Genomic DNA, 53,955 nt, shown 5'->3' with positions numbered 1-53,955 from the left:
CGCCGTCTCGTTCGGCGTTGCGATACCCACGACACTGCCGACCCGCGCCGGATCTGGTCCCTGGAATGGGAACTGGGCATCCCGGCCCCGGCGCTCCCCCCGGCTGGTATCGGTGGTCTGCCAGCCCCGGACCGGCGGCTCATCGACTGCGGGCACCGGTGGTGCTCCAGCCGCCGATGACCGTCCGCGCTTCCGGAACGCACTGCGCCCCGGCCGGGGAGTCGTCCGGCCGGGGCGCAGTGGTGTGCGAGGGGGGGCTACGTGCCGCTTCCTCCGTCCGCGCCGCCGGTCTGGCCGCCGAAGATCGTGCCGTCCGTGCTCCCGGACGTCGGGCCGGTTCCGCCGGTCGAACCGGCTGACACGCCGTCGGAGCACTCGGGGTCGAACATGTTGCAGCTGCCGCTGGGCTGCGGGGTCGGCTCCGGGCTGGGCGCTGTCGGCGTCGTGGCGCCCGGCGACGGGTGGGCGGTCGCGGTGGGCTTCGGCTGGGGCTGCGCCTCGACCTGGTCGCGCAGGCTGATCCCGACCCCGATACCGATCAAGGTCAGAACGAGGTTGAGGGAGATCAGTCCGGCCAACAGGGCGTGGAGGGAAATGCAGTGGTTCAGCCGGGCGAGCAGCTCGCCGGACTGGCAGGAGGACGCGCAGGGTGCCTCGTTGGACTTCAAGAGGGAGGTGTCGGCCACGGAGGTTCCTTCAGTGCGGGAGCAAGGTCGAGCGGACCATGACGGGCTCGGCCGGCTTGTGTCCCGGATGGGCTCGACGAAGCCCGCCGCTCGGACAGTGAAGGGCGCTGGCTCGTCTCGCGGGCCGGGCCTGGTCACCGCTTGGAGAGGGAGACCCGGGGCGGCGCGGCCGCGGGCTTCGGCATGGTGGGCGGCTTCACCAGCGACGGCGCCTTCGGCTTCGGAGCGGCGGGCCGGGCGGGCTTCTTCACGCCGCTTCCCGTCCGGCTGGTACTGCCGTGACTGGAGCTGCCGGAGTAGTGCCCGGTGTCACCGGAGTAGTGGCTGGAGCCGTACAGGGTGCACGGCCGCAGTCCCGCCGGGACGTAGTCGCCCGTCGAGGTGTGCGTGGCCCGGCAGACGGGGGTGCCGTCGTGGTCGTCGGTGCCGGCCTGGCTGGTGCAGGCGGTCACCATCACGGCGAAGAACACAACCAGGGCGAGCATGACGACCGTGAGCGGGCCGGGGCCGCGGCGGGGGCTGTGGGAGAGCGACTGGGACACGGAGCGGGCCTTCCGGGCGGGATGACGGCCGCCTCTCGGCCGTGCTGATCAGGGGAACGCCAGCCCGGCCCGACCTGTTACACCCCGGCCCCGCAACTGATCACATCTCAACTCATCACGTCCCAAGCGGAGATGTGATCCAGACGTAAGGCGCTCCGGGGACTCACGGTGTGCGGTCCCCCGGAGGCGCAGCACGGCGCCGCCGACCGCCACGTGGAGACCCGCTGTGCCCCGCCCCCGTACCGCCCGCCATGAGAGCCACCCGAGACTGCACCTGGTTCCGGTCAAGCAGAAGGACGCCAAGGCGTTCGTCGCCGAGTGGCACCGCCACCACAAGCCGCCGGCCGGGGCGGTGTTCTGCGTCGGCGCCGCTGACGACACGGCGATGCTGCGCGCGGTCGCCATGGTCGGCCGGCCGGTGGCCCGGATGCTCGACGACGGGCAGACCCTGGAGGTCACCCGGACGGCCACGGACGGCGCCTTCAACGCGAACTCTCTGCTGTACGGGGCGGCCTGGCGGGCAGCGCAAGCTCTCGGCTACACCCGGCTGATCACCTACACGCAGGACGGGGAGAGCGGGGCGAGCCTGCGCGGAGCCGGATGGCGGGTCGTGGCGCAGATCCCCCCGAGGAGGGGCTGGGACTGCCCCAGCCGTCCACGGCAGTCCCACGGCGTCGACCAGGTCGGTCGACTGCGCTGGGAGGCTCCCGCCGACCGCGTCACGAAGGGCCGCCCCCTACCCTCGGAGGGGTGAGCAGCACCGAGCCGGTCCCCGAACCCGAGCCGTCCCGCCCCTGGCGCCCGGACGACGGCCCGGCACCGGAGGTGTGGGCGTGGCCGGCCGGGGACCGGCCCGCGCTCGGCGTGTGGTCGGCGGGCCGCTGGCGGTACGCCCCGGTGCTCGCCAAGCAGGAGTGGCCGGACGGCACGATCCGCTACCAGGTCGAGGTGGACCTCCTCGGAGACACCACGATCACGGTCCGGCTGTACCAGTGGCCGCAGCCGGGACTGCGCATGGCGCACGGCAGCCGCAGCGCGAAGCCCACCAGGGCGTTCGAGCGGGACCAGGCGGGGAGCATGCCCCGCCGGGAGCGGTAGGTCAGGCGTCCTCGGGGGACGGGGCGTGCTTGAGGGCCTGGCGGGCGTCGACCAGCGCGGCATCCCGTACCCCGGCGCGCCAGCACTCCCTCCACCACTCGTGGCCGCGTACGGCTTCTGCAGCGTCCCGCAGCTCGGCGCGCAGCCCGTCGTACTCGGCGGCCTGCTCGGCCGTCCAGCCGGGCGTAGCGGGCCGTCCTGGGTGTTTCCTGGCCCGCTCGTCGACGGCGGGCCACCCGGGGTGCGGCTCGCGGGACCACGGGAGCGTGCTCTGTAGTGCGTGGAGCCGGGCGAACAGGTCGTCCACCTTCCGCTGAGCCTTGCGCAGGTCGGAAGGGAACGCGTGCGGGTCGAACGGGGCGCCGTCGGCGTCCGCATCGGGGGCGGTGGTCACGCCTTCGAGCCTAGTTCGGGCTGCTGACGGGCTGCACCGGCTCCGCCCGCGGCCGCGTCCTGGAGATGGTCCGGGCGGCACCCGGCTGAGATGCGCGCTACGGCCTCATCGACCGGGTCCGGCGCCCGTACGACCACGGGCGGGTTCAGGGCGTCCACGAGGGCCTCGGCGAGGCAGCGCCGGATGTGCCGCTCGTAGCCTTCGCGCCAGGCCAGGTCGTCGGAGATGGTCCGCCACTCATGGAGCGGGAGGGACTGCTCGTAGCTGATCACCCGGCCGTTCACGGCCAGGGAGGCGCTCACCTGCACGCAGGCGAGCGACTCGGAGAAGGCTCGCAGTCCGGGGTCCTCGCTGAAGGCGGCAGCCACTTCATGGCCGGCCGGGATGACATCGCTCATGCTCGGGGGAACGTGGGCGCGCCGCGCACTGTTACGCCTGCACGTGCCGGTGGCGGGCCGGGTCGGCGGAGCCCGTACTGCGCCCCCTCGTGCTCAAGCCCAGATCGGACCGGCGGCAATAACAGTCCTTCGCTCTACGAACGCCGGTTTAGATGGCGCGCGCGAGTCCAGGCCACGTTGAGCGTCAACCCAGGACAGTGGCATCCCCTGCCGGGTCGCCCAGCTTCGCATCGCCATTGGGCACTCGCCGGCAGCGCTGAAGGCGGCATAGTGCGCGGCGGCCACATTCTCGCGGGGTACATGCTCGATGCGTACGGGTCGCAGCCTGCTGGCAGACATCGCTGACGCGGCCACTCGCTGCACCACTTCGTTTCCATGCCGATACACCCAGGATGGCATCTGCCCCTCGCGGAGAAACCGCCCTTCGCGTACCGCTTCGGTCGAATCGCTGCGTACGGTCAGCGGGCTGCGTTCGCCAACCGCCGTGAGGAGGGCCAGGCACACAGCGAGGAATTCATATCCGTTCGAGTCAATATGTCCGGCGGGCGCGAGGTCGATCGTCGTCGCCGTGCCGTTGACGGCTATGCCCGCGCGGGCATGGTGCGGGCCGCGGTAGGAGGCATCAGAGGTGGCGAGAACGGGCGGGCCGGGAGCGGCGGCCGGTTCTGGGTGCCACTCATCGTGCGGGACGAACCTGATCAGGAGATTCGACTTGGCGGTCTGGACGACGTCGATGCCGAAGGGCCCGGGGAACCTGTTCCGGACGGTGTCCTCCAGAGACTTGACCGTTCGGTCGTTCTCCTTGTCGTTCATCCAGCGAAAGTGTCTGGACTTTGGCGGATACCATCCGTCGAGGTGCACAGTGAACCGTTCCCTCTGCACCAGGTGGCGGGTGACGGTGTCCGCGAGGAGAGCCAGCGCGGTAGGACCGATGCCGTGCATGTACCGCACCTGGATGGAGGCGCTGGCGTAGAGGTATGCCATGGTTCCCGTTTCCTGTCCGGGGTCATCTTACGTGGCGGCCGGTATGGCTGATCGGCGTAGCCCGTGCTGCGCCCCTTCACCGGGCGGGGGACCCTGGCCGGGTGGCTGGTACGTTGCGGGTCGTGGTGTACCCGCCGTCCCCTTCAGGCGGGCGGCGGGTACGGGTCGACGGGGAGATCCTCGGGACGGCCTACCGCATCGAGGACCTGGTCGAGTTCCTTCGCCGTGCGGGCCTGGAGCTGGAGCCCGAGGAGGTGGCCCGCTCGCCGTTGATCGACTGGCGCGGGGTGGGCCCGGACCGGTGGACGTGATCCGCGCCGGCCTCGGGAGCCTGGTAGGGGGTGTCCGCCCCGGGGAGAGCCGCTGTCAGCCATCGAAGCGCCCGCGCCGCACCCCGCAGGCCGGGGCGCGGCGGGGCGCCGGGGCGGGGTTAGGTGGCGAGGTCGTAGTCGTCGGTGAGCGCGTCGTCGTCCTGGCGGAGCATGTCGTCCATGGCGTAGAGCTGGGTGAGGTAGTCGCGCGCCAGGGTCTTGCCGAGGCGGACGCCGAGGGCGGCGCCGAGGACGAGGGCGGCCATGAGCGGGGAGACGACGTCGGCGGCCTGCTGGAAGGCGCTGGAGCGGCTCCCCTGCCACGGGTAGGTGCGGCGGAACCCGACGAGGAGTCCGGCCTCGTGCATGGTGAGGCGCAGTCCGTCGCTGACGCGCTTCCAGGTGCGGGCCTTGCCGGTGAGGCAGTTGGACGGCTTGTCGGCGGAGAACTCGTTGCCGCCCTTGGCGCGGCCGGTCTTCGGGTCGACGGGCCGGACGCCACGGGTGTTGATCCGCTCGCCCTCCTCCCAGCCGAGGGCGTCGGCCATGGAGGTGGGGAGGGTCTCCGGGTCGGGGGTGGGTAGCGAGACGTAGCGGCGGGTGGCGAGGAAGAACACGCGCTCGCGGCGGGAGGCGAGACCGAACTGGGAGGCCTCCAGGACGCCCCAGGTGGCGGCGGCCCACTCGCCTTCGCCCTGCCCGCCGCACAGTTCCAGGCGGAGGTCGTTGAGGATCTGCTCGGGCAGGCGGGCCGACTGCTCCATGGCGACGAACTCCAGCGGCGCGCCCGACGCCTGAAGGCCGAACGCCCAGAACAGGACTTCCGCCATGAGGCCGATACGGGCGTCGGTGAGCGGGGCGAGCTGGGCGCGCAGGTCGTTCCAGGAGAGGCCGGAGCGGGGGGCGTAGCCGTCGTGGTAGCCCAGCTCGTCGCACACGGCGCAGCCCGTGCACCAGTCGTCCAGCTCGCTGCCGGGGAGGAACCCGCCCGCCTCGGAGCACTGGGCGAGGACGCGGCACAGGGTGAGGATGTTCGCCGCCTCCTGCCCGGTGTGCTTCCCGGCCGGGGAGAACGAGGGGCAGGGCGGGGAGACGATCAGGCCGCGCGTGTGGCGCAGCGCGTAGTGCTCGGGGTCGAGGGTGGTGATGTCGGCGCAGATCCGACGGTGCCCGGCGGCGCGGGCGGTGGCGCAGGCGTCCTTGGAGATGTCGATGCCGACCGCGTCGACGTTGACGCCGAGGACGGCGGCGATGCCTTCGGACCAGCCGCCGGGGCCGGCGAACAGCTCGACCACGCGGATGGGGTCGCCGGGGAGAGGGTCGAGGAGCCAGCGGCCGGGGAACGGGGCGGCGGCTTCGTCGAGGACGGTGAGGACTTCCGCCGGGATGGGCAGACCGGCCTTGCGGGTGAGCGTGGCGACATGGACGGCGGTCTGGACCTTGGCCGGGAGAGTCCTCATCGGGCGGGTGTTCCTTCGTTTCGCGGTGGTGCTGGTGGTTGCTCTCCACCAACACCGCGATAGTACACCATTCGGAATGAGGCTGGTCAGCGATGCGCTGATTGCTTGAGCGCGGTTTCGGCCGTGAGCTGGGAGCCGAGCGTCGCCACGGCGGGAGTCGCCGAGAGACCGGCCCCCCTCCCCGGTGCGACCTGGGGCAACACGAGAGCCGGCCCCGACCAGGCGCCGGGGCCGACAGGTTGAGGACGGGGAAGCCGTCAGGAGGCCCACAGCTTGCGGGCGAGTGCGCCGTACTCGTTCGCCATCTTGTTCGTCAGGCCGGCGTGGTCAGCCAGTGGCGGCGCCCAACGCGACTGCCCGTCCCCCAGCCCCAGCGCCGCCTCCCAGTACCGCACGGCATCCGGCTTCACCGGGTTCCTGCACTCGAAGAAGGCCGTCTTGCCGTTCACGTATACCGGGGTCAGCAGGCCGAGCACCTGCCACAGCATCGAGCGGAACCCGTCCCGCTCGGCGGCCTCGGCGTCGAAGTGCTCGCGCAGCTTCATCCCGTCGGCCACCGTCAGGGAGGGCTGCGCGATCATCCACCGGGCCGAGCCACGCCGCGCATCCAGACGTTCCTGCTCCACGCCCGCCGGGGCGGACACATGCCGGTACCTGCCCTGGTTCCTGACGGCCTCCGCCTCGGTCAGCCTCTTCTCCAGCTCGGCCGCGCGCTGCTCCGCCTCGCGTATCGCCGTGTCCGCGGCCTCCCTGTGCTCAGCCAGCCGCCGGTTCGTACGCGTCAGGGACTTGCGGGCCTTCGTCCCGAGCCGGACCTCCTCGCGGACGTACGCGGCCAGGAGCTTCGCCTCCTCGGCGGTGAGGCGGCCGGCCTCCAGCCGGGGCAGCAGCAGGTCGAGCGCGGCGTGCCGGTGGACGCGGTCGTGCTGGGTGGGCTTCTTGCGGGAGTGACGGGACATGCGGACGGCTCCTCGGCGGGCAAACGTGTGGCGGCCGCTCCCCGACCGCACCTGGTGCAGTGGGGAACGGCCGCCTGACCGAACCTGTTACACCCCACGCTTCGGGCGGGTCCGCCCGAAGCGTGGGTGCCGCGAACCTACTTGCGGGGCGAGACCTGCGGCTGGCCGGCCACGCCGGACACCAGCGGCACGCCACCCTCACCGGTCGGGATGTACACCACGCTGTTGTTCTTGCCCGACTTGGCGATCTCCTCCAGGGCCCGCGCGTACTCCATCTGCACGTACAGCGGGGTCAGGGTCTTGGCCACCTCGTCCTGGGCGTGGCGCAGGCCGACGGCCTCCTCGTACCGGATCTGCGCCTTCTGCTTCGTGACCTGGATGCGCTGGTTCTGGTTCCGGATCTCGATCTCGGTCACGGTGACCTTGTTCCGGGCGTGGACCAGGGCTATCTGCGCCTCGTTCTTCGCGTCGGACATGCTCTGGTAGCGGCCGAACGCCTTCGAGCCAGCGATGACGCCCATGATGATGCCGACCCCGATGACGAGGGCGAGGGTTCCGGCGAGGACGAGGGCGATCGGGCTACGGGAGTCATGACGGTTAGACATCGGTACGGGTCTCACTTCCGGCGAGGACGGCGGCGATCAGGTGATCGTGAAGGGGAACGCCGGTTCGGCCCGACCTGTTACACCCCGCGCCCCGGCCAGCTCGGCACAGGGCGCGGGGCGCTGGTCATGAAAGGGCAAAGGCGTAAGCCTCCGCCTCCAGCTCGGCCCGCGCCTCCTCGATCTCCTCCGCCAGGTCGACCCCGGCGCGCCGGTACCCGTCGAGCAGCTCGGCCGGGGACGGCTCGTCCCCGAGATCGGCCGCCGCCACATGCCGGGCGGACTGGGCACGGAGCGCGGCGAGCTGGGACTCCGCGTCCAGCAGGCGGCGCAGGATCAGCGGCAGCGCGGACCGGCAGTACCGGCCGAACGCCTCATCGGTGTGCCGTCCGCGCATCGTCTCCGCGCGGACCTCGGCGGCGTCGATCGCCGTGGCGATGGAGCCGGACGGGGCGGTGGCCAGGTGGCCGGCCAGCTCGGCGAGCTGCTCCGTGGCGGCGGGCTTCAGCACGGCGCACACTCCCCGCTGACTCGGCACTGGCACGGCAGGGGAACCCCGATCGGCTCCCGGTAGTCGCTCTCGCCGGGGCGCCGCGCCTCATCGGGCAGCCAGTCGAAGAACGTGTACCGGTCGACGGCGTCGACGGCCTGGAGCAGGTCGAGGAGGTCCCGCTGACTCCGGGGGTCACTGTCCCCCCACCGGGCGGCGATCTCCGGGGGGACGGCCGGGAGCGGGTCGAGGGCGCCCCCGGACGGGTCGAGCCAGCAGACGATGCCACCGCTGGCGTCGCGTACCGAGTTCAGGAAGAGCACGTCGTCGGCGTGGCCGGGGTCCTTGGAGCGGGTGAGTACGAGGTAGGCGCCGGTGGGGAACTGGGCGTGCAGCGTCTCGGCGATCATCGGGATCAGGGCGCGCGCGGCGGTGGCCAGCTTGGCGAGCGCGTCATCGAACGCGGAGACGGTGGCCTTGTTCAGGGGCACGGGTTGAGTCCTTCCGGGACGGTGCGCCCCGCACGGCGGTGAGGGCCGTACGGGGCGCACCAGGGGGTGGGTCAGCGGGTGAGCTGGGGGGCGAGGTAGGCGAGGAGGTCGGCGCCCAGGCCGTGGAGCTCCACCGTGACGGGGCTGGTGTCCCGGACGCGGGCGACCGGGTCGGTGGGGGTGGCGACGAACCCGTACGGGGTGTCCCCGCTGCCGAAGGCGAGCGCCCCGGAGTCGACCTGCTCCACGTCGGTGTGCCGGGCGAGGAACGCGGCCATGCGGCGCTGCATACGGCCCCGTACGTGGCGCAGCGGTATCCGAGGGGTCTTGTCCTGCCGGGCGGGCAGGAACGTGGCGAGCGTCGCCTCCACGGCCGCGACGGGGCCTTCCACGGTGAGGTGCCCGGCGGGGTTGGTGCCGAACAGGGTGAGCGTGTACCGCAGTCCGGACGGTGTCCCCCACGTGCAGTGCGCGGCGGACTCCAACGGGCCCGCCTGTTCGAGGGTGGCCACACCCTGCCTCCGCATGACGTGTCCGATGCGGGCGAGGCGCTCGCGGCGTACCTCGGCGCCATCGCGGGTGTCCCGGCCGGCCAGCTCGTCGTCCACGGCGGGCAGCACGTGGCGCAGCAGCACGTCGGCAACATGCCGGGCGCCGATCTCGTCGGTCTTGGCGTCGGGCTGGTACGGCTCCCGGTCGGGGAGCTGCCAGGCCACGCCGGTGCTCCACGGGTGCCAGGACAGGATCAGGGCTCGGCCGCCCTGGACGAGGCGGGCGGCGGGCTGGACCGTCCACCATGCCCGGTAGGGCTGCACGGCCCAGAGTTCGCCGTCACGGGCGGGCAGCAGCGCGGCGACCCGGTCGGCGAGGGTGAGCGCGGGGCACGGCGGTACGGAGGCCGGGGTCGTCGGGCCGGCCGGGGTGCTGGTGGTCATCAGGCGGGTTCCTCTCGGGGTGCCGCGCCCCCCGGACGGGCAGGGGCGCGGCGGGCGGCGGCGGGACGGTCAGACGAGCGCGGAGGCGGCGGCCAGCAGCAGGTCGATACCGACGTGGGCGATCTGCGAGGCGACCCGCGTGGAGTCGTCGGCGTGGTCCGGGCACACGTCGAGGGACGGCAGCGCGATGTATCCACCGGGGGTGTCGATGCGGCCGAAGTCCACCTCGTGGGCGTCGACGGGGGCCAACTGCGGGAATCGGGCGCCCAGGTGGCGTGTGAAGGCGCTGCCCGTGTCGGTGTGGCCGTCACCCGGGGTGGGGCGCAGCAGGTACGGCAGCAGCCCGTGCAGGCCGCTGATCGGCCCGTTGTACGCCACGGTGAACGTGCCCTGGTATCCGAGGGACAGCACGTCCCACTCCGCGCCCTCGCTGGTCTTCCAGTGCAGGCCGGGCCCGTCGATGTGCTGGCGGCCCGCCAGGTCGGCCGCGCCCAGGTCGCGCAGCAGGTAGCCCAGCTCTATGAGGGCCCGCTCCTTGGCGCGGACCACCTGCTTGTGGTCGTGGTTGGGGCCGGTGTAGCGGGCCGCCTCGTTGTCGAGGGCGGGGAGCACGCTGCGCAGTACCTCGGCGGCCAGGACGGCGACGGCGTCCGGGGTGCTGGCGTCGACCACGGCGGCCGGGCGGCAGAACACGGTCTGCGGCTCGCCCGCCCAGACCTCGATGGCGCCCTGGTGCTCGGCGACGATCAGGGTGCGGTCGTGCTGGGTGAGCCGGGTGGTCGGCGCGTCGGGGTGCACGGGGAAGGCGGCGGGGCCGGGCTGCCAGGCGACGCCACGGCGTGCGGGCAGGAGCTGCGCGAGGGCCGTGGCGGCGGCGGCGTGGGCAACGGCGAGGGTGTTCATCGCGGGTGTTCCTTCGATTCGGGTTACGGCGGCCGGTTGCTCTCCGGCCGTATGGGGCCAGCGGGACGCTGCTTGCGTCCCAGGGGGCGCAGCTCGGGGCGGAACCGCCCCAAGCTGCGGGCGAGGGTGGCGGCAGGTCAGGCGGCGTCGTGGAGCCACCGGGACACAAGGTCCGGGTCTTCGCCGTAGCACTCGTCGACCACGTCGGTGAATGCGGCGTCGGGGTCGTCCAGCAGGGTCAGGACGGCGTTGACGAGGAAGTTGTCCACGTCGTCGGCGCAGCCGCCCAGATGGTTGATGTCGGCGGCCTCGTCCACGGCCCAGTTCACGGCCGTGCTCACCTGCTCGCGGGTGTACGTCCGGGCGTCGTCGTCGGTGTCCGGGAGGTCCGTGCCGGCCGACCAGAGCTGGCGCAGCTTGTCGTGCCGGTCGCTCACCTGGGACCAGGTGGTGTCGGGGTTGTCGAGGCGGGCGAGGGTCGCGGCGTACGGCCAGGTGAACCGGCCGTCGAGGAAGTCGAGTCCGGACTCGTCGGCGGTCAGCTCCACCCCGGCGTGCAGGGCGGCGAGGATGTCGGGAAGGGTGAAGACGGAGGGGGCGGTGCTCATGGTCGGGCGTGTCCTTCGTGCGGTAGGGCGTCGGGGTGAGGCTCCCCCGGCCGGGCCCGGCGCGCGGTGGCGTACGGGGCCCCGGACGGGGGCGGGGGGCTAGAGCGCGGCGACCAGCGCGGGCGGGTCGAACTGCACGGTGAGCGTGCTGCCGGGGCCGACCTCCCCGGCCCACTTGGCGTGATCGATCAGGGCGCCGTTCAGCGCCTTCAGGTCGTCGTCCCGTCCCGTCAAGTCGACCTCACGGAAGGTGCCGTCCGGGAAGCTCACGAGGGCGTCCCCCAAGTCCCAGAAGAAGCCGTCGTCGTAGCACTTAGTGGTGAACCGGACGCCCAGCGGGCGGGCGTCCGGCTGGTCGGCGAGGAACTTACGGACGGCGGCGTGAACCATGCCGGGGAGCGCTTCCTCCCCGCGCCGCTGGAGGACGTTCTCGGCGGCGTCGCGTACCGCGATCACGTCGACGGTGGGGAGCAAGTCCAGCTCGGCCGGGGCAGTGATCTCGGCGAGCGTGTAGGGCGGGCAGCCGGTCACGGCTCGGATCGCGGCGGCGACTATGCCGGCCAGCTCGTCCAGGCCGTCGACGCTGCACGCGACAGGGAGGTACACGCCGCCGTCCATGTCCTCGACGCCTTCGGGCAGCTCGGGCGTCTCGGGGAAGCCGTCTTCCGTGTACCGGGTGAAGTCGATGCAGAGGTCTCCCTCGCTGTCGATGCTCAGCGTGAAGTCGGCGGTGTAGGCGGCGGAGAGGGTGCCGGTGGTGCCCCAGTGGCCGGACTCGGCAAGCCATCGGGGGCCGAGCAGGGTGCGGGCGGCGCGGGCGATGTCGCTGATGCTGAACGGGTACTCGGTGCCGGGGGCGGGGTTGTACACGTACGGGCTGGTGCCGGTGCTCATGGTGCGGGTGTTCCTTCGGTTCGGGGTGGGTCCCGGTGTTGCTCTCACCGGGGGGAACGCCGGGCGGGCGCGGGTTGCTACGCCCGCCCGGCTGGGGGTGGGTCAGCGGCGGTAGCAGGGGCGCGTGTTGTCCAGCCGGATGACGTCGGCCAGGTGGGCGAGCCCGGCGTGGAGGGCGAGCGCGGTACGGATCAGGTGCGTGGTGCGGTCGCTGGTGTCGAGCGGGTGGGCGTTGAGCGTCTCGTGTACCGAGGTGAGCCGGTCCCGCAAGACGTGCTGCTGGCGGGCGAGCTGGGCGCTGCGGGCGTGGACGGCGTCGGGGAAGGGCAGGGGGCGGCGGAAGACGGGGGCGAGCACGTAGTCCGTGAAGTTCTCGGGGAGGCCGCTGCTGGGGGTCTCGGCGGCGATCTCGTCGGCCTTCCAGAGCGCGAACATGGCGTCGGCGGGGACGGTGTTGGTGACGGTGGTTCCGTCGAACACCTGGGGCGGCTCGGTGGCGAACACGTCGGCGGCGGCGGTGAGGAGCTGCGGGAGCGCGGCGTCGTGGTTGGGCTGCTCGCGGATCGAGTCGGCGATGGTGCGGGCGCGGTGGGCGGCGGCGAGGGCGTTGGGCAGCGGGGCGAGGGCGGTGCTCATGGCGTGGTGGCTCCGTTCGAGGGCGCGCTGGGGCGCGGGTGTGGTGGTGTCCGGGGGGCCGGGGCGCAGCAGGGGGGAGGGGGCTGCGCCCCGGCCGGTCTGAGGGCCGGTCTGAGGGTCGGTCAGGCGGCGGCGCGGGCGGCGGGGCGGCCGAGGGCGAGCGCGGCGAGGAAGTCGGCCACCTGCGTGTTCTTCGGGCGGAAGCCGGAGAGGGCGAGGGCGCGGAGGTCTTCGAGGGTCCAGAGGGCGACGGGGACGACGCGGTGCCGCTTCATGCGGGCGAGGTCGCCGGTGCGGGAGACCGTGAGGCCCTTCTTGCCGGGGCGCTTCTTGATGGTGCGGCTGGCGAGCGGGGTCCGGCCGATGCTCTTGGTCTTGCGGGTGAGGGTGGCCGCGTAGTTGTGGGCGACCAGGGGGGTGACGCCGCCCGCCATCAGGTGGTTGGAGGCGGAGGCGGTGCCGGTGGCCACGGCCTTGGTGGCGGTGCGGAGTTCGCGGGCGGCGCGGGCGCGGTTGCGGAGTTCGGCGGCGGCGGCGCGGGCACGGGTGGAGGCCATGGCGGGTGTTCCGTTCGTTCGGCGGTGGTGTTGGCGGTTGCTCTCCGCCAACAAGAAAAACAGTACACCATTCGGAAACGCGCTGGCAAGGCGGCCAGGGGAACTAATTTCAGGCTCCCTGGCCGACCCACTCACGCCCGGACATCCCGCCCCCCGGCGCACCGGTCAGAACAGGGTCTCGGCCCCCGTACCGGGCGCACTGGCGCCGCGCCGCTCCTGCCGGTTCCGGCGCGGCGGCGGGGCCTGCCCGAACAGGGCCTCCGTCCCGCACTTGTCCGGCTCGGCGAGCACCGGCCGCCGCACATCCATCAGGCGCTCCGGCTCGGCCGGCCTTTCCTGGTCGAAGTCGGCGGGACGCATCGCGGTCCAGTCGCGGTACAGGGGGGCGCCAGAAGCAGCCACAGGGGTTCTCCAGTCCTGAGGTGGTCGTACGGGCGGGGCGGGGCGCAGCGGGGCTGTGCTGCGCCCCTGGGGGCGGTTCTAGCGGGGGCGGGTGTCGGGGAGCTTGCCCACGGCGCAGCGCACCCCGAGGCGCCATCCGTCGCCGAGCGGAGTCTTCCACTGGGCGCGGACCAGCTCGGGCACGTCGACGCCGAGGTGGGTGCGCGGGACGCCGGGGTGCGGGTCGGCGGGCGCCTTCTCCGGCTGCGGCCACGGCGCGGTGATGGTGGCGGCGATCTCGTCCGTGAACCGGGGGACGGAGTGCTCAGTACCGGACCCGGCCGGGCCGGTCACGCCCCACAGGTTGCCGAGCCCCATGTACGTGACCTTCCACTGCGCGCCCCGGTAGCTGGCGAGGAAGGTGATGGCGGAGCGGGGGGCGGGCCCGGTGAGTTCAACGGCAGTGCCGGCCAGTGCGGCGGTGAGGCTGTCGCGGACGCGGGCGGGGGTGCTGCGGGGCAGGACGGACACGCGGGGGCGCCTTTCAGGGGGGGAGGGGGCCGGGGCGCGGTGCTGCGCCCCGGCGAGGGCGAGGGAGGGTCAGGCGACGGGGCGCTCGGGGAGCCGGTGGGCGGGGATGACCATCACCAGCTCGTCGGCGTTGTTCAACTGGCACACCGGGTCGAGGTCGAGTTCGTCGCGCGGCCACACGGTGAGCGCGACCGGCTCCGTGAGGTAGGTGAACGGGTCGGAACGGTGCTGCTGGCACAGCTCGCAGGGGCACGCGGGGTCCATGGGGCGCGGCCGGGCGGCGTAGGGGATGCAGCCGTACGGCAGGTAGCTGACCGTGGCGGCGTGGCCGGGGTCGTGGCCGTACACCTCGCCGAGCACCACGTCGCCGTGCTGGACGCGGTCGGCGCGGACGATGCGCACGGCGGCCGGGTCGTACTCGTACGGGTGCGTGTCGTTCGGGCGGGCGCTCATCAGCACCGGGCGCGTGAACGGGTCGAGGTCGAACGTCGTGGCCATGGGGTGGCACCTTTCGTGGGGGTGGGGAGGGGGCCGGGGCGCGGCGGCTGCGCCCCGGCTGGTGGGCGGTGGGGTCAGCGGGTGTGCGCGGTGTAGTCGGCGTGCAGGGCGCGCAGGGTGTCCGTCCACAGCGGGGTGCCGGGCTTGACCTCCAGGTCGGCGATCAGGGCGCGGCCGTTGGGGTTGCCGATGGTGGCGCCGCTGGGGGCGCGCCAGGAGTAGGAGGGCTGGGCGGCGACCTGGAGGCAGAGGTCGAGGTCGGCGGCGGGGGTGGTGCGGCAGCTCCAGCCGGTCTCGCCGGGCTCCACGCGGTTGTTCCGGTTGTCGTCGCCGATGGCGTCGGAGCGGCCGTCGGTGAAGCCGTCGTTGAAGGTGGCGACGGTGTCGGCGGTGGCCGTGGGGGCGGCGATGGTGGTGGTGCGGGCCGGGTGGGGCGCGGCGGCGGTGGGGGTCATGCCGGCCACTGCGGCGATGGCCACGGTGGCGGTGGCGAGTCCGGCGGCGAGGAGGGCGGCGGGACAGGTGAAGAGGGCACGCAGACGCATGGTGTTCCTTCGTTCGGCGGTGGTTGTCGGGGTTGCTCTCCCCGACTGATGACGACAGTACATGACCACACCGGAAAAGTACACCACTCGGAACGGGACTGATCAGAGCAGCTTTATTGGTCTGTGAAGGGTGTTGCGCATCGTTCCGACTGGTGTACTGTTCTTCTCGGCGGGAGCGCTTCCCGCCGGGCCCGGAGAGCAACCGGGCCACACCGCCGAACGAAGGAACACCCGTGCCCGTGAGCCTGGACAAGACGCCCCCGCCGCTCCCCGAAGACATGGACCGCGCCCCGGCCTACCGCGTGGAACTCCGCAAGATCACCGGGGAGTACTTCGTCCTCGCCGACACCGGATGCCGGTGGACGCCCGCCCACCCGGATCTCACCGTCGACCTCCTGGCCGTCGAACGCGCCGCGTCCCACCCCGTGGAACGCGACCTCCAGTCGCTCGACTTCCAGCTCCAGACCCTCGACGTCCCCGGCACCGCCCTCGTCATCGTGTACGCCATCAGCGCCGCCCAGGCCGCCGGACTCGCCCGCCGCATCCTCACCGACGGCTGACCGCCCGCCGCACCGCCCGCCCACACAACGGCGGGCGGTGCGCCCCGCCCCCCACACCGGCCCTCCCCGGTGTCAGGCGCAGGGCGCACCGCCCCACCCCGCCCCGGAGAGCAACCGGGGCCGCACCCCGAACGAAGGAACACCCCATGGCCGCTGAGCCCCGTACCGGCATCAAGAACGCCGACGAGATCGTCACCCTCGCGCTCGCCCACGACCTCACCGTGACCGTGACCAGCCAGGACCGCGACACCCTCACCAGCCACGTCGTCCGCATCGGCATGCGCGTCCCCGCCGCCTACGCCGGAACCGAGCTGGGCCGCGCCCTCCAGAACGAGACCGTCACCATGCTGTGGACCGTCGCCAAGCGGAAGGGCGCCCGCGGCCGCCTCGAAGACGCCGTCGCGTCCAGCGCCGTCGCCTCCCGCAAGATGCGCACCCTGGCCGCCATCACCTCCGCCGTACAGCAGCTGGGCCGCGACGCCGCCCAGCACGCCCGCGACACCGCACCCCTGCCCGAAGACGTCGTCGACGCCCCCCACGCCGTGTACGTCGACGGCCGCCAGGCCCACGCGGGCATCCCCGCCACCCACGTCCGAACCATCGTGAAGAACCGGCGCAGCGCGGGCCGCCTCATCCACCAGGACGACCAGGGCGCCATCCACTGCGACACCCGCCGCTACGCCCCGCTCCCCCCGGCCGCCGAGGAGCGCCAGCACGTGCGGATCGTCAACGACGGCCCCACCGAGGTCATTCCGACCCGTGAAGCCCTGGACGAGATCACCGCCGCGATGATGCAGCCGCAGGTGAAGCGCACCGTCAAGCGGATGTCCGCAAGCAAGTCGACCGCCCACATCGTCTACCGCGACGGCCGGACCGTGTACCTGCGCCCCGCCACCCCCGGCGACACGTTCCCCGCCCCGGCCGAGCGCCCCACGGACGCCGAGCTGACCGGCGACATCGACGCGGGACTCGCCGCCTACTACGCCGAGACGTTCGCCGCCGTCGCCGACGGCTCCGCGCTCCCCGTCCGCGCCGACATGATCCGCCCCGGCATGGACGTCATCCACGCGCACATGGGCCAGACCCGCACCGTCGCCACCGTCACCGCCTACGCCGGCCCCGGCGCGCCCTGGGTCCGCCCCACCTGGACATTCCGCAGCCACAACGAGAGCACCACCGGCAGCACCTTCCCGCCGGACATGCACCTGATGGTCACCCGCGCCTCCCTCGACTCCGTGTTCGGCACCGCGCCCGCCCTGATCCGCAGCGCCGCCGAGAACGCAGCCGCCCTCCTCGGCGAGGGCGAGCACTGGATGAAGCACTTCCGCGTGTTCGGCCGCGACCCCCGTACCGAGATCGTCGACAGGGCCGCCGCCCTCGACCTGATCGCATGGGCGGAACGCGAAGACTGGCAGTGCTACCGCGCCCAGGCCGGCGGCGTGAACCTGGAGTCGACCACGGGCGAATCGTCCTACTGGCTGGAGCCGCTCAGCGAGGAGCAGCGCGCGGCCGAGGCCGACCGGCTCCGCACAGCAGCAGCCCGCGAGGCCCTCGCCGAGCACGCCGGCCGCTAGCACCACCACCGTGGCGCCGCCCGAGGCCATCAGGGCGGCGCCACAGCCCCTCGCACACACGCGCGCATGGAACGGTCCAACAAGTCCGTAAACGAGCCCCCAGCCCTCTTCCAGGGCGTTCCTGGGGGGTGTTGTCGGGCGGGGCTTGTGTCGGCGGTGTGCCGGGTGTGGTGCGGGGGCCGTTGTCTGCCTGGTCCGCGTGGGAGCGGGTCGGGTCCCGTGGCGGAGGGTGTCCGCCGTATCTGGAGAGGTAGCGAGCGCATGAGTGCTCATGTCGAGGTCCCGTCCGTTGTCGAGTGGTCGCCGGGCCGGTTCACGGTGGAGTTGGTGTTCCCGGCGGGGTCGAAGGGGCGGGCGCAGCAGCATCACGATGTGGCGTGGGCGCTGGCCGGCGTGCACGGGGTGGAGGCGTCGACTCCGTGGAGGGTGAATCCGCGCTGGTCGGTGTACGAGGAGAACTGGGGGAACGGGGAGCGGTACGGGTGGCAGGACGTGCGGCGCCTGTCGGTGGTCGGGTCGGCGCGGGCGCTGGCCGGGTACCTGGTGGCGCTGGAGCGGGTGTTGGGCGAGGTGGAGGCGCTGGCGACGCGCGCGGTGCGGGTGTTCGGCCAGTGGAGGCGCTCCATAGCGGCCGAGGCGTTCTTGGAGTGGGAGGACGCGTCGACCATGCGGACGAGGGGCCGGGTGTTCCGTGCGGACGTTCTGCGGGCGCTGGTGCGCGGTCTGGGGGCCGGTGAGCGGGGCGTGGCGGCGCGGGATGCGTCCCGGCCGCTGTGGGAGCAGTACGAGGCGGTTGCCGGGGAGGTGTGGGCCGAGGGGGGCGGTGTGGACCTGGTGGCCGTGGATGAGCGGCTGGTGGCCGCGTGGCTGCTGCGGATGCTGCCGGAGGCTGGTCGGCAGGCCGTGGAGGAGGCGGAGCGGGTCGTGTCCGTGGAGGCCGGGCGTGTGGGGGCGGAGCGGCCGTTCGTCGGGGCGCAGTTGGAGCTGTTCCCGGAGGTGGAGCGGTCCGGCCGGCACGGTGGGGCCGCGGTGGTGGTGTGGCCGGTGGTGACGGCCGGCCGGAGGGTGTTCGCTTCGGCCGCGTGAGGATGCCGGGTCCCGTGCCCTGGGGAGGGGCGCGGGACCCGGTTCCCCACAGGTGCCTCGAATCGGCCCCTTGCCAGCACGTTTCCGAATGGTGTACTGTTCTTCTTGTTGGCGGAGAGCAACCGCCAACGTCACCGCCGAAGCGAAAGGGACACCCCGATGACCCCTGCCCTGCTGGCTCTCAAGCCCGAGGCGCAGCTCTACGCCCAGTACGGGCCGATGCGCGCCGTGGTGAACACCGACGGGTCCGCCGACACCCCCCGAGAGCAGGCCGACGCCTTCGTGTTCAACCTGCTGGGCGGCAAGAAGATCCGCGAGTCCGTCATCAACGGCGCGGACGGGCACGCCGACCTGATCATCCGGTGCGTCGAGTACATCGACCCGGTCACGCAGAAGCTCCGCTGGGCCGTCGACTACTGGTCGATCCACCGTCACATGGCCAGCGACCACAGCACCCTCGCCCTGGCCGAGCTGTCCTACGAGAAGGCCGTCCGCGACGAGTTCGCCGAGCCCACGCTGACGCTCTCCCTGGAGCGGTTCACGCGCGGCCTGGCCAGCTTCTACGACGTCACCGACGTCATCTGACCGGTCCGGTCACCTCTCCCGCCGGGGCGCGACCGTATCCGCCGCGCCCCGGCACTCTCCCCCCCCGATCTGCTGCGCCCCGCACGAAGGAGCACCACCGATGAACCAGAACGCCCCCGCGCCCTCCTCCGCCCCGGTGGACGTCATGGCCGCCATCAAGGCGTCCGGACTCCAGCTCGGCGCGCTGGTCGAGTACGACGGCCGCACGGTCGAGTCCCCCGAGGGCCCCTACTTCGTGCCGGGCGGTCGGGGCCGACTGCGCGACGTATGGACGGGCGCCGGACAGGTCATCGCCCGTGTCGAGTTCGAGGACGGCGACAACGACGCCCCCCTGCTGGCCGACGTCCGCCCCGCCACCACGCTCGTCTACAAGAAGTCCAGCGAACTCACCGAGGGCGACATCGTCCGCGAGGACGGGATGCGCGTCCGTCTCGAATCCCTGGACTTCGGCCGGGGCAGCCACCCGGACCGGTCGGTGTACTCGTGGACCGGGACCGTCCTGAACATGGACGAGGTCCGCGAGGCCGGGCACGTCCCCCTGTCGTTCCTGTGCACCTGGAAGTCCGGCGGGGTCATCGACCGGCAGGACGTCTGGACCGTCCAGGGCAACGACTTCGTCACCCGGGCTGTGGAGGCCCCCGTCGAGGAGCCCGCCGCCCCGCGCGGCTAGCCACTTCCCTCACCGGCCGGGGCGCGTCACGGCGTGCCCCGACCCCTGAAAACTCCCCAGCACTCCCCCTGTCAGCGCGTTTCCGAATGGTGTACTGTTCTTCCTGTTGGCGGAGAGCAACCGCTGGCACCAACCCCGAATCGAAGGAACACCCCATGCAGCTCAACCCGCCCGCATCCGCCCTCCGGACGACCGGCGCGCTCCCCGCGAGCCTGAAGTCCCCCCAGGTCCGGGCGGCCATCGCGGTCCTGACGGAGGCTGACCGGCCGCTCGCCGTGTTCAACGAGCACCACGAGTGCATCGAGGCCGGCGCCTACCTGGACCCGCGTGCCCGCTCCGGCGAGGTGGTCATGGACTACCTCGTGCAGGACGCGGCCGAGCCGGGCGCCGCCATCGACTACAAGGCGCTCCGCGAGACGAGGGAGGACCTCCTCCTCGACTGGGCCGGGCTGTTCTGGGCCGCCGGGTGGGGAGTGCAGGAGTACCGAGAGGGCTGCCCGAACGACGTCGAGCGGTTGACCCGGATCATCCTCACCCCGCCGGGCGTCCGAGCCGAGGGCCGGTACCCGCTCGCCGCTGCTCTGGCCGCCGCCGAGATCGCCGGACCGTCCGAGGGAGACAAGCTGTGCGCCGCTCTCCGCGCGTACGGCGTCCCCGCCTTCCTCCAGCGCTACGCGGGCGCCTCGCACGTCCTGGTGGCCGTCGACCGCACCGACGACCTGGCCGATGCGGATGCGGGTCTGCGGCTGGTGATCAGCTCGGACGAGTACGCCGACCGGGCCGCGACCGCGCATGACGAGCCGTGGAGCGTGCAGCTCTACACCCCGGCCGACGACTTCGAGGGCCAGGTGTTCCGTGCCCCGGAGGGTCTGACGCCCGTCGAGGAGTCCGCCGTCACCGCGTGGGCGGTCGCCCGCTGGCTCGACAAGGAGGGCCCCGTCCTGCTGGCCCGTCACCCCCGGCCCGCCACGGTCCCCGCGTAGCAGCTCCACCCCGCCGGGGCGCAGCACCGCGCCCCGGCTCACCATCCACCGCACCTCGTACCGCTGAAAGGCGCCATCCGTGAACGTCAGTCCCGCCGTCGCCCGTGAACTGAACCTCGCCGCCACCCTGGAGCCCAACGGAAAGCACCCCGCCATTCGGGTCGCGGGCGCGGCCGTGCACTTCTACGTCGACGCCGAGCGCGGGCAGCTCGTCGTGTCCGTGCACGTGGACACCGACGGCATCCCTGCGGGTCTCCTGTCCGGCGACACCGTGCCGCTGCTCGTCACCGTCAACGACACCACGGTCTACGACGAGTTCTGACCTCTTGCGGGGCGCGGACACCGATCCGCGCCCCGCACCCCGCGCCCCTGCCCCTGCCCCACTCCGAGGACTCCGCCATGCAGGCCGCCATGCTGTTCGACCTCCCCGCCGTCCAGGCCGAGGAGCCGCCCGTCCCTCCGAAGCCCAAGCCGACGCGGCGGAAGACCGTGCACGCGTCCGTGCCCCTCACCCCGTGGACGACCGTCCCCGACGAGCTGATCCGCGATGCGGACCGGGTAGTCATCTCGTCGTCGGGAGGTAAGGACAGTCAGGCCATGGCGTCGTACGTCGTGCGGCGCGCGAAGGCCCTCGGGATGCTGCACAAGGTCATCGTCGTCCATGCGGATCTGGGCCGGGTCGAGTGGGCCGGCACGCGGGAGCTGGCCGCCGAGCAGGCCCGCTTGCTCGGGGTGCAGCGGTTCGAGGTCGTTCAGGCCGAGGGCGCCGATCTCCTCGACCGGGTCGAGATCCGCTACGGGAAGCTGAAGGCGAAGGCCGAGCGGGAAGCCGTCGAGCGTGGCGAGGACCCCGCGACGGCGGAGGTGGCGCCGGCGTGGCCGTCGAGTCAAGCGCGCTGGTGCACCTCGGATGTGAAGCGCGGCCCGATCCGCAGGCTGTACACGCGGCTCACGGCCGAGCTGGCGCACCTGGGGCGTCCGGTGCGCATCCTGGCGTGCATCGGGCAGCGCGCGGCGGAGAGCAGCCAGCGTGCGCAGCTCGCCGAGGTGGAGATCGACCGCGGGGCGAGCAACGGGAAGCGGCACATCACCACCTGGCGGCCGATCCACTCGTGGAGCGACGCGGCCGTGTGGCGGGAGATAGCCGTGTCGGGTCTGCCGTACCACCCGGCGTACGACTGGGGTAACCGGCGCCTGTCGTGCGTGTTCTGCGTGCTGGGCTGCAACAACGACTTGATCAACGGGGCGCGGCAGGTGCCGGAGCTCGCGGCCGCCTACGCCCGGACCGAGGTGGTCGTGGGGGCCGACTTCAAGCACGGCTTGTCGATGGCGGAGATCATCCGGCGTGCGGCCGAGCTGGACGCGAAGTACGGGCCGGCCGCCAGGCCCCCGGCGGGTACGGCGATCGGCCGGGAGATCAGCCGGTACTCGGCCGCCATGTACGTGGGGCGCCTGAGTTTGCTGCGTGGCCGGTACGCGCTCGCCGCCTGACGGGCCGTGGGGTCTGGGCTTCCTCGGGGCTCAGACCCCTACTTGCCAGCACGTTTCCGGATGGTGTACTGTTCTTCTTGTTGGCGGAGAGCAACCGCCAGCGCACCGCCGAACGTAAGGAACGCCCCATGAGCGCCGCCCAGAACACGCCCGCGCAGTCCGACGTCACCCTCACCCCCGAGCTGTGGCGCCGCGAGCGCGGCCACGCCTTCTACCCGCCGAAGAGCGTCATGGGCCGCATCCCCGCCTTGTACGAGACGGACGGCGTTCCCGCCGAGCACAAGACGGTGCACGCGCACTTCTTCGCCGCCTGGGGTGACTGGTACGTCGTCGAGGTCGACCCGGCGAGCGGCGAGGCGTTCGGCTGGGCCCGGATCGGCATCGATGACCGGGACGGTGAGTGGGGGTACATCGACCTGCCCGCGCTGGAGTCGTTCCGCCAGAGCAGCGGCCTCCCCCACCTGGTGGAGCGTGACTTGCACTTCGAGCCGCAGGCGGCCGCCGAGTGCCTGCCCAAGGGGCGCCGGGTGCTGCGCTGCAAGGACGAGACCTGCACCGTCTGCCCGCCCCGCGCCTGACCTTTCCATCCCCTCGGGGCCCGGTCATCCGACCGGGCCCCCCGCTCTCCAGCCGAAAGAGGCATCCCCGCATGTCGCACGACACCGTGACCGCCCTGTACGCCGCCAATGGACAGGCCGAGGCGCCGCTCACCGTTCCCCAGATCGCCGCCGGCACGGCCCGCCTGCTCGGCTCGGACTGGTCCGCCAGGGTGCGCCGCTACGGCACCGAGTCCGAACTCACCGGCCCCGACGACTTGTCGTTCCTGTTCGCCGTCGACGAGGACGACTTGCTGTGCGTCTGGTACGGGGACGGAGTCACCGATCTGCCCGAGGAGCCCGAGTTCCCCGAGGGGGCCGACGAGTTCTCCGCGGGCTTCTGCATGGAAGCCGCTTACCCCGGTGACTACTCCGAGCTGGCCGCGAAGGCGATCCGCGTCGCCACCGGCCGCCCGTAACCCCCTCGCATTCCCTGCCGCGCCCGGCTGTCGTACGGCCGGGCGCGGCACCCCTCTCCCTGCCCTGGAGGCACCACATGCAGTACAGCGTCGAGTCCACCATCCTCCCCGTCAGCGCGCCCGAGCTGCTGGAGTGGGCGGCCGCGCACGTCGAGGCCCGCGGGTTCCACGACGGCCGTGACGGCTCGCAGTTCGGCCCGCACGGGACGACGACCCGGCTGCTGACGCCGGGCATCCTCGGTGCGCTCGACGTGGCCGGGGGCGACGGCCGGATGAGCAGTTCCCGGAGGTACGACTACGACGCGATCGAGGCCGCGCGGCGCCTGGCGCTCGATGTGCTGTCGGACCTGCTGTCCGGGGGCGCGGTGGTGCACGACACCGCCTGGGGGTCGGAGGAGCGGCACCGCCGGGCCGTGGTGCACCGGTGGGGCATGGAGGAGGGGCGTACGGCCGCCGAGGTGGCCGGGGCGTTCCGGGAGGCCGCCGTGCTCGCCGGACGGGCGCACGCCGCCGTGCAGCGGCTCGGGGTCCGGGCGTGCGAGCGGACGCCGGCCGGGGTGCTGGAGTGGGCGGCCATCCGCGTGGAGACGGTCGGGCACCGGCCGGGCGAGGAGTCGCACGACCCGGCCGGGTACGTCGACACGGCGCCGTGCACCATGCTGCACGCCCTGGAGCGGGCCGTACGCGCGGTGAAGCCGCTCCCGTCCGAGCGGAACCCCGAGTGGGGGGCGTACCGGGAGGCGAGCGACGCGGTGCGGCTGATGGCCGAGTACCTGGCGGGCGGCCCGGTGGCGCCGGACGGGGGGCCGCTGGAGGTCGACGCGCAGCGCAGGGCGGTGATCCTGGCGTGGGGGAACCGGGCCGGGCGTACGACGGAGGAGGTCGCCGCGGCGTTCCGTGCGGCCGCGCCGGGGCCGGCCGGGCTGGAGATGGTCCCGTCCGTGACCTTCCCGGTGGCTGTGGGTGCACTGTTCTAGCCCTCTTGCCAGCACGTTTCCGAATGGTGTACCGTTCTTCTTGTTGGTGGAGAGCAACCGCCAACGTCACCGCCGAAGCGAAAGGCACGCCCGCCATGGCCTACCGCCCCAACACCTCGTACGGCACCTGGTGCAACCAGGTCAACACGTACTCCACCAGCCCCGACGCCGACGTGCTGGACTACGTCAACGGCGGCCCCAACGACTGGCAGAACATGCTGGAGAGCACCGGGGCCCTGGCGAAGATCCAGGCCGACTACCGGGCCGCCATCAACGAGGCGCTGCCGCCCGCCATCAGCCTGTGCGGTGACGAGTTCATCGGCCCCTGGCAGCCCGACGACGACGAGTTCGACGGCTACCCCGTCGACGAGATCGGCGCGCTGGACTTCAAGGCCATGGTGGAGGACATCGACCTGGAGCCGATCGTCGAACGGCACGACCCCGACGCGTAGCAGCCGCCCGACCCCGCCCGGCCGCGCCCCTCCCCGCGCGCGGCCGGCATTCACCTCGCACCTGAAAGACCCTCCCGGTGACCGCCACCCTCTTCGACCTGCCCGCGTCCGCCCCGACCGACCGCGTGCTGCCGCCCGCGCCGCTGAACCCTGGCCGCCGCTCCTACGACGACGTCGACCGCGTGACCTACCTGGGCACCCATCAGCCGTCTTGGCTCGCCCGCCCGGAGTTCGCCGAGGACTGCGTACCGCTGTGCGTCGCCAACCACCGTCTGTCCGGCCGGAAGACGCTGCCGCGCGCCGTCACCCCGTGGATGCTCGACTCCGGCGGGTTCACGGAGCTGTCGAAGCACGGCCGGTGGACGGTGTCGCCGTACGCCTACGCGGCCGACGCCCGCCGGTACTACGACGAGGTCGGCCTGATGGACGTCTGCGCCATCCAGGACTGGATGTGCGAGGACGAGATCCTCACCAACACCGGGCTGACCGTGGCGGACCACCAGCTCAAGACGGTGGCTTCGTACCTGAACCTGATGACCCTCGACGCCGATCTGCCGTGGATGCCGGTGGTGCAGGGCTTCACCCTCGACGAGTACCTGCGGTGCGTCGACCTGTACGAGCGCGCCGGCGTCGACCTCACCCTTGAGCCCGTCGTCGGGATCGGCTCCGTGTGCCGCCGCCAGGGCACCAAGGAGGCCGTCCGGATCATCGAGACCCTGTGGTCCATGGGCATCCGCCTCCACGGCTTCGGCTTCAAGGTCACCGGCCTGCGCAACGGAGCCTCCCACCTGCTGTACTCCTCCGACTCCATGGCCTGGTCGGTCAATGCCACCCACCACGAGCCCATGACCGGCTGCACACACCAGCACTGCGGCAACTGCCCGCAGTACGCCCTGGCCTGGCGGAACCGGATGCTCAACTCCCTGCCCGACTACCGGCAGCTCCTCACCCTGACCGCCTGACCCCCGCTGACTTCCGGGGCGCCCGCCGTGGGCGCCCCGGCAACCCGAGAGAGGAACCCATGTCCACCACCAGCAAGCTCGCCCAGCGGTTCGCCCAGATACGCGAGCGCGTCGACCTCGCCGAGACGTACGCCGAGGACGGCGCCACCATGACCGCCATGCAGACGCTCACGGACGCCGTGACCGCCATCCTGGGCATGATCCAGCCGTCGCCCGACCCCGACCGCAAGCCCATGCCGCTGGAGCAGCTCGTGGAGACCGTGGAGGGTGCGCTGTACCGCCGGACGGCCGAGCAGGTCGCCGCCGTGCCGTGGGTCGCCGAGGCGATCGGGCTGCACGACCCGCGTATCCGGGCGCTCGGCGAGGTCGCCGCGCTGGCCGAGCAGCAGTACCGGGCGGCGCTCGTGGAGTGGATCGGGCGCGACTGGACGTGCCTGTGCGTCGTGAGCTGCGCCGAGGACCCGGCCACCGCGTGCTCCCTGTCCGGTGAACGGCACGTGCACCCGGAGATCCCCGGCCGCCCCGGCGTGTACGGGCCGTGCCCGGTCCACCCGGACGCCCCCGGCGACCACTAGCAGCACCGCAGCACCGCAAGGGGGCCGGAGAGCAACCGGCCCCCGCCCCACCCCGAACCGAAGGAACACCCGTCATGTCCCGACCCACACGCGTCCACACCATCCGCCGGCACCTGGTCCAAGGCGGCCTGAACGACCTCGGGCTGACCGAGGCCGAGCAGACGTCCGACCGTCCCCTGACCGAGCACGACGACGGCTTCTCCGTGCGCCAGACCGTCGACGAGACCGGGACGCTCGTGGTGATCGCCGCCGCGTACGGCCCCGACTGGTTCGCCAACCTGCGGGAGGTTCGGCACCGCCTGGAGCAGCCGTACGTGAAGTGCCACGTCGACGGCAACGCGGCGGGGCTCGCCGACAACGAGGTGCGGGTGCGCTGGGCGACGTCCGACGAGTTGCAGGCCCGGAAGACGGCGGCCGCCAAGCGGCAGGCGCCGGTCCGGGAGCTGCTGCGCCGCCAGCAGGCCGAGGAGCGCGCGGCGGAGGAGCGGGCGGAGCTGGAGGCGGCCGGGCAGTCCGGCCTGTTCTGACGGGTGTCACAGGATGCCGGGTCGTGACGTTCCACATCATGACCCGGCGCCCCAGGGAGTGGAGTTGCACATGACGCCGTACGAACGGCTGATGGCCGAGGCGATACCGACCGGCCGCTTCGGTCGCCCGGCTCCCCCGCAGGCGCCGCCCGCCGCTCCGGCGCGGGCCGAGCCGCCACGGTGGAGCGAGGAGGAGCAGGCCCGGCACCTGGCCGAGCTGGACGCCGGCACGGCGGGGTGGAGGCACGAGGACCCCACCTCGGACCGCAAGCGGAAGAACAGCCGGGCGCGGGCCCAGGCGAAGGCGAAGGCCGCGCGCCCCAACCTTCGGCTCGTCCCGTCCAGCACGCACCCGATCACCGACGTGGCCTGAGGAGGCAGACATGCAGTGGAACATCACCCCGCGCAGGCGCAGGCCGAACAGCCGCCGGTGGTTCGTCGACCGGTGGGCGGCCGATCGGAACGGCGGGAATCACCGCCGGATGCTGTACGCGGTGGCGTCATGAGCGTCCGGATCACGCTGCACTGCAACACCGTGTGGCGGGAGTCGGCCTGTGCCGGATTCCTGACGACCGACGCGCACACGGCAGAGGAAGCGCGCGCGGCTGCTCGGGCACGCGGCTGGCGGACCCCGCCGACGGGCAAGGACTTCTGCCCCCCGTGCTCCGGGCAGGGCCCGCAGCCGGCCGATGCCATGATGGTCGTGCTGCACTCACGGAAGGGGACGGCGGGTGCGTGAGCCTGAGGTCTCGGAGACTCGGGGGGCTCTGCGCTGCCACTGGTGGGAGGACCCGAGCGGGGACCGGTTCCTGGTGCCGGGGTGCATGACCCGTGTCGACAACCCGGACATCGACGGCTGCGACTGCCCCACCGTGGAGGCGGAGTTGAAGGCCGCCCTGGAGGAACTCGCCGCGCTGCGGACGAAGCTGGCCAGCGCGCAGGAGTGGGGCGGCTACGTGGCGCAGGCCGTGCACTCCCACCGTGACGGCACGGCCATCATGCGGAAGGCCGCGGACCTGGCCGACGCCCACGAGCAGGCGAAGCGGCGAGCGTGCGACGACAGGCCGGCCGCCACCTCGCCGGAGGCGACCCCCGGAGAACCGAGCGATGTCGGTGCCGAACGGAACGATGTATCCCGTGCCGCGCACAGCGAGCAGACTCACGGAGGAGACGTGACCAGACAGGCAGTACGCATCACCGTCCCGCGCGTACCGAGCGAAGCGGACGTGTACCGGTCGTGGCGGCAGGTGCTGACCGGGGTGGACGAGAAGGCCACGACGGGCCGGGACACCGTCCTCGGGCCCGAGGTGGGGCACGGCGCAGGTGTTGAGACGCTGCCCGGCGCCCTGGTCCTGGTCGTGGACCAGCACGTCACCGGATGGGCGCAGGCGTACCACGGCGGGAAGTCCTACCCCGAGATGGACGCGGCGCTCCAGCTCCTCCTGGTCCAGGCCGACGGCGGGCTCAAGCCCCTGTGGGCGCGGCACTTCAAGACCGCGAAAGGCGCCTTCGGTCCGGCCGCGCTGAAGCAGCTCCGCAAGTACCTCGCCGCGCACCCACCCGTCGGGGACCTGCCGGTGCGCGTCACCGACCCCGGCCCCGGCCGCCCGAACCTCAAGGCCGGAGTGTGCCGGTGGTGCGGCGGGAAGCTCGCGGCGCACGCCGGCGTCATCGTCGGGCACGGCCCCGAGGCCGAGCTGGAGCACAACCGCCACTGTCCGCTCGCCGACCTGGCGCAGGTGGGCACTCCGTGCGGGCGGTGCGGAGTGCCTGTTGCACCGAGCACCGCGCGTGTGGTCCTCGTGCGTGAGGGCACCGGCCGCCGCGAGGTGCAGCACACGGGCCGCTGCGCCGATCACCCGTCGCTGGAGGAGTACGAGCAGCAGCGGGCGGCCGAAGCGGAGCAGCGGGCCGCAGAGAAGGCCGCCGAGGCGAAGCGGGAGGCGAAGCGTGCGGCGGCCAAGGCGAAGCGGGACGCGGCGCGCGCAGTGAAGCAGGTCGCGGAGCGTGAGGCGGCCGAAGCCCTGCGGGCCCGGTTCGAGGCGCTGGACATCGTGGAGGTGACCAGCCGGGAGGAGCTGTACGACAAGGGCCTGAACCCGTACGGGGAGCGGATGCGGCTGGTGGAGATCAGCGCGCAGCTCTCCGATGGCGCTCCGGCCACCTGGTGGGAGGTCGAGGCGTACGGCGGCGGGCTGGAGGAGCCCGACGACCGGGGTGGCAGGTACTTCCTGCGCGACGACGCCCGCAGCGAGTACCAGCAGTACAAGTACGAGCGGGAGCCATACCGGCCGGAGCCGCGTCGCCCCCGCATCGGCGATGTCCCGTGCCCGCCGGGCGGCGCGAAGCACTGCGCGCACTGCGGCACCACCACTGCCCCGGCCGGCTGGATGATCGCCTCCCTCGGCCTGGCGTGCGAGGTGGACTGCTACACCCATCTGGCGAACGACCACGGCGCACACGCTCGCCTGCACCACTGAGTCCCGCATCGCCCCTTCCGGTCGTGCCGGCGTTGCTACGATCGCGTCACTGCTCCCCGCCGAAGCGGGGGTGTCTCAGCCGCATGGGCATTGCCCTGCGTAGCCCCCGCGCTGGCGGGGATCGCCCAGCCCTTTGTGGCCGCCAAGCTGCTCCCCGTCAGCGGGGATCTGTGCCGTCGGAGCGGTCATCCCCCAGGAGTAGAGGAGAACCGAGTGAGCGGGCAGAACGAGCGGGACGTCCATGGGGTGCACACCACGGCGCCGACGTCCAGGCTGCGAGCCCAGTCGGCGACCATCGGCGGTGAACCCGTGATCGTGATGGTCCAGCCGGACACGGTGTCCCTGGTCGGCAAGGACGGCGAGCTGCAAGCTGCCGACGCGGTGGCGTTTGTGATGGAGCATCACGGGGCGCGACCGTTCACGCTCCCGCCCACGTTCGACGCTCCCCCGGTGCCGGAGCTGGCGGCCCACCTGAACCCGGCCACGCACGCGCTGCACATCCAGTTGCCCGGCGGCCGAGCGTTCTACGACGGCACGATGCCGACAACGCCTGACTGGCCAGTGGCGGTCGAGGCCGCCGGCAGCGTGGTCCTGATCACGGGACCAATGGCGACGCTCGACGACTTCGAGCCGCTGATCGCCGCTGGGCGGGTTCTCTGGCTGCGGGTGCCGTGCACGATCACCCGGTGACCTTCAGGGTAGGCGGCCGGTAGAGCGTACGATCGAACGGCCGATGTGCTCACGCCCAGAGTGAGCCGTGGAGGGCCCCAGGACGCCGTTCCTGGGGCCCTCCGCTGTACCTGGGGCTGGTGGGCCGGGGAGGCGGGCGTAGGCTCGCAGACACGCGCGTGGGCCCGGCCGTTCCCTTCGGCCGGGCCCACGCGTTCTCGAGACCGCCTACGGCAGTTGCTTGCGCTTGGCCTTCTTCGTGGCCTTTTCCATGCGCTCGCGGAGCAGATCGAACATCCGCGTGTCCTTGGGGTCGGCGAACGCCTCCAGGAGGTGCACGGTGACCTCCTGGCGGGGGATGCGGCCGCGGCCCAGGGTGTCGGCCAGGTCGACGGCCCGCCGGTCCACGCTTCGGCGCAGCGGAGCGGACAGTGCTGGCAGGGGCGCGGGGGCCTCGTCGAGAAGGACGCCCTTGATGACCTTGGCCATCGCCTCGGGGTCGTCGTCCTCGATGAGTTGCAGGTCCCCGGGCAGGAGCTTGACCGTCTCCCGCAGCCGCTCGGCGGTGACCTTGTCCTTGCCGGCCACTTCAGCGACGAGGAGGTACACGCCGACCGCAGCGTTCAGGCCGTACGCCTTCCGCACCGGCACAATTTCGCGGACCTGGCCGGGGTTCGCGTCGAGGCCGCGGGCCTTGAGGATCTCGCCGATCGCCCAGGCGGCCCGGTACTGGCTGCACTTGGAGACGGAGATGCCCTTCTCCACCACCGCCCACTCTTCGATGGTCTCGTAGCAGCGCTCGGGCTCCAGCTTGTGCCGGGTGTCGCGGAACAGGCGGCCGGTGGCCATGGTGTCCAGCGACTTCCCCAGCATGAACCAGGCGGTCTCGTGCAGGTCGATGGCGTCATTGCACTGCCGGAGCCGCTCCCTCTCCTCGGCAGTGAGCGCGCCCTCCCCGGCGGGCTCCACCGGGTCGGGGACCTTGTCCAGGCCGGGCCGGATCTCCTCGACGGCATCGGCGACCGCCTTCTCGATCTCGGCGGCGTGGGTCTGCTGGCGATGCTGGTCCCGAGTGGCGTCGACGGCGTTCAGGGTGTCCGCAGTTGCCTCGGGCTCCGCTTCGTCGCCCCAGCCCAGGTTGAATCCGCTGCTCATGCGGCCTTCACCAGCCCGGCACTCATGGCGATGTTGCGGAAGAAACTGGCCGTGTCCGTGCGCGCCGTCTTCTTGTAGTGGGTCACGGGAAGCCCCTTGTTGCGGGCCTCCTTGAGGTCCGCCGCCCGGACGGGTACCTCGCCGAGGCAACGCACCCGGGGATGGTTCTGCAGCAGCTTGTAGACCTCGGCATCGAAGTTCCCCATCGGCTTCTGGATGCGGCCGATGACCAAGCCCAGGACTTCAAAGTCATCCCGCTGGGTGCGGGCCATGACCTTCCGGTGCTGGGCGAGCTGCCGGGTGAGGCCCTTCATCGCCCACTCGTCGACGTCGGTCATGATGATCGCGGCGTCAGATCCGGCGATCTGCGAGTCAGTGTCCAGGTCCAGCGCGGGACGCTGGTCGAGGAGCACATCGTCGAAGTACGGGCGCAGCTTGTCCAGCATCACCCGGTACAGCGTCAGCCCGGTCCCCGTGTCGCGGAGGTCGCTGGAGAGGCCGGCCATGTCCAGGCTCGCCGGGAGGACGTAGAGCCCCGGCACCTGTGTCTCTTGGACGAGGTCGAGGGGGTCAAGGGCGTCGAGGACGACTTGGGCCTGCGTCAGGTCGTCGGGGCCAGGCGGCCTGAGGCCGAAGCCTTCGGTGAGATTGCACTGAGGGTCGCCGTCGACGAGGAGGACACGGCGGCCATACTCGGCGAGGGAGCCGCCGAGGTTCATGGTCGTCGTGGTCTTGCCGACACCGCCCTTCTGGTTGCACATGGCGATGATGCGGCAGGCGTCAGGACGGTTCTGCATCAGGTCCGCACGGATGCGTTCCCGCCGCTCCTGTTCGGTCTCGGGCCGTTCCTGTTCGGTCTCGGGCCGCTCCGAGCGCGCACTCTGGGCGCCGATCGTGGGGGCCGCGGTGGTTTCTGTCATGGGGGGACGATAGTCAGACCGGGTGACCGTTTTGGGCGGCGCTCCCGTATCGGCGCCGGAGAGGCACGTGGTAAGGCCCCGTACGTCACCCGTACGGGGCCTCGGGAGCGCTTGCACAATTGTGCAAACCGGCTCTTGGTCAGTAGCCGAAGGTGCGCCGCTGCTCGTTGTGCACGCCGATCGCGTCGTCGACGGCGTCGGGCCCGTACTCGGGCCAGTACCGCTGGTCGTCGAAGACGAGGGTGGAGTCCGCGGACTGGTGGAGCATCCAGCCGGACAGGCGGCGCTCGCCGGAGCTGCGCACGATCAGGTCGGGGTCGGGCAGGCCGGCCGTGGACAGGTAGCGGTCGACGGGCAGCTCGGCGCGCTCGTCGTAGTCGGGGGCGATGAGGGCGCGGGCGACGGCCTGCTGCATGTCGGTGCGGCCGTCGTAGCCGATGCCGAGACAGACCGTCATCCCCGTCAGGTCGGCGGTGGAGCGGCGGGCGTCGTTGATGGCCTTGATCAGCCGGGGGCTGGCGTGGTCCTGGAGTACCTGGTGGCTGCCGAGGATGCGGAGCGGGCCGGTGGCGGCGGCGGCTTCGGCGTCGACCAGGTCGGCGATGACCTCGTTGAGGACGGCGACCTCGGCGGGCGCCCGGTGGAAGTTCCGGGCGGACATCAGGAACACGGACGCGGTCTCGACACCGAGGTTCCGGCAGTGGTCGAGGACCTGGTGGACGGCGGCCGCGCCCTTGCGGAAGCCCTGTTCGCGGGTGGTGCCGTGGAGTTCGGCCCAGCGCCGGTTGCCGTCAGCGATGAAGCTGATGTGACGGGGGGTGTCGTCGGTGGGCGCGGTCGCGCGCGTCGTCTGCATGCCGGGGATCTACCGCCGCTTCGGTCTTAGTGTCATGAGGCGAGGGCCGCGAAGACGACGCCGGCGGTGAGGGTGCCCGCGAGGGCTCCGGCGAGGGTCTGGGCGGGGGTGTGGTCGCGGAGGCTGATCCGGGACCAGGCGATGACGGCGACCAGCGGGTAGGCGGCCCAGACGAGCGGCCCCCAGGTGAGGGCGAGCATCGCCAGGGCGCCGCCGGCCACGGCGGTGTGCACGCTGATCTTCCAGTCCCACACCGAGGTGGGGACGAGGATGACGGCGAGGGTGGCGACCATCGCGGCGGCCAGGGCGACCATCTGCCGGGGCGCGTCGAGGGCGAGCATGCCGCCGATGCCGACAGCGACGGAGGCCATGATGGCGGGGATCAGGGTCTTCCGGCGCTGGACCTGGCCTACGTGCCGGTCGTCCCACTTCCCGGCCCGCTTGCCGCGCTCGATGAGCAGCAGCGGTATCACCGCGGCGAACACGACGGCCTCGACCGCCCACAGGACACCGGTGATGCGGTTGTCCTGGGCCAGGCCGACGCCGACGCTCACCGCGACGATCACCTTGGCGGGGTCCATGCCGTCGGTGATGAGGCGGGCAGTCCGGTTCTCCTCGCGCGCGGGAGCCGGAGGGGTGGGCGGGGCGGTGGTGCTCATGCGGCTTCCTGGAGAACGGGGTGGCCGGCGAGGCGGGTGGCTTCGTCGGCGAGGTCGGGGGAGTTGTAGAAGCGGGCCACCCGGGACAGCCACGCCGCGCTGGCGCGGGTGTCGTGGTCGAAGGTGAGCATGGAGACGACCGGGCGGGCGGCTTCCTCGTCGCCGCCGACGCAGCGCAGCCGGGCCGCGCGGATGCACATGGCCTCCTGGGCGGCCTTGGCGTCTCGGCCGGACAGGCCGGCCCGGTGCGCGGCGTCCAGGGCGCGTTGGGGCATGTCGTGGTCGGCCCAGGGGAGCAGGTTGAAGGTGGCGTCGGAGACGTCGACAACCCGCTGGTCGAGCAGCTCGTAGAGGCCGCGCAGGCGGTGGCGTTCCTCCCGGGCGGAGGGGGTGTGCTGCATGCGGTCGGTGATGACGTCGGCGGAGAGGACGCCGACGAGTTCCTCCCACAGGGGGCGCAGGGCGATCAGGCTGCGCCGGTGGCGCATAGCGCGTACGGCGAGGTCGATGGCGCGCACGGAGCTGCCGACGATGACGAGGAGGATCGTCACGAGCTGGATCAGGGAGCCGCCGAGGTGGAACTCCCCCTCGTCCAGCGGGTACGTCCACGGGGTGAAGCCGCAGACCAGGAAGGAGATCCGGTAGACGGGGTAGAGGACGCCCATTCCGGCGCCTGCGGCCATGAGCAGCATGCACCGTCGCAGCAGCCGGTCGTCGGTGCGGCGGGCGACGGTGAGGCACAGCAGCGCGGAGGGCGCGAGGGCCACGCCCATGCTGATCAGGTAGAGGCACAGGTGCGTGGTGCCGGCGACGTCGCCGTACTGGCCGGAGGCGAAGTCGAGGCTGCCGTCGGGGGCGGTGACCGAGGGTGCGGCGAACGGGAAGGCGACGGCCGCGGCCGCGCTGGTGACGGCGAGGATCACCATGCGGGGCTTGAAGGCGAACCAGCGGCGCCAGGCCGGTTCGCTCCCGGTGGCGCTGGGCGGTACGACGGACTCGATCCAGCCGACCAGCAGGGTGCAGGCGACCATGACGGACAGGTGCTTGGGCAGGACGGCGGCGTCGTCGATGCCGGTGACGTCGGCGAGGGCGAGTTCGAACGGGGACAGCCGCAGGGTGGCGCCGAAGGCGAGCGCGGCGAACGTGGCGAGGATGGCGCGCTTGCCCGACGTCTTCGGCCAGTAGTACGCGCGGACGGCGACCACAATCCAGAGAGGGATTGTGGTGCACAGGTCAATGAGGTCGTCGGTGGAGAGCACGGGTGGCTTTCGGCAGCAGGGATTACAGGCTGTGGTGGAGGCGGCCTACGAGGGGGTCGCGGTGGCGGGACTCGCGGGCCTGGTCGTCGGCGCGGCGCCGCAGGAGGAACGCGTACCGCTCGGCCTCGTCCTCGACCCGCTTGTAGGCGGGGTCGTGGCTGCCCTCGGTGGAGCGTGCGCGGGCGAGGAGGCAGCCGCTGACGAAGGCGTCGGGGAGCATGTCGAACGGCTCGGGTTCGGCCGGCGCCGCGGTGGTGGGGATCTCCAGCGGGGTGTGGCCCAGCTCGATGTGCCCGTTCTCGTGGGAGAGGCTGTGCACGGCAGCCGAGCCCTGGAGGGACGGGTCGAGCCAGACGAAGTCGCCGTCGTCGGCCGGCCGGGTCACCCACAGGGCGTTCGCCTGGAGCCCGGGCAGCGGCGTGGGGCCGCGCCTCAGCTCCAGGGAACGCTGGTAGCGCTGTCGGTAGCGGTCGCGCATGACGGCGAACAGGCTGTCGACCGTGAGCGGGTTGGGGACGGGGAACGCCGCGAGAGCTGAGCGGATCTTGCGGTCGTGAGGGTTCTGTATCACCGGAGTCTGAGCACCTTGGGGGGTTAGTTGCCTGGCTCCGTAGCCTGTGACAAGGCGTCGTTTTCCAGGTCCTGCACCACGTCTAGTTGGTCCTGCACGGCTTGCAGCCGCTCCGCCATCTCGGCCAGACGCTGAACGTTGGCCGGATTCAGGCGGCGGGTCGACCGCGCCAGGACACGGGCAACGGGGGGTTCCTGGCTCTCATCCACGGTATGACGCGCGGGAGCCGCAGATCGTTGCATGGCCGCGAGTGCCTGCTCGAAACCGACCCCCTGCCCTTTTTTCGCGGCGGCGACCTTCTGGGCCTGGGCCAGTGTCCGGGTGGCCGCGTCGGACAGGTTTGCCTTGAAAAGACCGAGGTCGACGGGGAAACCGAAGAAGCGCTCGAACGCCGCGGCGATGTACTCGACGTACGAGAAAGAGGGGGACTTGCTCTCCCCTCTGCGGAGGCGACGGATGTACTCGCCGGTGATCGTCCCTTCGCCGAAGACTCTGTTGATCTCGGCTGCTACCTGCGGGTTTGTGTATTCGACGTAGGTGCCGGAGCCCGGCGGGCTCTCGGGGGCGCTGGCCGCGAAGAGGAGGTTCAGCCGGTCTGCAAAAGTCTGCGGCGGAACGAACTCGGGCATGGCGGCGGGCGCGGGTTCAGTGGTCACTGTGAGTGTGGTCTTCCTGGGCGGGATGTGAAGCCCTAACCATAACCGCGCCCCACCGATCGTTGGTCACCGGGAAGATTTAGGCCACCAATAGTTTGACTAGCAGACCCTCCACCCTCTTTCATTACTCCCGGAACAACACGCTCCGGCGCCACACCATCACCAGATGTGGGTTCCGTCGTACCCCGCACCACCTGGAAGGTCTCCATGCCTCGCCCTCCCGACCCCGGCTCCAGCCCCGCGCGCGCCCACCGCTCCGGTTCCGCTGGCCTGATTCATTCCACGCCCCCGCTCGTCTCGAACTAGCATTCGAGAACGTGTTACCCGACGGAACGGAGCAACCGTGACGATCTCCGACGCTGCACCGCACCACCTGTACATCGACGTCTTGGGGGCTCCCCGTCAACTTGGCGTGGAGAAGGCGGCCTCCTTTGTGATCGGCCCCGAGGTCTCCCCCGTGGAGGCCATGGACCAGGCCCGCGCGGTGGTGGCCCCGCAGCTCGCGCGGTTCCTTCAGGGCCTGCCCGACGCCGACTGGGTGCGCGGGGACGCGCTGGCCGTGCTCACCGAGCTGGTCGACGTGACCGCTCGGTACAGGGCCGGCGTGGACCTGCGAGGTCGCGTCGCCTTCGACGGCAGCCACGTCACGGTGACCGTGAGCGAGATGGACCGCGCACTGCCGGCGCCCGAGGACGAGCCGGGCCTCTACCTCGTCCACCGGGCCGCCGACGACATCGGCCAGTACGCCGGCGACGACGGCGGCCGGGTCACCTGGGCCTCGATCCCTGCCCGGACGTGACAACGCCCCCGGCCGGACGGCAGGGGGCGGGACGACGTCGACGGGGGACTACAGGTCCAGGGCGGCGCGCAGCGCCGTGTTGACCCGCTCCATGTCCTCGGCAGACAGGTACCCCAGGCACTTTCCCTGCTCAAACCGCAGGGGCCGGAACTGGTGCCCGTCGGATGCCATGACGGCGCCGCGCACAGGCTCCTCGATCACGACGGTCAGCAGGGTGTCGCGGGCGTCTTCGACTTCCTGAATGATCAGGCAGGCGACACCGCCGGGGTGATGCTTGATGACTGCGTTGTGCTGGACGACCAAGACGGTGCGGTCACGGCCCACGGTGGGCACTCGCCACACCGACCCCCTTTGGATTTCGGTCACGCGGCAGCCTCGGCGTCAGCTTCAGCGGCGGCGGCCACGTCATCCATGGGGTCCAGTAGATGCAGCCGCGCGACCTCGAGCATGGAGTCGCTGATCAGCTTCTCCCTGACGGCCTGCTCGATGTAGCCCGACAGGTTGCCGCCGCCGGCCGACTTGGCCCGGCGCATCAGCGCGCCTTCCATCGTGATGCTGGTTCGCTCTCGGGTGCCCCCACCCGACACGTTCATCGTCGTCATACGGACCATCCTACCCTTTGTAATACGTGGGTGTAAGGTGAGATCGCCAACACCGACGGTAGCGGCACGCATGACAAAGGGGCGCCAACCTGGCCCGGTCGACGCCCCTTCTTTCCTACCCATCCCAAGCCAGGGGGTAGGCACTGCTCACAGGCGAGCATACAGGCGTATGACGAGTAGTACGACTCATCAACGCTGACCCGTCTGAGTAGTTCCTCCCTCTCTGTTACAGAAACAGAGAGAAGCACCAAAAGTGAGCCTCGACCCGATCCTCTGGGCGATGAAGGACGCGCCCACGATCGACATCAACGAGTTCGGCACCCTGCTCTGCCTCGCCGAGGCCGCCGACGAAGACGGCTGCAACGCCTTCCCCGCGGTGAAGACCATCGCGGCCTACGCCAAGATCAGCACGCGGACCGTCCAGCGCGCTCTGGGCGCGATGGTCGAGCGGAAGCTGATCGCCGAGGGTGACCAGCGTGCGGCCCACTACATCCCGGAGCACCGGCGGCCCACCGTTTACGACTTGCTGATCCCGTACGACTGGTTCCGGGACATCGAGCGCACGAACACCTTCCGCGCGCGTCTCGGCCGCCGCCCGATCACCCGCGCGGACCGCCCCCCAATCGCAGCCGCCCCGCCGAAGAAGACTCGCGTCGACAAGGGCAAGCCCAAGCCGAAGAAGGCCACTGGGGCAGCCCATTCCCCGGAGGCCCCCGAGGGGGGGCGACTTGTAGTCACCCCTGGGGAAGAGGGCATCCCGGAAGGGGGGCGACTGCAAGTCACCCCTGTGGAAAACCCCGAAAAGGGGGCGACTACAAGTCACGGGGTGACTTCAAGTCCCGAGAGGGGTGACTACAAGTCCGAGGGGGGGCGACTTGAAGTCACCCAAACCTCCCCTACAACCCACCCCATGGACCCGCCCCTTCCCTCCGTAGGTTCCAGCACCGCTCCTGACCCCATCGAGGAGGGACGGACGGACAGCCCCGCCCCCGATATCCGAACCCAGAAGAAGCGAGCCAGGACCGTGCAGCGGACGCCGGGCGTGGATCTGCTGCTGGGCCTCGGGCGGGAGAAGCCGGAGCTGCTGCTGACGGGCAAGGTGCTGGAGGACCAGGCCCGCACAGTCGACGGCCTGCTGCTGGAGAAGTACGACCGGGACATGATCCTGACCGTGCTGCTGCGGCCGCTGCCCGAGAGAACCCGGTCGGTAGGGGCAGTGATCTCCAAGCGCCTGGAAGAACTCGCGGCCACCCCGCTCCCCCGCCGCATGGCCCTGCCCGAACCACGAGACCCCAAGGGCGGCTTCGACTACTGGGAGCGGTACGAGGAGACCAAGCGGGCGAGCGTCTACCAGGCAGACCCCATGATTCCGGGGGAGAGCGCCGCCGACCTGGTGCTGCGCCGCACCGCGCATCCCGACTGCAAGGAGTGCCGGGACCCGATCACTACGCCCACGGGCACCGACTACTGCGTCAAGTGCGCGGGGTGGCCCCGGTGCCCGCTGTGTACTCGGTTCGTCGAGCCGAACACCCCGTGCCCGTACTGCGAGGTCCGGCCGGACGACGTCGAGTTCGACGTGTGCTTGACACACGGCGATCCGTTCATCAAGGGCACGAGCTGCTACGAGTGCGGCCGCCAGTAGGCAGAGCCCCCGGCCTGCCAGACCACATCTGGCAGGCCGGGGGCTGGTGGTTGAGGACAACGCGGACAGGCCGTGTCTCAGCCGTGGCACCGCAGGTTAGGCGCGGTGGCGCAGCCGCCCGGCGCGTCACTGCACACGGCGAGGCGGCCTGTCGTCGCCGCGTCGACACGGAGGATGCCGATGACAACTCAGCAATGCACCCCGGTCCCGGCCGAAGACGGCCTTCGGTCCGCGATGGCCGAGCTGACCGCGGTCTTCGAGAACCTCGGGGCCGAGCACGAGGCCCTGATGCTGGAGCAGTCGAGGACGTGCGGGCGGGAGCGCCGCAGCACCGTGGTGCGGATGGACGAGGCCATCGCCAGCGCCTCCGACCGCGTGCGCTTCGCCGCCGACTCGCTGGCCCTCGTCTACGGGATGCGGTCGCTAGGCATCAGCTCGCCGCGCTTCTCCAAGGGCGCAGAGGGGCACGACTATCCTTTCCTGACTCCGCTGGGCGGGTCCACTGACGCGCGGTTCGACGTCGTGGAGTATCTCGGCGAGGCGGTCGCTCACCTGGTCAAGGCGTACGAGCCGACGAGGGATCACCCGGCCCTGGCGGTGGCCCGCTGTCCCGGGCAGATGAAGGTGGTCCTGTCCGGGCTGCAGTCCGCTCTGGACGTGGTGGGCGCCGAGTTCTGCGAAGACGAGGTGCTGGCCGGCGAGTGCGCTTCCGCGCGGACGGTTCTGGCCGGGCTGGAGGAGCGCGTGTTCAGCGCCGTGCCCGCCCAGGCCGTCCGGCAGTTGAGCGTCGAGGAGATGTCCGCTGCGATCGAGTCGGACCCGGAGCTCGCCAGTGCGGCGGCGGCCGCGCTGGTGGTGGTGGCGGTTCGGGACGGAGACCCGGAGATGACGGTCACCGCGCAGGCACGGCTCAGCGACGCGCTGGCCAGGCTGGATGTCCACCGGGGGCGATAACGGGCCAGCTCCGTCGAACCGTCGTAGATAACGGGCCACGGCCGTCCCTCCCCTCTAAGTGCGCGCGCAAGCGCGTCGGCGCAGTTCAGGCGCCTGCGGCGCCGCAGCAAGAAGGGAAGGCGGCCGTGGCCCGTTATCTACGACGGTCGGGCGGAGGGGCGGCGGAGGCCGGTCCGGGACCGGCCGGGAGGGATGCCGGTGCAGGTCAGCCCGGGTTTCCGACGCGCATCACGTACGTCATCGTGGGCTGGCGGTCGGTGCGCAGCACTCCCCGCCTGCGGTGCCGGCGCACCATCGCGGTCAGCAGACTCCCGTCCAGCCCGGCCTCGCGCACCCGGCGCGCCACCTCCGGCATCGGCACCCACTGCCCGAACGGCAGGCCCATCAGCACCGCGTCGACCGGATTGACGTGCGCGGCCGCCGGCGCAGGGGCCGCGGCGGCGGACAGGCGGGCAGGCATGGGGTGCTCCTTCGGTTCGGGGTACGCCGGCGCCCGCTCGCTCTGCGGACGACGACAGCCCGCACAGTACACCAGACGGAAAACAGCACGGGAGTCTCCAGCCGTTCTCGTGCCGATGATGGCCGGATATGCTTCGCTCGCGCCACGCGGAAGAAGATCGTCCCGGCATCGCCCGGAACCTTCCGCACGCCCGGCACGGCGCGCCATGGGCAACCCAGGGGGGACCAGCACGCCGTGACCAGCCAATCCGCAGACCAGCTCCTCGTCCGGGCTGCACAGGGCGACGAAGAAGCGCTCGAGAACTTCTACAACCAGCACCACCAGCAGGTGTACAACTGGACCCGCCTGCGCGTACGCGACGCCCACCTCGCCGAAGACCTCGCCCAGGAAGTCTGGCTCAAGGTCGCCCAGAAGGCGCAGCACTACCAGGCCGGCACCAACGTGACCGCCTGGCTCTACACCGTCACGAACAACACGGTCATCGACTACCTGCGCGCCCAGGGCCGCCGCCCCAACGAGGTGCTGCACGCCGACCTGCTGCAGCTCGACCAGCCGCGCGCCGACCTCACCCCCCACGAGTGCGCGGAACGCGAGCAGCTCGCCCAGGCCGTACAGACGCAGCTCGGCAAGCTCCGCGCAAATCAGCGCGATTGCCTCAGGCTACGATTCTTCGAGGGGCTTACTCCGGCTGAAATCGGCCAGATTATGGGCAAGAGTCCGGGCGCCGTGCGCGTGCTGACGGTACGGTCGCTGGCCAAGTTCGTGGCCGGGCTCCCCACGGGGGATTCCTCCGCCAAGCTCATCGAGGAGCTGCTCACGGTGGTGAGCGGCCGGGCGAAGGTGGTCGGAGTCCGTGTAACGACGACGGGCAGGACAACGGTGGAAAGGGACGAGCATGCGACGACTCACTGAGGCAGCGGATCGTCTAGAGCGCGCCCTGGCGGGCGGCCCGGTCCCTCATGACGCCGAGACCCGGCGCATGCTCGCGGCCGCGGGCGCCCTGGCACCCGACACCACCCGCAGCCCCGCCCGGATCAAGTCCACCCGCGACGCCATGCTGAACGCCTTCCGCCGTGCCAACGCGCCCGTGGACACCCGTCAGGACGCCGGCACCGGCGACGGCCTGGAGGAGGTGCGCCTGCACCGCGAGGAGACCACCCTGCCCGGCGGCGGCCGCCTCATCCTGTCCGACATGGAAGAGATCACCCCCGCCCAGATCGACGCCGCCGTGGAGGCCCACGCCGCCATAGCGCGCGACAAGGACCACCAGCGTTGAGCAACCCGTCCATCGAACACCTGGAAATCACCGTCAGCACGGACTACCCGGCTGGCGGTGCGCTCATCGAGGAGGACGGCCTCCGCAAGCTCTACCTGCGCCCGGACCAGCCGTTCGAGACCGCAGTACGGTACGTGCGGGAGTTCCTGCCGGGCCTGCCCTACGAGGCCGCCGAGCGCCTGGTGCGCGACAACTGCCCCGAGCTGGAGAGCCTGGACGACCTCCTGGGCGTCACCGCGCAACCGGCGCCCCGCGCCAACCCGATCTCCCTCCTGCCGGAGATCCCCTCCGCCCAGCAGACCCGCCACACCGACCGGCGGCGGCGCATCCTGATCGCCGCTGCCCTGGTGCCCGCACTCGCCGTGAGCTGGGGACTGGGCCGCTGGTCCGACGTACTCTTCCCCGCCGATTCGTCGTCGGCGGCCGCGCCGGATGCCTCGCCCAGCCCCGCCCCCAGCAAGGCCCAAGGGCCCTTCACCGACAGCACCTTCAGCCACTTCGCCGACTCCAGCAACATACGGTGCGAGCCCGGCAGCGCGCTGACCGCCGAGTGCACCGACGCCGACGGCGTGGTGATGTCCACCAAGGCCAGCGTCGGCCCCGACTCGACGATCTTCTTCTTCTCCTACGCGGACGAGCGCATCATCCTGCGGATCTACAGCGACGCCGACAGCGCGCGGACCTTCGCCCAGCAGGACGGCACCAAGAGGCTGTACCCGACCCTCACCGTCCACGGCCGGTACATCCTGTGGGGCACCGACCGCAAGCGGATCAAGGAATACGGCGACCTCCTGGACCAGGCCGCCGTCGCCGCCGCCCCCCGCGCGATGGGCAGCGCCGTGCCGCTCCCGCCCCGGCTGGCCGCGCTCACCCTGGGCACCCTCGGCCTGAGCCGCCACCAGGTGCAGCAGATCGTCGCCGAGCCCGCGGCCGCCGCCGCCGAACCGGCCACGCTCGCCGCCCGCATGGTCCTGGGCCTGGACACCGTTCCGTTGCCCTCCGGGCCGTACGGCAAGGACCCGGAGGACATCGTGGCCCTGGCCGCCGGGATCGAACTGGGCGCCCCGCCCGCTCCCGAGCCCACCGGCCGCACGCTGCCCGCCTACCAGAGCCTGCCCCTTCCCGCCGGTACGGCCGTTCCGTCCTCGACCGCCACGGCGCAGCCCAGCCCCACCGGCAGCAGCTCCCCCGCGCCGAGCACGTCCAGCGCCCCGGCACCGACCACCTCCGGTACGCCGACGCCTGCTCCGGCCAGTTCCAGCACGCCCACACCGACGCCGGCCCCGACGACGTCGAGCGCGCCCGCGCCGACCAGCGCACCCGCGCCGACCGCATCGGCCACATCGACGGCACCAGCTAGCCCGGCTTCGACCGCGCCGAGCACCACCGCGGCGCCGACGCCGGCCGCGCCGGTACCAAGCGACACTCCGGCCCCGGAGACACCGGCTCCGACCGCGCCGAGCACCACTACGGCGCCGACTCCAGCCGAGCCGGTACCGAGCAACACCCCGGCCCCGGAAACACCGGCACCCGCCGACTCCAGCGCGCCGCCGCAGAGCCCGAACGTCCCGCCGGCCCCCACCGATCAGGCGCCGCCCGCGCCGGACACCGGCCGGCAGGACGACGAGAGCCTGCTCCTCCTCGACTCCGCCTGGACGGTCGCGTCCTGAGCACGCAGTGAGGGCCCGGACGGTACGCCGTCCGGGCCCTCACTGCATGTCGCACGTCGGCTAGAACGGCGGCTCGTCCGAGAACGACTGGGCCGCCGCCCCGGCGTTCGAGGCCACCGTCGTCCACGGGTCGTCAGCCGGACGTCCCTGGCCGCCCGTTGCCCGCTGCGCGCCGCCCGCTCCTCCGCCGGACGTCTTGGTGACCTTCGCGGTGGCGTTGCGCAGGCTGGGGCCGACCTCCTCGACGTCCAGCTCGTACACGGTGCGCTTGACGCCCTCGCGGTCCTCGTACGACCGCTGCTTGAGGCGGCCCTCCACGATGACGCGCATGCCGCGCTGGAGGGACTCGGCGGCGTTCTCCGCCATCTGCCGCCACACCGAGCAGGTCAGGAACAGGCTCTCGCCGTCCTTCCACTCGTTGGTCTGCCGGTCGAAGGTGCGGGGCGTGGAGGCGACGCGGAACTTGGTGACCGCCGCTCCGGAGGGGGTGAATCGCAGTTCGGGGTCGTCGACCAGGTTGCCGATGACGGTGATGACGGTCTCGCCTGCCACAGGGGGCCTTTCAGGGTGGGGCCCGGCCCGCAGGGTGTGCGGGCCGGGCCGGAACGGGTCAGGAGAACAGGAGCTTCCACGTGGCCGGGCCGGGCAGGCCGTCCGCGTCGCCGCGCAGCTCGGCGTGGTCGAGCTGGAAGGCGCGGACCGCGTTCCGGTCGGCGGTGCCCCAGCTCTCGGAGGGGCCGACGCTGTAGAACCGACCGTACCCCTTGGCACTGACACGCTCGCCGAGCTGCTTGATGTACTTGTTCGTCTTGCCGGGGCCGAACTTGTCCCGGCCGGGGAACGCCGGCGGGACCGGCTTCGGCTTCGGCTTGGTCGAGGTGCCGCCCCCGGAGCCGGAGCCACCCTTGCCGAGGATCTTGGCGACGATCGCCTTGGCCTTGGTGAGGATCTTGGCGAACGGCAGGTTGCCGGGGTCGCCGTGGAAGTTCTCCGGGACGTGCTGGTGGCCGCAGATGCCCTTGAAGGCGTTCCACTGGGCGAAGCTCATACGGGCCTTGGTGGCGCCGTAGGAGGCCGGGTAGGGCAGCCAGTCGGCGGGACCGACGAGCGGGATGCCGAGGTTGAGGTGCATCCACGCGATCAGGTCCGCGAGGGCGTCGTACGCCCACTCGGGGGCGTCGGGCCAGTAGATGTAGTCGACGCCGGCCTTGAGCTTCCCCCAGGTGTTCTTGTGCGCGGGGTCGCACGTGCCGACCAGTTCGAGCTGGGCGGCGTTGCAGGTGTTGGTCTCGACTCCGCCGGGGGCGTTGACCAGGGCTCGCGCGGACCGGTTCAGGAGGAAGTGCTGGTAGACGTCGAACCGCTTCGTCTTGAAGTTCGGCTTCGCGGTCAGGTTGGGGGCTTCGGCCCCGTTGCTATAGGAGACGATGTCCGTCCCCTCGGTGGTGTGCAGGACGAGGACGTTGGGCGTCATCAGGTCGCCCTGGTAGCGGTCGCCGTAGTAGTGCGAGCCGCGGATCGCGTCCGGGTACAGGGTGGGTATGGCCATGGCCGGTGCTGCCTCCAGTGCAGGTGAGCAAGGAGGCAGCACCGTGCAGGGCGCCGGAGGTTAGCGTCGCGTCGTGCCGTCGGCCGGGGTCGTGGTGGCCGCTCCAAAGCGGTGTACGTCGACGGGGAGGCGCCACGGCTTGTGGCCGTCCGCCTCGCAGATCAGCCACAGTCGTATCGGCGCGGACTGGTAGTCCCTGCGCCACCGCCGTTCACCATCGACCCCCTCCATCCACGAGGGCCGCGGCGAGGGGTCGATGGCCAGCTTGTGGCTGTCCCCCGGTTCGAGACGGAACGGCGCGGTCGTGCGCCCGCGTTCGTCGGCTCCCTCGTTGCCCGGCCGGAAGCGGCAGGGCCCCCAGATGACCTCTGCCAGCTCCTCGCGCGTGGGGCCGCCGGCCAGTACGCGGTCGACCGAGCGGTCCCGATCGTCGCGGATCTCGGGGCGGATGCGCAGCGGCCCCAGCGTGGGCGGGCCCACATACGTCAGCTCCAGCGTGTCGCCATTCCGGGTGAGCTGGATGTTGGGCACCAACTCGGTGTGCCAGCGGTCCTCTTCGATCCGCGCCACGGCGGCGGCCGTCGCATTCGCCTTGCGGGAGGCGTGCCATGCCAGCCCCCCGGCTATTGCGCTGATCCCGGCGGCGGTCGCCGCGATGGCGGTGTCTGTGGTCGTCATATTCGGACCGTAGGGGACGCCACCGACATCGACGTCACTCCACGACCTCGGCGTCCACGATCTCCCCGGACTCCAGCTCCGGGTACTCGACGGCAAACAGCGACGCGTTCAGCCGCTCGGTGAGCGCGACCATGTCGACGGTGTCCTCCTCGTTGGCTGCGGCCGGGAGGTTGCCGAGGCCGGTGATCTCGACCGCGAGGGTGGCGTCCTTGCCGTAGTGCTCGCGGTGCTGCCGTTCCAGGTACCAGGCGTCCGCGCGCCAGTCAGGGGCGGTGCGGTCCTCGACGGTCTCCGTGACGATCTCGCCGGTGACCTGGTCCCTGAACTGTCGGGTGGTGACCTTGGTGACGATCCCGCCGTCGGCGACGCGGCGGATGTTCATCATGGCGCGGGCGCCGGCCGTGGCCCGGGCGGTGCGCACCTTCTCGTACAGGGCCGCGTACTCCTCCTCGTCCGGGTCCGGCGTCTCGCCTTCCTCGCGGGCCTCTACCTCGGCGCGGCCGCGGGCCATCCACGCCAGGAAGCTGGAGCGGGAGATCCCGGCCATCTCGGCGGCCAGTTCGACGGCGACACCGGTGCGGGAGGCCGCGACGAGGCGCGCCTCGACCTCCTCGGACAGCAGGCGGGGGCGGCCGATGCGGGCTGGGCGGCGGGGCTTACGGCGGGACATGCGCGTACCTCGGGGGTGGGTCAGCGGCGGCCGGGGGTGAACAGGTGCCCGCAGGCGGGACAGGACGTGTGGGGGTCGCGGCCGTCGTCGTCCGGGCTGAGCCCGTCGCGTTCGCCGTCGTCGGGCAGGTGGAGGGTGGCCGGCTCGTCCTCGCGGATGCCGCCGGGCAGGGTCTCGGGGTCGACCTGGCGGAGCATCTGGTCGATCTCGTCGTGAGGGATGGCGAGGGAGTCGAACAGCTCGGCGTCGCTGGTGGCCAAGTCCTCGAGGATTTCGGCGAACTCGCGGGCGTCCCATCCGCCTTCGCCGGGGAGCCGGTTGAGCTTGATGGCCAGGGCCTCGGCCTCCGCGTCCGACTTGGAGGACCAGCCGCGCAGGATCGGGACGAGCCAGCCGCCGTCCTCGTCGACGAGGACGCCGCCGGGTGTGCGCATTCCCCTGGCCTGCATTTCGAGCAGGGACTCGCGGCGGCCGTGGCCGTGGAGGGTCGTCTGGGTGCGTTCGTCGACCACGGGGATCTCGACCAGGCCGTGCATGTCGATCGAGGCGATGATGAGTTCGAGTTCGTGCCGCTTGGGGTTTCGGGGTGCCGGCGTGAGGTCGGTCAGCGGCACGTACGAGATGTAGCGGGGTGCGGCGATCGTCTCGGCGGTCACGGGCTGGCGGTCCTCTCGCGGTCGGTGGTTCCGGCCGGGGGCGGGGGTTGCGAGCCTGCGGACTTCTACCGCAGCATCCCGCCTCGCAAGCGGGACATGCCGTCATGGCCGATCCCCGCCCCTGGTCGGTCCGGGGCCGCCTTCGTTCCGGTTGGGGCGGCTCCGGGGCGGCGCCCCGGAGCCGGTGACGTCTCCGGTCGGTGCGCTGCCGAGCGGGAAGGTAGAGGGTGCTGGCGCCTTGTGTCCGGTGACGGGTTTTCCGCCGTTGAAAAACATTCACTGAGGGGCACTACCAGCAAGGTTCCGAGTGGTGTACTATTCAGGTGGTTGGGAGAGCAACCCAGCTACCTGGGCCTAGGTGTAACAAATCTCGGCGGTTGTCGTACTTCCTTACGACGCCCCGAACACCCCGCCCGGGAGAAACCGCCCCCCTGGGACTGTGTCCGGGGAAAGAAAGGAACACCGCACGATGTCGCACGACGTCACCGACGACGGCACCGCCAACATGCCGCCCGCGCTTCAGCTCGACGAACGCGCGTTGCTCGGCGCCCTGGCCCGCATGGTCCGCGAGGGCCAGGACAAGACGGTGTTCGGGCCCCTCGTCGACGACCCCCTGGGCGCGCTGGTCGACGCGTACGAGAAGCACGGTCAGACCGGCGTCGTCATCAAGGCCGGAGACGAAATCGTCGGCACGTACACGGTGAACAAGACCCAGCCGAAGATCGTCTTCGACCCCGATCCGGCCAAGGTTGCCGAACTCGACGCGTACGCCGAGCGGCACGAGGGCACCGAGGTCGTGATCCGGCGCCGCCAGTCGTGGGACAAGGCGCTGCTGAGGTACGCCGAGCGGGACGAGGAGACCGGCCGGTTCTTCGACAAGCGCAACGGTGAGGAGATCCCCGGCCTGATGTACGAGCCGGGCGGCCAGGCCACCGGCACGGTCACCTTCACCTGGGAGAAGAAGGAAGTCGGCCAGAACCGGCTGCTGCGGGCCTGGCAGCGGGGCGAGTACGACCACCTGCTGCGCGGCACCCCGCAGCTCATGCCGCCCCCGCAGCCGTCCGCCGAGGACGCCCAGAACTGACCGCCCTGGGCCCGGCCTTCCCGGCGGCCGGGCCCTTCTTCTCCCCGAGGACACCACTCCTATGGCCATCCCCACCAGCACCATCACCCCGGTTCTTGCCAGCGACATATCCGACCGGGCATTCCGTCTGTACGTCGTACTCGCCCTGCGCCCCGACAACGACTGGATCTCCTGCCAGGACGTCGCCACCGCCGTCGGCATGAAGTCCCACGAGATCCGGATGCCGCTCGCCGAGCTGCGCCGCGTCGGCCTGGCCGAGCGCGAGCGCCGCTACGAGCGGCACTCGAAGAACCGCAAGACCTGGCACACCTACGTGCGTCTCCTCCCCGCCAGCACCACTTCCGAGGCCGCCGCGTGAGCACCAGCACAGCCGGGGGCCCTCGCCACAAGCAGAAGACCCCGTACGTCCACATCGTCTCGGACACCGTCCGCGACACCCGCCTGCGGTACTGCGACCTCGGACTGCTCACCTACCTGTGGGACCAGAGCCAGGAATGGGCGGTCCGCTCCGAGCAGCTCAGCAAGGGGGAAGGCCGCGAAGGACGCGACGCCATCCGCAAGTCGTTGCACCGGTTGGCCAAGTACGGCTACTACCGGCTGGAGCGCCGCCGCCTCCTTGACGGCAAGACCGTGATGGGTACCGCGGTTTCCGACCACCCGGTGGAACAGTGGGCCGCCGACTACGAGACGTTCGGGCAGAAGCTCGACGTCCCCGTGGTCCAGCAGCCGGACGGCACGTTCCGAGTGAAGTACCCGGACGGCACCCTGGGCAGCGACGGATTCACCGACCCCGACGACGCGCCGGCCGCGCCCGATGGCCCGGCCGCCGATGCTCCCGGGGTCGAGGACGAGCCGGTGCCGGTGCCGGTGCCGACCCCGACCAAGACGCCGCCCGCGAAGACTCCGGCCGCACGGAAGCCGCGCGCCCCCCGGAAGACCCCTGCGCAGAAGGCAGCCGAGGCCGAGGCGAAGGCGGCGGCCGCCGAGCAGAAGCAGGTTGAGGACGCGCTCCTCGACGCGGAGGCCGATGAGGTCACCAAGTGGTGGTGGGAACACGCCGAGAAGCACCTCGGGAAGTACGCCGGCCAGAAGAATGCATTCGTCGCCGTCCGCAAGATGGTGCACCGCGCCCTCGACGCTGGTTACACCCGGCAGAACTGCGCGAAGGCGCTCATCCACGCCCGGCAGCACTTCCCGTCCGCGCAGCAGTGGCAGAACGCGCTCGGGGTCGCCACCAACCACATCCAGCCCACCCGGCCGCAGGGCCGCGTCGCGTACAGCGACTCCGCGACCTGGGGCGGCCAGGACCAGGACCCGACCACCGGCACCGGCACCGGCACGGCGATCGTCAAGGTGCCCAACAACGACTCCGACGACGCCACCTTCGGCGTGGTCGCCCGCCCGGAAGGAGTGTGACCACGCATGTCCCTCACCCTGGAGGCCCCCGTGTCCGCCCCTGAGCGCGGCCTGAACCGGCTCGGCTCGCTGAGCGACCACCTGCTCAAGGTGCTGGAGCGCAACGGTGCCGACCTGGCCCGGATCGACGTCCCCATGCCGCCCGCCCCCGGCGAGGACGGCCTGTGGGAGGACGTCGCCGTCCCCCAGGCCCGCGCGAAGCGGAACGCCTGGAAGATCAGCGTGGCTGACGCCGCGCAGGAGGAGTACCTGCGTTTCCGGTTCGACGACCTCGACCCCAACCAGAAGCCCAACACGCTGCGGAACTGGCTGGGCTCCCTGGTGGAGGCGAAGAAGACCGGCGCCCGGCCCGGCACGCTGAACCTGATCGTGCCGGGCAACATCGGCACCGGGAAGACCACCGCGGTCATGGCGCTCGGCAACGAAGCCGCGGAGCGCGGACTGCGGACGCTGTTGGTGAAGCACTCGGCGTATCTGACGTGGCGTCGCCCGGACTCCGCGCCCCGGAACATGAAGGCGTGGGAGATCCGCAAGATGTTCGTGGAGTGCGATCTGCTGATCCTCGACGAGCTGTGCGGCGAGATGGACGTGACCGCCACCGAGTTCGCACGGCGGGAAACCATCGACCTGATCGACGCGCGGATCTCGTCGGGCCGGCCGACCGCCTACACCACGAACCTGGGCAGTCGCCGCAACCCGCAGACCAACGCCATGGGGGTGGTGGACATCCTCGGGGAGCGGCTGCTGTCCCGGCTGGAGTCGTCCGCGCACCTCGTGAAGGTGCTCGGCCCGGATCGGCGCAAGCCCGCGCGGCCGCTCGACTGGTAACCGAACCTTCCCAGAGGGGGGCATACCTGACAGCGCGTGAGGAGATCCGCGCGGTCGAGCGGAGGACGCTATATCGTTTGGTCGACCCCGGACGGCGACGAGCATAAGTCGTCCGGTGGGACCCCGAACGAAAGGACGTCGCCTTGAGCCTGTTGCCCCGCCGCACCCGCCGGGTTCCCGAGAAACCGCCGCTCCCCGACCAGCCGGCCGCACTCACCTCCGTGTCGAAGGTCCCGCCGCTCACCCGGTGGGAGCGGCTCGGCGCGGCCGGCATCGTCCTCGGCGGTGCCGGCGTCGGCGGGCTCGGCTTCTACGCCTCCTTCGACGCCGTGTCCACGGCGGCCGCGCACTGGGGATTCACCGACCCATGGGTGCTGCCGACCGCCATCGACTCCGCCGTCCCCGTGTTCACCGGCGCCTATCTGCTGCTGATCCGGCTCGACATGCCCTTGTGGTGGGCGCGGCTCGTCCCGTGGGTGCTCAGCCTGGTCACCTGCGCCCTTAACGTGGCCTCCGGAGACTCCCTGTGGGCGAAGTTCGCACACGGCTCGATGTCCCTGCTGTGGGCTGCCGTCTCCGAGATCGCCGCGCACACCTACGCCGTGCGGATCGGTGCCGTCACCGGCCGCCGCAAGAAGCTCGACAAGGTCCGCTTCTCCCGCTGGTTCCTCAACCCGCTGCCGACCTTCCTGCTGTGGCGGCGGATGAAGTTGTGGGAGCAGCAGTCGTACGAGACCGTGCTCCGGCTGGAGCAGCAGCGGCTGGTCTACGCGGCTGCGCTACACGCCAGGTACGGGCGCGCGTGGCGCCGCAAGGCCCCCGTCGAGTCCCTGTTGCCGCTGCGCCTGGCCCGCAGCGGCATCCCCCTGGAGCACACCGCGGCGGCGGGCCTGGCAGCCGCGGACATCGACCCCGACACCCTGGAGCTGCTGCCCGCCCTGGCGCCCGTCGCCGAGGTGGTGATGCCGGAGCCCGAGCCGGAGGAGACGAAGCCCGCCGAGACGCCGGCAGCGCTTCCTGCCCGGCGGCCGACCGCCGTCATCCCGCCTCAGGCGAAGGCCGCCCCGGCACTGCCCCCTCAGCCGTCCTTCCAGCAGAAGGACGCCGAGGAGACGCCTGGCGAGGACGATCTCCAGGAGCCGATGACGGAGAACGAGTTGTACGAGGTCGTCGTCACCGCGCTGGAGGCCGGCGAGGTCGACCGCTTCGCCCCGGGCGGCGACTTGTGCGGTGTGGGCATGGGGAAGTTGCTCCAGCAGTCCGGTGGGAACGGCCGTAAGGTCCGCACCCGGCTCCTGAACCGCTACGCCGCCGATCTCAGTTCACGCGGCGTCGACGTGCCCACGAAGTTCACGGTCGAGGACCTGGCGCGTCTGGCGCGGCCCGTAACGGTATAAGTCGCCTCCGCCCCCCACCCCTCACCGCGGCGGGCCCCCGGCCGGGGCGCCCGCCGCCTGCATGATCGGATCTGCCCCATGACCCCCGAGATCCTGGCCCGTGTCAGCGCAGCCCGCACCGTCCGCGACCTGTCCGACCTGGCCCGGCAGACGCTCGGTGCGATCGCCGAGGACTCCACCCCCGCCGAACGCATCGACCAGGCCCGCCGCTTGCGGCTGCTGGCTGTCGAGTACGTGGATCGGATCGTGCTGGCCGAGGCCCTCGGAGGCACAGGCTGGGAGGATCTGGCCGCCGCGCTGGGCCGCCGCGACCCGGACACCGTCGAAGCGGACTACGCGGACGACGTCGCAGAGTGGAGCGCGGCCACGGATGCCGGCAGCGTCCTCGACGGGTACGAGGCGCTGGACGCCTGGTACGACCGGCACCGCGAGGACCACGACCCGCAGACGTCAACTCCCGTCAGGAACCTACTGGCCGGGGATTGATCAGCCCCTTCGGGGAGGTAGGATGGTACACCAGACGGAAGCAAGAGGTTAACGCCTCCGCTGCTCCATCCTGCGCGGGAGAGCAACCCGCGCACCCCACCGCGAACGAAGGAACACCCGTGCCGCACACCCTCACGCCCATGCGCGAACGCCAGTCGCGGAAGCCGACCGGCCGGCCCAACCCCCCGCTGATCCTGCTGGCCGGTCCGGAGAAGTCCGGCAAGAGCTATGAGGCCGCCCTCGGCACTCGGTCCGACCTGGTCGGCATGACGTACTGGATCGAGATAGGCGGCTCGGAGGGCACCGCCGACTACTACGGCCGCATCCCCGGCGTGCGATACGAGATCGTTCCCCACAACGGCAGCTATCAGGACATCCTCGACGCCATCCGGTGGGCCGTCGCCCAGCCGCCCGTCGACGGCAAGCCGAACATGATCACGATCGACAACGTGACGACCCTGTGGGACATGCTCAGTGACGAGCAAGCCCTGTTCGCCCGTCACCGGGCCGAACGCAAGGCCCGCGAAAACAAGCGCCGCGCCCCCTCCCTCGACACCCCGATCACCGTCGACAACGACCTGTGGAACCGGGCCAAGGACCGGTGGGGCGAGATCCTGTGGGTGCTGCGCCGCCACTCCGGCCCCACCGTGCTCCTCGCACGGCAGGAGATCGTGACCGCGTTCGAGAACGACCGACCGACCCGCGAGAAGACCCGCAAGATCAAGGCCGAGAAGAACCTCCCGGCCGCCGTCGACGCGATCGTGGAACTCCACGGGCTCGGCGAGGCGCACCTCACCGGCGTACGAACCCTGCACTGGGACGTCCAGCCCGGCCAGAGCGAGCCGTTCCCCGACTTCAGCATCGACGCCCTGCTGCGCCGCCTCGGATTCGAGGAGGCCGCCCCCGCACGGCAGGTCTACGAGACCCGGCCCGGCGCCTACCTGGACGAGCAGGACCAGCAGCCGTCCGCCCCCGCCCCGCAGCAGAACAACCAGCGCCAGGGGCAGGAGCAGCGCCAGGGGCAGGACAACCGGCCCAGCCTGAGCAGCAAGGCCGCCGTGAAGCTCATCCACGAGGCCCTCACCAACCCGACCGACCCGGACTCCTGCCTCCGCGACATCCGGGAAACGTGGGGCACCCGCTACCTCACCACCATCCCGGCCTTCACGAAGACGTGGGGCGACCTGGACGCGAACACCCTGATCACCCGGTGCCTGGACCACATCAAGGAGGAGGCCAAGAAGCGCGGAGACGACGGGGAGAAGACCGGCTCCACCCCCGCGCCCGACGCCACCCAGGACGACGGGGCCCGCGAGCACCGCGAGGACCCCACCCCGGAGCCCCAGGCCGGGCAGGACCGGGAGCACGCCCCGGAGGAGGGCACCCCGCCGAGCGCCGAGAACCCGACCGCCCCCGAGGGCGACGCCGGGCAGACCGACGCCGGGGCGCAGGTGGAGGAGCCGCCCGGCGCCGACGAGGACGACGCGCCGCCGCCCCCGGACCCGCAGGCCGAGGAGTCCGCGCCCGCCGAGGAACCCGAGGACACCAGCGCGGCCGAGGAGCCGCAGGACAAGCCGGTCACCTGGCCGCAGGCGGCGAAGCCCGCAGCGACGAAGAAGGACAAGCCGAAAGAGGTCGCGCTGAACGCTCTGTACGCCGAAGCCGACGCCCAGGCCCGCCTCAAGTTCGTCACCCTCGGTGAACACCTTGGGCCGATCACCGAGGCCGGCGACCCTTCGCTGATCGAGCTGAAGAACTACGTCGAGGCGCAGCGGCCCGACGCCATCGACGCTCTCGTGAAGGCCGGACAGACCGCGCTCGCCAACAGCTACCGCAACGCGCGCACCCCGGATCTCGCGCTCAACAGGCAGCTCGCCGCCTACCTCGACAGCGCGCCCGCCAGCGCCTGACGTGATGTGACGTGATGCGCGCCCGAGCCCTCCGGGCGCGCCCGTCACCCGCGCGGCGCGCTCCGCGCCACCTCACGTCACCTCACCCCGAGCGCGCGTCCCCGTCGACCGCGCACCGCGCCCTGTCGGCGCGCGCGCCCGCCTAGGTGCGCGCGGCCACCGCGCGGCGCGCCTCCGCTCGCGCGCCCTCCCCCTCCAGCCGCGCGCTCCGACCGCGCGGCGCGCCTCCCCCACCGCGCGATTGGAGCGCGCCATCAGCCGCGCCCAGCACCCGCGCCGCGCGCGCCACCCAC

70 protein-coding genes are annotated in these 53,955 nt (G+C 71.7%); 35 read left to right on the top strand and 35 right to left on the bottom strand.

Annotated elements, in window-relative coordinates; genetic code table 11:
• Positions 1-257: 257 nt before the first annotated feature.
• Both EV284_RS32085 and EV284_RS32080 read right to left on the bottom strand, forming a co-directional pair.
• Positions 258-686 (bottom strand): hypothetical protein, encoded by a 429-nt coding sequence (locus tag EV284_RS32085; RefSeq protein WP_130340452.1) that lies wholly within the window; start codon positions 684-686, stop codon positions 258-260.
• Between the two features lie 134 nt (positions 687-820).
• Positions 821-1,228, bottom strand: coding sequence for a hypothetical protein (locus EV284_RS32080; RefSeq protein ID WP_130340450.1), 408 nt, complete (start codon positions 1,226-1,228; stop codon positions 821-823).
• Positions 1,229-1,454: 226 nt separating this feature from the next.
• Here EV284_RS32080 and EV284_RS32075 point away from each other — a divergent pair, with 226 nt between their 5' ends.
• Positions 1,455-1,982 carry an XF1762 family protein gene (locus tag EV284_RS32075; RefSeq protein ID WP_242625883.1) on the top strand — a complete coding sequence of 176 codons (528 nt, stop codon included), beginning with the start codon at positions 1,455-1,457 and terminating at the stop codon, positions 1,980-1,982.
• Positions 1,979-2,326: a hypothetical protein gene (locus EV284_RS32070; RefSeq protein WP_130340448.1), complete on the top strand. Its 348-nt coding sequence runs from the start codon at positions 1,979-1,981 to the stop codon at positions 2,324-2,326. Before EV284_RS32075 ends, EV284_RS32070 begins: the two co-directional genes overlap by 4 nt.
• Before the next feature lies 1 nt (position 2,327).
• Here EV284_RS32070 and EV284_RS32065 read toward each other — a convergent pair whose 3' ends face one another.
• From EV284_RS32065 to EV284_RS32055, 3 genes are all read right to left on the bottom strand, one after another.
• The gene (locus tag EV284_RS32065) at positions 2,328-2,720 is read right to left on the bottom strand and encodes a hypothetical protein (protein ID WP_130340446.1); all 393 of its coding nucleotides are present in this window, start codon (positions 2,718-2,720) and stop codon (positions 2,328-2,330) included.
• The gene (locus tag EV284_RS32060; protein ID WP_130340444.1) at positions 2,717-3,118 is read right to left on the bottom strand and encodes a hypothetical protein; all 402 of its coding nucleotides are present in this window, start codon (positions 3,116-3,118) and stop codon (positions 2,717-2,719) included. Before EV284_RS32060 ends, EV284_RS32065 begins: the two co-directional genes overlap by 4 nt.
• A gap of 93 nt (positions 3,119-3,211) precedes the next feature.
• Positions 3,212-4,102 carry a hypothetical protein gene (locus tag EV284_RS32055; RefSeq protein ID WP_130340442.1) on the bottom strand — a complete coding sequence of 297 codons (891 nt, stop codon included), beginning with the start codon at positions 4,100-4,102 and terminating at the stop codon, positions 3,212-3,214.
• A gap of 101 nt (positions 4,103-4,203) precedes the next feature.
• On the opposite strand from EV284_RS32055, the gene EV284_RS32050 reads away from it, so the two are divergent.
• Positions 4,204-4,413, top strand: coding sequence for a hypothetical protein (locus EV284_RS32050; protein ID WP_207229188.1), 210 nt, complete (start codon positions 4,204-4,206; stop codon positions 4,411-4,413).
• Positions 4,414-4,532: 119 nt separating this feature from the next.
• On the opposite strand, the gene EV284_RS32045 is transcribed toward EV284_RS32050, so the two are convergent.
• From EV284_RS32045 to EV284_RS31975, 15 genes are all read right to left on the bottom strand, one after another.
• On the bottom strand, positions 4,533-5,873 hold the full coding sequence (locus EV284_RS32045; protein ID WP_130340440.1) for a DNA cytosine methyltransferase: 1,341 nt from the start codon (positions 5,871-5,873) through the stop codon (positions 4,533-4,535).
• 257 nt (positions 5,874-6,130) lie between these two features.
• Positions 6,131-6,832 (bottom strand): hypothetical protein, encoded by a 702-nt coding sequence (locus EV284_RS32040; RefSeq protein ID WP_130340438.1) that lies wholly within the window; start codon positions 6,830-6,832, stop codon positions 6,131-6,133.
• Positions 6,833-6,969: 137 nt separating this feature from the next.
• Positions 6,970-7,437 carry a hypothetical protein gene (locus EV284_RS32035; protein WP_130340436.1) on the bottom strand — a complete coding sequence of 156 codons (468 nt, stop codon included), beginning with the start codon at positions 7,435-7,437 and terminating at the stop codon, positions 6,970-6,972.
• Between the two features lie 124 nt (positions 7,438-7,561).
• Positions 7,562-7,945: a hypothetical protein gene (locus tag EV284_RS32030; RefSeq protein WP_130340434.1), complete on the bottom strand. Its 384-nt coding sequence runs from the start codon at positions 7,943-7,945 to the stop codon at positions 7,562-7,564.
• The gene (locus EV284_RS32025; protein WP_130340432.1) at positions 7,939-8,415 is read right to left on the bottom strand and encodes a hypothetical protein; all 477 of its coding nucleotides are present in this window, start codon (positions 8,413-8,415) and stop codon (positions 7,939-7,941) included. Before EV284_RS32025 ends, EV284_RS32030 begins: the two co-directional genes overlap by 7 nt.
• Before the next feature lie 71 nt (positions 8,416-8,486).
• Positions 8,487-9,350 carry a hypothetical protein gene (locus EV284_RS32020; protein WP_130340431.1) on the bottom strand — a complete coding sequence of 288 codons (864 nt, stop codon included), beginning with the start codon at positions 9,348-9,350 and terminating at the stop codon, positions 8,487-8,489.
• Positions 9,351-9,419: 69 nt separating this feature from the next.
• Complete coding sequence (locus tag EV284_RS32015; RefSeq protein ID WP_130340429.1) at positions 9,420-10,253, bottom strand: hypothetical protein; 834 nt, start codon at positions 10,251-10,253, stop codon at positions 9,420-9,422.
• Between the two features lie 137 nt (positions 10,254-10,390).
• Positions 10,391-10,861 (bottom strand): hypothetical protein, encoded by a 471-nt coding sequence (locus EV284_RS32010; RefSeq protein WP_130340427.1) that lies wholly within the window; start codon positions 10,859-10,861, stop codon positions 10,391-10,393.
• Positions 10,862-10,960: 99 nt separating this feature from the next.
• Positions 10,961-11,755: a hypothetical protein gene (locus tag EV284_RS32005; RefSeq protein ID WP_130340426.1), complete on the bottom strand. Its 795-nt coding sequence runs from the start codon at positions 11,753-11,755 to the stop codon at positions 10,961-10,963.
• Positions 11,756-11,857: 102 nt separating this feature from the next.
• Positions 11,858-12,391: a hypothetical protein gene (locus EV284_RS32000; RefSeq protein ID WP_130340424.1), complete on the bottom strand. Its 534-nt coding sequence runs from the start codon at positions 12,389-12,391 to the stop codon at positions 11,858-11,860.
• 122 nt (positions 12,392-12,513) lie between these two features.
• Positions 12,514-12,948 (bottom strand): hypothetical protein, encoded by a 435-nt coding sequence (locus EV284_RS31995; protein ID WP_130340422.1) that lies wholly within the window; start codon positions 12,946-12,948, stop codon positions 12,514-12,516.
• A gap of 165 nt (positions 12,949-13,113) precedes the next feature.
• The gene (locus EV284_RS31990) at positions 13,114-13,350 is read right to left on the bottom strand and encodes a hypothetical protein (protein WP_242625882.1); all 237 of its coding nucleotides are present in this window, start codon (positions 13,348-13,350) and stop codon (positions 13,114-13,116) included.
• Between the two features lie 78 nt (positions 13,351-13,428).
• Positions 13,429-13,860 (bottom strand): hypothetical protein, encoded by a 432-nt coding sequence (locus EV284_RS31985; protein WP_130340420.1) that lies wholly within the window; start codon positions 13,858-13,860, stop codon positions 13,429-13,431.
• A gap of 69 nt (positions 13,861-13,929) precedes the next feature.
• Positions 13,930-14,358: a hypothetical protein gene (locus EV284_RS31980; RefSeq protein WP_130340418.1), complete on the bottom strand. Its 429-nt coding sequence runs from the start codon at positions 14,356-14,358 to the stop codon at positions 13,930-13,932.
• A gap of 74 nt (positions 14,359-14,432) precedes the next feature.
• A complete protein-coding gene (locus EV284_RS31975) occupies positions 14,433-14,903 on the bottom strand; it encodes a hypothetical protein (RefSeq protein WP_130340416.1) in 471 nt (156 codons plus the stop codon).
• A gap of 233 nt (positions 14,904-15,136) precedes the next feature.
• Here EV284_RS31975 and EV284_RS31970 point away from each other — a divergent pair, with 233 nt between their 5' ends.
• The 19 genes from EV284_RS31970 (at position 15,137) to EV284_RS31885 (ending at position 29,530) form a co-directional block, all read left to right on the top strand.
• Complete coding sequence (locus EV284_RS31970; protein ID WP_130340414.1) at positions 15,137-15,463, top strand: hypothetical protein; 327 nt, start codon at positions 15,137-15,139, stop codon at positions 15,461-15,463.
• 146 nt (positions 15,464-15,609) lie between these two features.
• Complete coding sequence (locus EV284_RS31965; RefSeq protein WP_130340412.1) at positions 15,610-17,037, top strand: hypothetical protein; 1,428 nt, start codon at positions 15,610-15,612, stop codon at positions 17,035-17,037.
• Positions 17,038-17,298: 261 nt separating this feature from the next.
• Positions 17,299-18,123, top strand: a complete 825-nt coding sequence (locus EV284_RS31960) for a hypothetical protein (protein WP_130340410.1) — start codon at positions 17,299-17,301, stop codon at positions 18,121-18,123.
• A 159-nt stretch (positions 18,124-18,282) separates the two neighbouring features.
• On the top strand, positions 18,283-18,708 hold the full coding sequence (locus EV284_RS31955; protein WP_130340408.1) for a hypothetical protein: 426 nt from the start codon (positions 18,283-18,285) through the stop codon (positions 18,706-18,708).
• Positions 18,709-18,808: 100 nt separating this feature from the next.
• On the top strand, positions 18,809-19,378 hold the full coding sequence (locus EV284_RS31950; protein ID WP_130340407.1) for a hypothetical protein: 570 nt from the start codon (positions 18,809-18,811) through the stop codon (positions 19,376-19,378).
• A gap of 155 nt (positions 19,379-19,533) precedes the next feature.
• Positions 19,534-20,361, top strand: a complete 828-nt coding sequence (locus EV284_RS31945; RefSeq protein ID WP_130340405.1) for a hypothetical protein — start codon at positions 19,534-19,536, stop codon at positions 20,359-20,361.
• A gap of 79 nt (positions 20,362-20,440) precedes the next feature.
• Complete coding sequence (locus EV284_RS31940; protein ID WP_130340403.1) at positions 20,441-20,683, top strand: hypothetical protein; 243 nt, start codon at positions 20,441-20,443, stop codon at positions 20,681-20,683.
• Positions 20,684-20,760: 77 nt separating this feature from the next.
• Positions 20,761-21,852: a phosphoadenosine phosphosulfate reductase family protein gene (locus tag EV284_RS31935; protein WP_207229187.1), complete on the top strand. Its 1,092-nt coding sequence runs from the start codon at positions 20,761-20,763 to the stop codon at positions 21,850-21,852.
• A 128-nt stretch (positions 21,853-21,980) separates the two neighbouring features.
• A complete protein-coding gene (locus EV284_RS31930; RefSeq protein ID WP_130340401.1) occupies positions 21,981-22,430 on the top strand; it encodes a DUF2958 domain-containing protein in 450 nt (149 codons plus the stop codon).
• 71 nt (positions 22,431-22,501) lie between these two features.
• Entirely contained in the window at positions 22,502-22,867 is a 366-nt protein-coding gene (locus EV284_RS31925) for a hypothetical protein (RefSeq protein ID WP_130340399.1), read from the top strand.
• Positions 22,868-22,944: 77 nt separating this feature from the next.
• Positions 22,945-23,844, top strand: a complete 900-nt coding sequence (locus EV284_RS31920) for a DUF6197 family protein (protein WP_130340397.1) — start codon at positions 22,945-22,947, stop codon at positions 23,842-23,844.
• Between the two features lie 95 nt (positions 23,845-23,939).
• Positions 23,940-24,296, top strand: a complete 357-nt coding sequence (locus EV284_RS31915; RefSeq protein WP_130340395.1) for a hypothetical protein — start codon at positions 23,940-23,942, stop codon at positions 24,294-24,296.
• A gap of 77 nt (positions 24,297-24,373) precedes the next feature.
• Entirely contained in the window at positions 24,374-25,258 is an 885-nt protein-coding gene (locus tag EV284_RS31910; RefSeq protein WP_207229186.1) for a hypothetical protein, read from the top strand.
• A 59-nt stretch (positions 25,259-25,317) separates the two neighbouring features.
• Positions 25,318-25,833, top strand: a complete 516-nt coding sequence (locus tag EV284_RS31905; protein ID WP_130340393.1) for a hypothetical protein — start codon at positions 25,318-25,320, stop codon at positions 25,831-25,833.
• 74 nt (positions 25,834-25,907) lie between these two features.
• Positions 25,908-26,360 carry a hypothetical protein gene (locus EV284_RS31900; RefSeq protein WP_130340391.1) on the top strand — a complete coding sequence of 151 codons (453 nt, stop codon included), beginning with the start codon at positions 25,908-25,910 and terminating at the stop codon, positions 26,358-26,360.
• A gap of 70 nt (positions 26,361-26,430) precedes the next feature.
• A complete protein-coding gene (locus tag EV284_RS31895) occupies positions 26,431-26,733 on the top strand; it encodes a hypothetical protein (protein WP_130340389.1) in 303 nt (100 codons plus the stop codon).
• Positions 26,734-26,743: 10 nt separating this feature from the next.
• Entirely contained in the window at positions 26,744-26,866 is a 123-nt protein-coding gene (locus EV284_RS33625) for a hypothetical protein (RefSeq protein ID WP_278045876.1), read from the top strand.
• Positions 26,867-27,091: 225 nt separating this feature from the next.
• Complete coding sequence (locus tag EV284_RS31890) at positions 27,092-28,840, top strand: hypothetical protein (RefSeq protein ID WP_130340387.1); 1,749 nt, start codon at positions 27,092-27,094, stop codon at positions 28,838-28,840.
• Between the two features lie 213 nt (positions 28,841-29,053).
• Entirely contained in the window at positions 29,054-29,530 is a 477-nt protein-coding gene (locus EV284_RS31885) for a hypothetical protein (protein WP_130340385.1), read from the top strand.
• A gap of 207 nt (positions 29,531-29,737) precedes the next feature.
• Here EV284_RS31885 and EV284_RS31880 read toward each other — a convergent pair whose 3' ends face one another.
• The 7 genes from EV284_RS31880 to EV284_RS31850 form a co-directional block, all read right to left on the bottom strand.
• Positions 29,738-30,664, bottom strand: a complete 927-nt coding sequence (locus EV284_RS31880) for a hypothetical protein (RefSeq protein ID WP_130340383.1) — start codon at positions 30,662-30,664, stop codon at positions 29,738-29,740.
• Positions 30,661-31,584 (bottom strand): ParA family protein, encoded by a 924-nt coding sequence (locus EV284_RS31875; RefSeq protein WP_130340381.1) that lies wholly within the window; start codon positions 31,582-31,584, stop codon positions 30,661-30,663. Before EV284_RS31875 ends, EV284_RS31880 begins: the two co-directional genes overlap by 4 nt.
• A 139-nt stretch (positions 31,585-31,723) precedes the next feature.
• Positions 31,724-32,440, bottom strand: a complete 717-nt coding sequence (gene uppS / locus EV284_RS31870) for a polyprenyl diphosphate synthase (protein ID WP_130340379.1) — start codon at positions 32,438-32,440, stop codon at positions 31,724-31,726.
• A gap of 32 nt (positions 32,441-32,472) precedes the next feature.
• Complete coding sequence (locus tag EV284_RS31865; protein ID WP_242625881.1) at positions 32,473-33,099, bottom strand: phosphatase PAP2 family protein; 627 nt, start codon at positions 33,097-33,099, stop codon at positions 32,473-32,475.
• On the bottom strand, positions 33,096-34,358 hold the full coding sequence (locus tag EV284_RS31860; RefSeq protein ID WP_347402221.1) for an MAB_1171c family putative transporter: 1,263 nt from the start codon (positions 34,356-34,358) through the stop codon (positions 33,096-33,098). Before EV284_RS31860 ends, EV284_RS31865 begins: the two co-directional genes overlap by 4 nt.
• A 22-nt stretch (positions 34,359-34,380) precedes the next feature.
• Positions 34,381-34,929 (bottom strand): hypothetical protein, encoded by a 549-nt coding sequence (locus EV284_RS31855; RefSeq protein ID WP_130340375.1) that lies wholly within the window; start codon positions 34,927-34,929, stop codon positions 34,381-34,383.
• Between the two features lie 23 nt (positions 34,930-34,952).
• Positions 34,953-35,585, bottom strand: a complete 633-nt coding sequence (locus tag EV284_RS31850) for a hypothetical protein (protein WP_130340373.1) — start codon at positions 35,583-35,585, stop codon at positions 34,953-34,955.
• Positions 35,586-35,928: 343 nt separating this feature from the next.
• Between EV284_RS31850 and EV284_RS31845 the strand changes: the two genes are divergently transcribed.
• Positions 35,929-36,384, top strand: a complete 456-nt coding sequence (locus tag EV284_RS31845) for a hypothetical protein (protein WP_130340371.1) — start codon at positions 35,929-35,931, stop codon at positions 36,382-36,384.
• Between the two features lie 48 nt (positions 36,385-36,432).
• Here EV284_RS31845 and EV284_RS31840 read toward each other — a convergent pair whose 3' ends face one another.
• The gene (locus EV284_RS31840; protein WP_130340369.1) at positions 36,433-36,750 is read right to left on the bottom strand and encodes a type II toxin-antitoxin system PemK/MazF family toxin; all 318 of its coding nucleotides are present in this window, start codon (positions 36,748-36,750) and stop codon (positions 36,433-36,435) included.
• The gene (locus EV284_RS31835; RefSeq protein ID WP_130340367.1) at positions 36,747-36,986 is read right to left on the bottom strand and encodes a hypothetical protein; all 240 of its coding nucleotides are present in this window, start codon (positions 36,984-36,986) and stop codon (positions 36,747-36,749) included. Before EV284_RS31835 ends, EV284_RS31840 begins: the two co-directional genes overlap by 4 nt.
• A gap of 253 nt (positions 36,987-37,239) precedes the next feature.
• On the opposite strand from EV284_RS31835, the gene EV284_RS31830 reads away from it, so the two are divergent.
• Together EV284_RS31830 and EV284_RS31825 are read left to right on the top strand one after the other, a co-directional pair.
• Positions 37,240-38,628: a helix-turn-helix domain-containing protein gene (locus EV284_RS31830; protein ID WP_130340365.1), complete on the top strand. Its 1,389-nt coding sequence runs from the start codon at positions 37,240-37,242 to the stop codon at positions 38,626-38,628.
• Positions 38,629-38,808: 180 nt separating this feature from the next.
• Positions 38,809-39,582: a hypothetical protein gene (locus EV284_RS31825; protein WP_130340363.1), complete on the top strand. Its 774-nt coding sequence runs from the start codon at positions 38,809-38,811 to the stop codon at positions 39,580-39,582.
• Between the two features lie 205 nt (positions 39,583-39,787).
• On the opposite strand, the gene EV284_RS32880 is transcribed toward EV284_RS31825, so the two are convergent.
• On the bottom strand, positions 39,788-40,042 hold the full coding sequence (locus EV284_RS32880) for a hypothetical protein (protein WP_165425698.1): 255 nt from the start codon (positions 40,040-40,042) through the stop codon (positions 39,788-39,790).
• 234 nt (positions 40,043-40,276) lie between these two features.
• Here EV284_RS32880 and EV284_RS32875 point away from each other — a divergent pair, with 234 nt between their 5' ends.
• From EV284_RS32875 to EV284_RS31810, 3 genes are read left to right on the top strand one after another with little or no spacing between them, the layout of a single operon-like run.
• A complete protein-coding gene (locus EV284_RS32875) occupies positions 40,277-40,954 on the top strand; it encodes an RNA polymerase sigma factor (RefSeq protein WP_165425697.1) in 678 nt (225 codons plus the stop codon).
• The gene (locus EV284_RS31815; protein WP_130340359.1) at positions 40,938-41,318 is read left to right on the top strand and encodes a hypothetical protein; all 381 of its coding nucleotides are present in this window, start codon (positions 40,938-40,940) and stop codon (positions 41,316-41,318) included. The genes EV284_RS32875 and EV284_RS31815 overlap by 17 nt, the downstream gene beginning before the upstream one ends.
• Positions 41,315-42,988: a hypothetical protein gene (locus EV284_RS31810; protein ID WP_130340357.1), complete on the top strand. Its 1,674-nt coding sequence runs from the start codon at positions 41,315-41,317 to the stop codon at positions 42,986-42,988. Before EV284_RS31815 ends, EV284_RS31810 begins: the two co-directional genes overlap by 4 nt.
• A 60-nt stretch (positions 42,989-43,048) precedes the next feature.
• On the opposite strand, the gene EV284_RS31805 is transcribed toward EV284_RS31810, so the two are convergent.
• Genes EV284_RS31805 through EV284_RS31785 form a run of 5 tightly spaced genes read right to left on the bottom strand, consistent with a single transcriptional unit; the run spans position 43,049 to position 46,541 of the window.
• Complete coding sequence (locus EV284_RS31805; RefSeq protein WP_130340355.1) at positions 43,049-43,540, bottom strand: single-stranded DNA-binding protein; 492 nt, start codon at positions 43,538-43,540, stop codon at positions 43,049-43,051.
• Between the two features lie 58 nt (positions 43,541-43,598).
• Entirely contained in the window at positions 43,599-44,537 is a 939-nt protein-coding gene (locus EV284_RS31800; RefSeq protein ID WP_130340353.1) for a peptidoglycan-binding protein, read from the bottom strand.
• A gap of 60 nt (positions 44,538-44,597) precedes the next feature.
• The gene (locus EV284_RS31795; protein ID WP_130340351.1) at positions 44,598-45,215 is read right to left on the bottom strand and encodes a hypothetical protein; all 618 of its coding nucleotides are present in this window, start codon (positions 45,213-45,215) and stop codon (positions 44,598-44,600) included.
• Between the two features lie 34 nt (positions 45,216-45,249).
• Positions 45,250-45,885, bottom strand: a complete 636-nt coding sequence (locus EV284_RS31790; RefSeq protein WP_130340349.1) for a hypothetical protein — start codon at positions 45,883-45,885, stop codon at positions 45,250-45,252.
• Positions 45,886-45,905: 20 nt separating this feature from the next.
• Positions 45,906-46,541: a hypothetical protein gene (locus EV284_RS31785; RefSeq protein WP_130340347.1), complete on the bottom strand. Its 636-nt coding sequence runs from the start codon at positions 46,539-46,541 to the stop codon at positions 45,906-45,908.
• 469 nt (positions 46,542-47,010) lie between these two features.
• On the opposite strand from EV284_RS31785, the gene EV284_RS31780 reads away from it, so the two are divergent.
• The 7 genes from EV284_RS31780 (at position 47,011) to EV284_RS31750 (ending at position 53,662) form a co-directional block, all read left to right on the top strand.
• Positions 47,011-47,625, top strand: a complete 615-nt coding sequence (locus tag EV284_RS31780; protein ID WP_130340345.1) for a hypothetical protein — start codon at positions 47,011-47,013, stop codon at positions 47,623-47,625.
• A gap of 61 nt (positions 47,626-47,686) precedes the next feature.
• Positions 47,687-47,983: a hypothetical protein gene (locus EV284_RS31775; RefSeq protein WP_130340343.1), complete on the top strand. Its 297-nt coding sequence runs from the start codon at positions 47,687-47,689 to the stop codon at positions 47,981-47,983.
• Positions 47,980-49,041 (top strand): hypothetical protein, encoded by a 1,062-nt coding sequence (locus EV284_RS31770; protein WP_130340341.1) that lies wholly within the window; start codon positions 47,980-47,982, stop codon positions 49,039-49,041. Before EV284_RS31775 ends, EV284_RS31770 begins: the two co-directional genes overlap by 4 nt.
• A gap of 6 nt (positions 49,042-49,047) precedes the next feature.
• On the top strand, positions 49,048-49,869 hold the full coding sequence (locus EV284_RS31765) for an ATP-binding protein (protein WP_130340339.1): 822 nt from the start codon (positions 49,048-49,050) through the stop codon (positions 49,867-49,869).
• 143 nt (positions 49,870-50,012) lie between these two features.
• Complete coding sequence (locus EV284_RS31760; protein WP_242625880.1) at positions 50,013-51,266, top strand: DUF2637 domain-containing protein; 1,254 nt, start codon at positions 50,013-50,015, stop codon at positions 51,264-51,266.
• Positions 51,267-51,344: 78 nt separating this feature from the next.
• Complete coding sequence (locus EV284_RS31755) at positions 51,345-51,752, top strand: hypothetical protein (protein ID WP_130340337.1); 408 nt, start codon at positions 51,345-51,347, stop codon at positions 51,750-51,752.
• Between the two features lie 119 nt (positions 51,753-51,871).
• Positions 51,872-53,662, top strand: coding sequence for a hypothetical protein (locus EV284_RS31750; protein ID WP_130340335.1), 1,791 nt, complete (start codon positions 51,872-51,874; stop codon positions 53,660-53,662).
• Positions 53,663-53,955: the final 293 nt, after the last annotated feature.

Source organism: Streptomyces sp. BK022, from assembly GCF_004217355.1.
Lineage (GTDB): Bacteria > Actinomycetota > Actinomycetes > Streptomycetales > Streptomycetaceae > Streptomyces > Streptomyces griseoluteus.
The sequence above is the reverse complement of the archived record's forward strand: the minus strand, read 5'-3'. Positions and strand labels throughout refer to the sequence as shown.

Excerpts from the sequence above, each read along its gene's own strand:
- EV284_RS31925 (WP_130340399.1), top strand. The coding sequence starts at position 22,502 with ATGTCGCACGACACCGTGACCGCCCTGTACGCCGCCAATGGACAGGCC.
- EV284_RS31790 (WP_130340349.1), bottom strand. The coding sequence starts at position 45,885 with ATGTCCCGCCGTAAGCCCCGCCGCCCAGCCCGCATCGGCCGCCCCCGC.
- EV284_RS31880 (WP_130340383.1), bottom strand. The coding sequence starts at position 30,664 with ATGAGCAGCGGATTCAACCTGGGCTGGGGCGACGAAGCGGAGCCCGAG.
- uppS (WP_130340379.1), bottom strand. The coding sequence starts at position 32,440 with ATGCAGACGACGCGCGCGACCGCGCCCACCGACGACACCCCCCGTCAC.
- EV284_RS32040 (WP_130340438.1), bottom strand. The coding sequence starts at position 6,832 with ATGTCCCGTCACTCCCGCAAGAAGCCCACCCAGCACGACCGCGTCCAC.
- EV284_RS32060 (WP_130340444.1), bottom strand. The coding sequence starts at position 3,118 with ATGAGCGATGTCATCCCGGCCGGCCATGAAGTGGCTGCCGCCTTCAGC.
- EV284_RS32035 (WP_130340436.1), bottom strand. The coding sequence starts at position 7,437 with ATGTCTAACCGTCATGACTCCCGTAGCCCGATCGCCCTCGTCCTCGCC.
- EV284_RS31775 (WP_130340343.1), top strand. The coding sequence starts at position 47,687 with ATGGCCATCCCCACCAGCACCATCACCCCGGTTCTTGCCAGCGACATA.
- EV284_RS31960 (WP_130340410.1), top strand. The coding sequence starts at position 17,299 with ATGAGTGCTCATGTCGAGGTCCCGTCCGTTGTCGAGTGGTCGCCGGGC.
- EV284_RS31825 (WP_130340363.1), top strand. The coding sequence starts at position 38,809 with ATGACAACTCAGCAATGCACCCCGGTCCCGGCCGAAGACGGCCTTCGG.
- EV284_RS31765 (WP_130340339.1), top strand. The coding sequence starts at position 49,048 with ATGTCCCTCACCCTGGAGGCCCCCGTGTCCGCCCCTGAGCGCGGCCTG.
- EV284_RS32000 (WP_130340424.1), bottom strand. The coding sequence starts at position 12,391 with ATGAGCACCGCCCTCGCCCCGCTGCCCAACGCCCTCGCCGCCGCCCAC.
- EV284_RS31865 (WP_242625881.1), bottom strand. The coding sequence starts at position 33,099 with ATGAGCACCACCGCCCCGCCCACCCCTCCGGCTCCCGCGCGCGAGGAG.
- EV284_RS32045 (WP_130340440.1), bottom strand. The coding sequence starts at position 5,873 with ATGAGGACTCTCCCGGCCAAGGTCCAGACCGCCGTCCATGTCGCCACG.
- EV284_RS31895 (WP_130340389.1), top strand. The coding sequence starts at position 26,431 with ATGACGCCGTACGAACGGCTGATGGCCGAGGCGATACCGACCGGCCGC.
- EV284_RS31755 (WP_130340337.1), top strand. The coding sequence starts at position 51,345 with ATGACCCCCGAGATCCTGGCCCGTGTCAGCGCAGCCCGCACCGTCCGC.
- EV284_RS31980 (WP_130340418.1), bottom strand. The coding sequence starts at position 14,358 with ATGGCCACGACGTTCGACCTCGACCCGTTCACGCGCCCGGTGCTGATG.
- EV284_RS31945 (WP_130340405.1), top strand. The coding sequence starts at position 19,534 with ATGCAGCTCAACCCGCCCGCATCCGCCCTCCGGACGACCGGCGCGCTC.
- EV284_RS32015 (WP_130340429.1), bottom strand. The coding sequence starts at position 10,253 with ATGAACACCCTCGCCGTTGCCCACGCCGCCGCCGCCACGGCCCTCGCG.
- EV284_RS31875 (WP_130340381.1), bottom strand. The coding sequence starts at position 31,584 with ATGACAGAAACCACCGCGGCCCCCACGATCGGCGCCCAGAGTGCGCGC.
- EV284_RS31950 (WP_130340407.1), top strand. The coding sequence starts at position 18,809 with ATGAACCAGAACGCCCCCGCGCCCTCCTCCGCCCCGGTGGACGTCATG.
- EV284_RS32055 (WP_130340442.1), bottom strand. The coding sequence starts at position 4,102 with ATGGCATACCTCTACGCCAGCGCCTCCATCCAGGTGCGGTACATGCAC.
- EV284_RS32020 (WP_130340431.1), bottom strand. The coding sequence starts at position 9,350 with ATGACCACCAGCACCCCGGCCGGCCCGACGACCCCGGCCTCCGTACCG.
- EV284_RS31930 (WP_130340401.1), top strand. The coding sequence starts at position 21,981 with ATGAGCGCCGCCCAGAACACGCCCGCGCAGTCCGACGTCACCCTCACC.
- EV284_RS31935 (WP_207229187.1), top strand. The coding sequence starts at position 20,761 with ATGCAGGCCGCCATGCTGTTCGACCTCCCCGCCGTCCAGGCCGAGGAG.
- EV284_RS31975 (WP_130340416.1), bottom strand. The coding sequence starts at position 14,903 with ATGCGTCTGCGTGCCCTCTTCACCTGTCCCGCCGCCCTCCTCGCCGCC.
- EV284_RS31905 (WP_130340393.1), top strand. The coding sequence starts at position 25,318 with ATGTCCACCACCAGCAAGCTCGCCCAGCGGTTCGCCCAGATACGCGAG.
- EV284_RS33625 (WP_278045876.1), top strand. The coding sequence starts at position 26,744 with ATGCAGTGGAACATCACCCCGCGCAGGCGCAGGCCGAACAGCCGCCGG.
- EV284_RS32880 (WP_165425698.1), bottom strand. The coding sequence starts at position 40,042 with ATGCCTGCCCGCCTGTCCGCCGCCGCGGCCCCTGCGCCGGCGGCCGCG.
- EV284_RS31920 (WP_130340397.1), top strand. The coding sequence starts at position 22,945 with ATGCAGTACAGCGTCGAGTCCACCATCCTCCCCGTCAGCGCGCCCGAG.
- EV284_RS31795 (WP_130340351.1), bottom strand. The coding sequence starts at position 45,215 with ATGACGACCACAGACACCGCCATCGCGGCGACCGCCGCCGGGATCAGC.
- EV284_RS32005 (WP_130340426.1), bottom strand. The coding sequence starts at position 11,755 with ATGAGCACCGGCACCAGCCCGTACGTGTACAACCCCGCCCCCGGCACC.
- EV284_RS31965 (WP_130340412.1), top strand. The coding sequence starts at position 15,610 with ATGGCCGCTGAGCCCCGTACCGGCATCAAGAACGCCGACGAGATCGTC.
- EV284_RS31800 (WP_130340353.1), bottom strand. The coding sequence starts at position 44,537 with ATGGCCATACCCACCCTGTACCCGGACGCGATCCGCGGCTCGCACTAC.
- EV284_RS31915 (WP_130340395.1), top strand. The coding sequence starts at position 23,940 with ATGGCCTACCGCCCCAACACCTCGTACGGCACCTGGTGCAACCAGGTC.
- EV284_RS31780 (WP_130340345.1), top strand. The coding sequence starts at position 47,011 with ATGTCGCACGACGTCACCGACGACGGCACCGCCAACATGCCGCCCGCG.
- EV284_RS32010 (WP_130340427.1), bottom strand. The coding sequence starts at position 10,861 with ATGAGCACCGCCCCCTCCGTCTTCACCCTTCCCGACATCCTCGCCGCC.
- EV284_RS31955 (WP_130340408.1), top strand. The coding sequence starts at position 18,283 with ATGACCCCTGCCCTGCTGGCTCTCAAGCCCGAGGCGCAGCTCTACGCC.
- EV284_RS31900 (WP_130340391.1), top strand. The coding sequence starts at position 25,908 with ATGTCCCGACCCACACGCGTCCACACCATCCGCCGGCACCTGGTCCAA.
- EV284_RS31995 (WP_130340422.1), bottom strand. The coding sequence starts at position 12,948 with ATGGCCTCCACCCGTGCCCGCGCCGCCGCCGCCGAACTCCGCAACCGC.
- EV284_RS31815 (WP_130340359.1), top strand. The coding sequence starts at position 40,938 with ATGCGACGACTCACTGAGGCAGCGGATCGTCTAGAGCGCGCCCTGGCG.
- EV284_RS31835 (WP_130340367.1), bottom strand. The coding sequence starts at position 36,986 with ATGACGACGATGAACGTGTCGGGTGGGGGCACCCGAGAGCGAACCAGC.